A 57,671-nucleotide genomic window follows, 5' to 3' on the forward strand; every position below is an offset into this window, starting at 1 on the left:
ATATTGATTTAAACTTTTCCCAAAGAGTTTAAATGGATATGTTTTGCATTCATTCCTTGGAGAATGATGTGTCAAACTCATCTGAGCCAGTTGTTCCTGAACAATTGGATAGAAAAACTCGTGTCAAATCTATCCTCGGCGGATCTGCCGGCAACCTCGTTGAATGGTACGACTGGTATGTCTACGCTGCCTTTACCCTTTACTTTGCACCGCAATTTTTCCCTGACGGTGACAATACTGTAAAACTCTTACAAGCAGCTGCAGTCTTTGCACTCGGTTTCTTAATGCGTCCAATCGGCGCATGGGTCATGGGTATTTATGCTGACCGTAAAGGTCGTAAAGCAGGTTTAACGCTGTCTGTATCGTTGATGTGTGTCGGCTCACTGATGATCGCATGTGCACCAACCTACGATTCTGTAGGGATGCTCGCACCCGCTATTCTACTTTTAGCGCGTTTACTCCAAGGCTTAAGTGTTGGTGGTGAATATGGTTCTAGTGCCACCTATTTGACTGAAATGGCAGGTAAAAACCATCGTGGTTTCTTCTCAAGTTTCCAATATGTCACACTGATTTCAGGTCAGCTATTGGCTCTTTGCGTTTTAATTATCTTACAACGCAATTTCTCAGAACAAGCTTTAACTGAATGGGGCTGGCGTGTTCCGTTCTTCATCGGTGCATTACTCGCTATTGTGGTGTTCTGGATTCGTCGCGGTTTAGTTGAAACTCAATCCTCTAAAGAAGCTCAAGAACAAGCTAAAAATGGTGGTCCAAAATCAGGTGCTTTAGCGTTATTTACCAAATACCCTAAACAAGCCTTCACTGTGATCATGTTGACTGCCGGTGGTACTTTAGCGTTCAACACTTTTACCACATATTTACAAAAATATTTGGTCAACACGTCTGGCTTTGAAAAAACCACAGCAACTGAAATTACCACTGCTGCAATTTTCATCTTCATGCTTTTACAACCTGCTGTCGGTGCGCTTTCAGATAAAATTGGTCGTAAGCCAATTATGATCGCCTTTGGTGTGCTTGGTGTGCTGTTTACCATTCCTATTTTCAATGGTATCGGTTCAACTACCAGCCCAACCACAGCATTTATGCTTTGCATGAGCGGTATGGTGATTGTCACTGGTTATACTGCGATTAATGCCGTAGTAAAAGCAGAGTTGTTCCCTGCACACATCCGTGCCCTAGGTGTTGCATTGCCTTATGCCATTGCAAATACACTCTTTGGTGGTACCGCAGAACTTGTAGCTTTGAGCTTCAAAAATGCAGGCCATGAAAACTACTTCTTCTACTACATTACACTCATGATTGGTTTATCTTTAATTACCTATGTCTTCATGAAAGATACTAAAAAACATAGCATGATCACTGACGATTAATTCGCTCAGCCCTGCTATTCCACTTAAGCTCATCAAAGCCTATTTTGATGAGCTTTTTTTATCTGCATTTCCATCTATTTAACGTTTCATCTGTATCAAAGATTTAATCAAACTTCTTTGGCTTTCTTGGTTTTCGCCATCGAGTCGACAGACGGACTATGGCATACTGAACATACAAATACACACGGCGAATGAATGATGAAAAATATTTACAAAGTTTTAAGTTTGGGTATTGTTGCAATGTCGATGGCTGCTTGCCAAAGCACTCCACGTGCTTTTAATGGTCAAACGGGCTTTCAAATAGAGTCCAAATCTGCAGATAGCGCAACACTTGCATATACTTTAGCGGGTCGCCAAAACCAACAACTGGATGCCAATAAATTACAGCGTGCTTGCCAAAAAGTATTAAATACGCAAAAGACCTATAAATTACAAATCTTAAGCGTGAACGAAATTGCAAATCCTGCTTTGGAAAATACCCAGTACGGCCGTCAAATTGGTAATACACGTGCGAACTTCGGTCTATCAAATACTCCTGATCTACGTAACTCTGAAAACTTAGGCGCGCGTGATGCACTCGATGCTCGCCCTGCCACCTTACGTGTGGTTCGCTATACCTGTTCTTAATCAAATTTGCTGTTCAAAATATAAAAAATAAGACGCTTTAAGCGTCTTATTTTTTATGGGTTCAATATTTATAGGGTTTTATAAAAACTCACATTTCGAAACTCAGGTGATTCATCCAAATCAGGCCATGTCGTCGCGCTTCGTTCATCGAGTTTTTCATATTTAGGATGACTAAAGTTTTTCACACGACTGTCTGCCACCCACACTTCTGGAGCAAACTTTAAAAATTCATCCAAAAAGAAACGGTTGCATTGGTCATATAGCACATCGGCAGCCAATAAAATATCGACTTGTTCGGCTTTATACAGATCGTCTAAATATTCGAGTTCAACATTATTCAGCTCAGCATTCGCACGGCAAGCATCTAGGCTTACTTGATCGATATCACAGCAGATCACGCGTTTCGCCCCTGCCATTTTCGCGGCAATCGCCACCACGCCTGAACCTGCACCAAAGTCCAACACCACTTTATCTTTGACATGATGCGGCTCTGCCAACAACCACTGCGCCATTGCAAGCCCTGAAGCCCAACAAAAGATCCAATACGGCGTATCATTCCATATACGGCGAATGACTTCATCATCCAATTTATCGGTTGGAAATACAGGCGGTATCAACCATAAAGAAATGGGGGTTTCAGGTAACTGTTGTGCATGTAATTCACAATGCGGAATAACTTCATGCAGTGCTTTCAGTAAATGTTCAGGGGCTTTGGGGAATTGGAAAGTACAGCTCATATTAAGCCTTGGAGATGATTTTATTTGAATTTATAAACGTATTAGATATGCGACATCGTCATCTGCTGCTGTGCGAGACAGACCTTAATCGAATGAACACTGTTTCTGCGATACCATTAATCAAAAGACTGATTCTGTCGAGTTCAGCAGATGACAAATGGTTTTGGTTACTTTTGCCGAAACAAAAGTAACATACGAGCTTCTTACATTTTAGTCACAACGGTAAGACTCCGTTGTGACTTTAATATCATTTTATTAAAAGATTAACCCAACGCTTTTTCAGCAGCTTCAACAGTTTGACGAATCAACGTTGTAATGGTCATAGGGCCTACACCACCCGGAACTGGCGTATACGCAGAAGCAACTTCTTCAATACCCACCAATTGGATATCACCTACACCGCCGCCATCACGTGGATGAAAGCCAGCATCAACAACCACTGCACCTGGTTTGATCCAATCTTTTTGAATCAATTCTGCTTTACCTACCGCACCCACAATAATGTCAGCTTGCTTAACAAAGTCAGCTAAGTTTTGAGTACGTGAGTGGCAAGTGGTCACTGTTGCATTCGCTTCAAGTAGCATCGCAGACATTGGTTTACCCAAAATTGCAGAACGACCCACAACAACCGCGTGTTTACCTGCGATTTCAATATTGTTTTCTTTTAGAATGGTCATGATACCTGCAGGAGTCGCAGAACCATATGCTGCTTCACCCATTGCCATACGACCAAAACCTAAGCAAGTTACGCCATCTACGTCTTTTTCAAGAGAGATCGCATCGAAACATGCACGCTCATCAATTTGAGCAGGTACTGGGTGTTGTAACAAAATACCGTGAACATCTGGGTTTGCATTTAATTTTTCAATTTCAGCAAGTAATTGTTCAGTTGTAGTTTCTTTAGGAAGCTCAACTTTTAATGAATCCATACCAACACGGCGGCAAGCATTCCCTTTCATACGTACATAAGTTGCAGATGCACCATCGTCACCTACCAAAATAGTCGCAAGAATTGGGGTACGACCAGTTTTCTCTTTTAGCGCTTCTACGCGAGTCAACAAGTCAGCTTCAATTTTCTTCGCCAATGCACGACCATCTAAAACTAATGCCACGGCACTTCTCCAAGTGATGATATGAATCAATTTTGCACATAATACATGATTATTTTAAATTTTTTACCTTGTATGCTGCTTTTATGCTCATACAGATGAATCTGCTATTGTTTTTTTTTCAGAGCTTGCTAATATACGCATCAACAAGACATGGCGGGGTGGCAGAGTGGTCATGCAGCGGACTGCAACTCCGTGTACGCCGGTTCGATTCCGACCTCCGCCTCCAATCTTGTTAAGCCCGAGTGGTGAAATCGGTAGACACAGGGGATTTAAAATCCCCCGCCCACAAAGCGTGCCAGTTCGAGTCTGGCCTCGGGCACCATTCTTCTTCTATTGAAGATGGTGTAATAAAGAACCCAGCGATAAGCTGGTTTTTTTATGCCTAAAATTTAGCAACAGATGTTACGCACGTAAAAGTAATTTCACATTATTTACCGATATTTAAATCTACTCGACAGAGTCTTACATCTAGGGATTGAATAAAGGGATTAGCCTTCGGCTGGAGGTACTTTTGTTTCGGCAAAATGAGAAGCGAAGCTTCGCAAGGAAACCATCTTGCGGTGCAATGCACCTCACCGACAAAACTCGTTCACTAGCGTCTACTTATTCAAAGTATTGCAAAAACATTTTTGATTAAAAACAACCCTATCTCATACACTTGCGGATGACCTTACCGCGTATCATTCTTTTATTTGAATTAAATTGTGCTTTTGATGTTACTGCGTCAAATCAGATAGGAATACAATAAAAAAGAGGGACATTGCCCTCTTTAATTATTTTAAAACACCCTGCAAATACATCGCGTTTTAAAAATAATCCTTTAGATCACTTCAACCACAATCTTACCCACATGCTCGCCTGTATCCATGGCTGCATGTGCTTCTTGAATTTGGTCAAACTTAAATGTTTTGTAAATCATTGGCAGGCATTCACCTTTAGACCATAACGGAACAACATTTTCCTGAATGCCTTTGGCAATCTCTGCTTTTTCTGCAGTATTACGCGCACGCATGGTTGAGCCTGTAATGGTCAAACGCTTCATCATGATTTGACCCAACTTCACTTCTTTGGCTTTTGCACCACCTAAGAAGGCGATATAGACCAAACGACCATCACGACGTAATAGATTTAAGTTCTGTGCTAAATACGGTGCACCCACGATATCTAAAATCACATCGACGCCTTGCTCAGCGGTCGCCTCATTAATCACTTGCTCAAAGTCTTGAGTTTTATAGTTAATGGCATGAGTGATATTTGAAATCGCAGCGACTTTTTCATCTGAACCTACCGTCGCAAAGGTTTTCATACCTAAAGCATTACACAACATAATCGCTGTAGTACCAATACCGCTAGTACCGCCATGAATAAGTACCGTTTCACCTGCTTTGGCTTTACCCATTTGGAATACATTCGCCCATACGGTAAAGAATGTTTCAGGAATTGCTGCTGCTTGGGTAAAGCTGACGCCTTCAGGAATACGAATGGTTTGGCTTTCAGGCACCACGCAATACTCCGCATAACCGCCGCCATTGGTCAGACCGCAAACCTTATCGCCCACCTTAAACAAAGTGACTTCTGCACCCACAGCAACCACTTCACCCGCCACTTCTAAACCCGGTACTGGTGTTACCCCTTTCGGCATTGGGTATAAGCCTTGGCGCTGTAAAATGTCTGGACGGTTGATGCCAAAGGCATGCACTTTTACCAGTACTTCATCCGCTTTCGCTTCTGGGATGGCAACGCTTTCATACGCCAGTTTTTCAACACCGCCCGGTTCAGTAATAATGACCTGCTGCATGCTTTGCTGTGACATTGTTTTTCCTTTTCAATTATTGACTATTCATCTATCTCTGCACTATTTGAACATAGAAATGCCGCAGAATGAATAAACATGGACTTATGTATAATCTGTACTGTATTTCGTAAATGAATAATAGGCCAAGCATGTCTCAGATCATTGAATACAATGAAGATAACGCCAGTGACTATGAATGGTTCGACGGTTTTGCCGTGATTCGCTTCTATGCAGACTGGTGCGCGCCCTGTGTGCAGAACTTCCCTGTATTTGAGCAGTGTGCAAAGCAAATGTCCGCGCAGCATGCACAGCTCAAATTTGGCAAGGTAAATATTGATTCCTCACCGATACTAACCTTGCGTTATAACGTTTATGGACTGCCTTCAACCTTGCTGTTTTATCGTGGGAAAGTGATTCAACGTATTGCAGGTGTCAAATCACTGACTGAATTAACAACCATCATTCAAGATGCTATGCAGTCACATTCAACTCATGACTAAGTATATTTTCCTTTTATTTGGATGCAGACTCATTCGGCAGGCGTACAAACTTCATTAAAGTATTACGCACCAATGGCAACACGATCAAAATGAGCGGAAAGGCCATCATCCACGACATGCTCCATGCGCGCAGCCAAATGCCAAGAAAACCTTCAACTAAGCCTTTATTCATCAGCATGTTAAAGCAGGAAATTGAACCGCTCATAATGCCGGACAAGATTAGGGGCATCAGCCAAGTCATGTGTTTGGGATGAAATTTTGGGAGTTGATTCATCTGTAAATACCTATTGTTCGTCTTGGGCTGCGTTCTGGGCTTTTACGGTTTGTTTCAGTGTTTTCATAAATTGGCCGAAATGCGGCATGAAATCTTTAAATAAAGGATGGTCTTTATTTTCCAACAAGGTTTCACCAAACAGTTTCAGACCCACAGCAAAAGCTTTGGTCTTTTCATCATCTAACAATTGCGCTTTGGTCAAATGCTCCAATACCTTAAACATGTCATCATGGTTGTAGGCATTAAACTGCAAAGCTTCGGTATAGGTCGATGGATTGCCCTGAGCATCAGCAATGTGTTTGAGCGTAATTTCATATTGATGCTGTTTCATTGTGTCACCTCCATACGACTGATTTCGACGGCTGCCTGATCGATTTTTTCTGCAATGGCATACACCTGTTCAGGTGTCAGTTCACAGTGCTGAATTTTGATGCGCAGTGATGCTTTTAGGTTTTCCATCGCACGTTTGATATCGACGTACTGTTCGTTGTTATGAATCTGCTTGCGGGTATCAAAACGGCAGAGGATTTTCTCTACTGTGGCTTTTTCGGCATCCAGATGCGCTAAACCTGACTGCGTAACGCTGTATTGCTTACGGTCTTCCGCATTTAGTTCTGCATGTATGTATTGCTGTTCTTCTAGGTAATTCAGCGTTGGGTAAATTGTCCCTGTGCTTGGACTGTAACCGCCGCCTACGATTGCTCCGACATCTTTGATAATGTCATAGCTGAACTTAGGCGCTTGGGATATGAGATGCAGCACCAATAGTTTCATGTGCCCTGCTTCAAACAGGCGTTTGCGGGTTTTGACTGGACTATCGCTACTGTCGAGAAGGTCTGAATTTGACATCGCAAAGATACACCTTAAGATTAATTAAGATATATCTTATCATACATTTTAAATTAAACTACTATTATCTAATTAAGTTATATTCACTTTGGCATAATCTACATGTAATCACTTCTTCACCTGACTTTATTGCAAGATATGAATCTTTCAATATATTACTAGTTTGTTCTTCGCACAGGTTACAGTTATACATTTCATCTTCTGCCTCTATTCCTAAGACTTTTAAAGCTTTCTTTTTCCCCATAACTTTTTGATAGAAGCTAAAAAAAAATATAATTTTATTATGATCATCCATCAATTCACCTGCCCTTGCCTCACACTCCTCGTCAATTTCCAAATAACCTGATTCTAAAAATTTTCTAAAAATTGATATTTTTTCTTCACCTAATGTTTCACCCCATAATTCTGTTAAGAACAGATAACTAATTTCTATTATTTTATAAGGTGTTGTTTTGGAAGCCTTAGCTCCATGAATATATAAATTTCTTGAAACTCTTAATTCTTCAAATTTTTGTCTAACGTGATCGCTAGGCTCAATATTCGTTACAGCAAATATTTTTAATAATGAATCAAAAGGATGGATGTAAAATTCATGAAAAGCCTTATTTGACCATTTCCAATCTTTGATAGGTGTTTCAAGTAATAAATATGGTGTTATGAGAGAAATTCTATATTTTAAATAATTCTCAATAGAGTTGAATAATAATAAAATAATATTACCCAATTCAATATCTAAATACTCCCAAAGTTCAGACTCGATATCTAATAACTCACATTCTAAATCTTCAAATTCCATATATTCAAATTTACATAGAAGAGTCAAAAGATTATTTAATGCAAAGTAATGATAATTCACACATCTTTCTAAAAAAAAATCTGAATTAGGAATATCTGTAATCATTTTTATTTTCAATCAACTAGCTAGAAGTAATTTATAAAACTATATTACTACTCTTTAATTTTTAATTCTCCTAATATCCAATAACTTACATCAAAAAAAACTTAAAAAAACTTAAAAAAAACCCGCTTCTCAGCGGGTCTTTTTTAAATCAATTCAATCTATTACAGACGAACCAACTCAACAATTTTCTCAGCAACTTCTTCAACAGCATCGAAGGCATAAGTCACATCAGTGCCTTCGGTCGCATCTGTAATCACAACCACACCTGTTTCACGTACAAGTGCAACTTGCTCTACAGTTAAACCAGCTTTCGCAATCGCAACCACACCTTGCTGAATCAACAAGCTTTCAATTGCTTGCGCATTTTCAAGGGCTTTAGCAGTCACAGTTACCGCAGCGGGTTTTTGACCTAAACGTGCAGCACGCGCTTCAGCAGTTACAGGCTCGTTGTGTGCAGTCCATTCCACTGCAGACTCAACCATACCCGCACCAACAGTCACGTTGCTTAAACGGTCAATAAAGATAAATGAACCTGTGTAACGACTGTCTTGGTAACGGTCAAATACCACTGGCGCATCAAACTCAATCGTTACATCTGCAATCGCATTCAATTCAAGCTGTTCAACTTCCGTTTTTTCCAGTGTGTTCACATTGGTACGATAGTTAATTTTCGCAACTTTCGCAGGAATAGTTTGTGTACCAAACTTCACGTTATACAGCTTGCCAACTACTAAAGGCGCATCTGTCATCCATACCACAGAGGCACGTGCAGAACGTGAAATTAACGGCTGTTCGCCCGCTTTAACCAACACGTTACCGCGTGAAATATCAATTTCATCGTTCAGTGTTAAAGTCACCGCTTGACCTGCAACAGCATGGTCTAAGTTACCGTCAAAAGTTACGATTTCTTTAACAGTCGAAGACTTACCAGATGGTAATGCAGTAATGGTATCGCCAACTTTCACTTCACCAAGTGCAATCGTACCGCAGAAACCACGGAAGTCGAGGTTCGGACGGTTAACATACTGAACAGGGAAACGGAATTCGTGCTTGCTCGTATCATGCGAAATTTCAACAGTTTCCAAAGTCTCCATTAAAGTCTGACCTTGGTACCACGGCGTATTTGGAGATTTGTTTACAACGTTATCACCATTCAACGCAGAAATTGGCGTGAAGATAATATTCGCAGGTTTACGATCGCCCAATTGGTTTACGAACTCGTTGTAATCTGCTTGAATTTCATTGAAGCGCGCTTCAGAGAATTCAACCAAGTCCATTTTGTTCACTGCAACCACGATATTACGAATACCTAAAAGGCTCGCAATAAATGAGTGACGACGAGTTTGGGTTTGAACGCCATAACGCGCATCAATCAAGATGATCGCTAAATCGGCAGTCGACGCACCAGTCGCCATGTTACGTGTGTACTGCTCATGCCCTGGGGTGTCAGCAATGATGAACTTACGTTTTTCTGTAGAGAAATAACGGTAAGCCACGTCAATGGTAATACCTTGTTCACGCTCTGCTTGTAGACCATCTACAAGTAAAGCCAAGTCAGGCGCATCACCCGTAGTACCGACTTTTTTAGAGTCACGAGTCACGGCTTGCAATTGATCTTCATAAATCAATTTTGAATCGTAAAGTAAACGACCAATTAAAGTCGATTTACCGTCATCAACGTTACCGCAAGTGAGGAAACGCAGAAGGTCTTTATTTTCGTGTTGTTTTAAATACGCCAAGATGTCTTGGCTAATTAAATCTGATTGATGAGACATTGCTCAAAGCTCCACATATTCTTTTGAAATCGGTTTCTGAATCTTTTTAATCCCTCTAAATCTCCCTTTAAGAAAGGGAGACTTTGCTCCGTTCTTTCTCGGGAGTTCCCCCTCTTTAGTAAAGAGGGTGAGCAGCACTGCTGCGCAAGGGAGATTTCTTAAGATTCTTAGAAGTAACCTTCCTGCTTTTTCTTTTCCATCGAACCTGCTTCATCATGGTCGATCATACGACCTTGACGTTCAGATGTGGTGGCTAAAAGCATCTCTTGGATAATTTCCGGTAAAGTTGTTGCAGTTGATTCAACAGCACCTGTAAGTGGGTAACAACCTAAAGTACGGAAACGCACCGATTTCATTTGTGGCACTTCACCTTCGTTTAAACGCATACGCTCATCATCAACCATGATCAGTGTACCGTTACGCTCAACCACTGGACGTTCAGCAGCCAAGTACAAAGGAACCAATTTAATATTTTCGAGGTAGATGTATTGCCAAATATCCAACTCAGTCCAGTTAGACAATGGGAACACACGAATACTTTCACCTTTGTTCACTTTACCGTTGTAAAGATTCCAAAGTTCAGGACGTTGGTTTTTAGGGTCCCAACGGTGTTTGGTATCACGGAATGAGTAAACACGTTCTTTGGCACGAGATTTTTCTTCGTCACGGCGCGCACCACCGAAAGCCGCATCAAACTGATATTTATCAAGTGCTTGTTTTAAGCCTTGAGTTTTCATGATATCAGTATATTTTGAGCTCCCGTAATCGAATGGATTCACGCCTGCATCTTTACCTTCTTTGTTTTGATGCACGATCAAATCAAAGCCATGCTCTTTTGCCATGTTGTCACGGAAAGTAATCATGTCTTTAAATTTCCAACCCGTGTCTACATGCAGTAGTGGGAATGGAAGTTTGGCAGGATAGAATGCTTTTAAAGCAAGATGCAGCATGACCGCTGAATCTTTACCGATTGAATACAGCATGACTGGGTTTTCGAACTCAGCAGCAACTTCACGGATGATATGAATACTCTCAGCTTCAAGCTGTTTAAGATGAGTAAGTCTTTCCTCATTTAATGACATGGACAACACCAGCTTAGAATATGTGTACTTATTACACTTTTAAAGATATATATACATTATAGTGATTAAGCTTTCATAACGATTGCTTGTTTTGTGATATTGATATTCTTATTCGTCATATACAAATTGTCTGATACTGCTTATCAATTTTAATTAATTTAATACGATAGACTTATCAATTTCATTATTATTCTAGTCCGAGACCCGTAAGTTTACGCAATTTTTTATCAATTAACTAATCGCTAAATCCTCTAAACAATCGGTATTCAAACTCGCTCAATGTACTTAAAGTAGCTATATCACTCTCCAATAGTTATTGATATGCCATATAGTCACTATACGCTTGAAACCTTAAAGTCGCTGATTGAAGCCGCAGGTCTTGCTGGCTATATTTATCAGCATTCTTCACACATGCTCGTGCTCCAAGAAGCTTTAAATGATGACGGCAGCCCGCTGAATAACTTTATCCAACATGAGCTGAGTGCAGACCAAATTGGCCTTCAGTTCGGTCTACGACTTTTGGACAATAAACTCGAGTTTTTGATTGGGGTGACTCATAGTAACCAAGATCGCGGCTATGAAATTGGCGCTGGCAATTTAAAGGCCGATCAACGTGCATTTAATCTGCTCTATGCTTTTTACAATTTTCCCAAAGCATTTCACTTAATCCACTTCCCGCTCGCAGCCAATAGCAGCCAGTTAGAGGAAGAGATCGAAAAGCAATTGTTTCAACTTGAAAGCATGGGCTTTTTAGACACTGCGATTAAAACCAATCCGATGGGCGAACAAGTGAAGTGGATGAAAACCTTTATTGTTCAAGCGGCTTTAGATATGAAAGTACGCATTCAAACTTCATTGTTATAAAAACGGTTAAAGCCACCTAAAAATAGCTCTATTGAACACCAGTTCAAATCTCCATATGACATCGAAAGTCACGGTAAAGCTTCTCAGCACTGCCGTGGCGGTTATAAATTTACATTTCCTAACATTGTTTTCTGTGCCTTTTAACAAGCCATTTCTCTCCGTTAAGCACGACCACTTATATATCTGCAATTAGACTGAAAATTTGATTGATCACAATGACTTAAATCTTAAATGGGTAAAGCAGAAATACTATTAACTTTAGATTTAGATAATCCTGACTTAATTGATCAACTATTTTTAAAGAAAAACTTAGTAATAGCTCACATAAAAGCCGACTTTTTGTTAATCTGATCTGTAATTTTTTTACACAATTTCGACAGATAATGTTATTTTATTTACTGAAAAAAATTCGGCCAGAATTATTTTTTTTGATTTTTTATAAGCATAAATATAGAGATAAATATAATGTGGGAATTGTTTACTCACCCGTCTAATATCGTGTTTAGCATCAGTCTCTGCTTAATGTTCTTGTTTGGACTTTTTGAGATTGTGTTAACAATTTTAGGGGGTGGTTCTCAAGGCTTCTTAGATCAATTCCTACCTGAGGATGTTGGTCATAATGCAGAGCTAGGTGTAGATGCCGATGCAGGTATCGTGACACGTGTGCTCGATTGGTTGTATTTGGGTCGTATTCCGCTGTTCGTATGGCTCATCATTTTCTTATGTGTCTATAGTTTGTTGGGCTTTGCTATTCAAGCCGTCGTTAACCAAATGACCAGTATGATGTTCAGTGCATGGATTATTGCTCCTGCATGTATTTTTCTGTGCATGCCCTTCGTACGTTTTAGCGCAATGCTCATTGCCCGTATTTTACCGCAAGATGAAACAACTGCCATTTATAGTGATGAATTGATCGGTAGAACGGCCACGATCATTTTGGGTGATGCACGACCACAGTCTCCTGCTCAAGCCAAAGTCAAAGATCAACACGGATTGACCCATTATATTTTGGTTGAACCTGAACAAGATGAAATTTTCAGCCAAGGTCAATCAGTGGTTTTAACCCAAAAAACAAATGTAGGCTTTCAAGCCACCATGCTCTAAATTTTGAATGAATTGATGCTCGATCAGTTCTTTTAACACCATATAAATACATTTAACACGTCATACCTTCTGCATATATCGAAGTCATGATGAGTCAACAAAATACTGATTTTTAAACCAAACTTGTTAGCACTTTAGAGGGTTAACTTGAATTACAACAAAAGAGATAAACGTCCATGTTAGACATTATTCCAAGCGGTATCCTTGTTTCAGTCGGGATAATTTTTGCCGCACTTATTTTTATTGGTTTTATTATTGCTCGACTTTATCGTCGCTCAAGTAAAGAAATTTCATTTGTGCGTACAGGCTTCGGCGGTGAAAAAGTGATTTTAGGTGGCGGTGCTATTGTGCTTCCTGTGCTGCATGAAATTATTCCAGTCAATATGAACACCCTACGTCTTGAAGTACGTCGTGCAGATGACCAAGCGCTGATTACACGTGACCGTATGCGTGTCGACGTGATGGCGGAGTTCTATGTCCGTGTGAAACCAACCGCAGATTCGATTGCTACCGCAGCACAAACGTTAGGTCAAAAGACCATGTCACCAAATGAGCTTAAAAATTTGGTTGAAGGTAAATTTGTTGACTCATTGCGTGCAGTTGCCGCAGAAATGGCGATGGAAGAGTTGCATGAAAAACGCGTCGACTTCGTACAAAAAGTTCAGCAAGTGGTGTCTGAAGATTTACATAAAAACGGTTTGGAACTTGAAACTGTTTCATTAACTGGCTTAGACCAAACAGGCTTTAAATACTTTAACCCACAAAATGCGTTCGATGCTGAAGGTTTAACTAAACTGACAGAAACCATTGAGGACCGTCGTCGTAAACGTAATGCGATTGAACAAGATGCAGATCTTGCAATTAAGACCAAGAACTTAGAAGCAGAACAAGCACGTCTACAAATTTTGCGTGAAGAAGAATATGCAAAACTGCAACAAGAACGTGAAATTTCAATCCGTCGTGCAGAACAGCTTGCAGAAATTGCATCACAAGAAGCTGCTAAAAAACGTGAAGCCGAAGAAGCGCGTATTGCTGCTGAACGTGAAGTTGACTTAAAGCGTATTACTGCTGCACGTGACGTTGAAAATCAAAATATTCAAAAGTCACAAATTATTCAGCAAGCCCAAGTGGAACAAAAGAAAACCATTGAATTGGCTGAGCAAGACCGTGCCATTGCCATTGCTGAAAAATCTCGTGCTGAATCTGAAGCTAAAGCACATGCCGATCAAGCACGTGCTCAAGCGGTAAAAGCCGAAGAAGAAGTGATTACCGTTCGTCAGATCCAACAAGCTGAACGTCAAAAAGCTGTCGAATTAGTCTCTGCGAAAGAAAAAGCGGAGAAAGATGCGATTGCCATTACTGTCGCGGCTGAAGCGGGTAAACAAGCAGCCGCAGATGAAGCTGAAGCGATTCGTATTGCAGCTGAAGCCGAAGCTGAAAAAGTTCGCTTAAAAGCCAAAGGTGAAGCTGACGCAAAAGTTCTGTTGGCTCAAGCGATGGAAAAACAATACCAAGTTGATGCTGAAGGTACACGTGCAGTGAACGAAGCAAACAACGTATTGTCATCTGAACAGGTTGAAATGCAAATTCGTTTAGCGATGCTGAAATACTTACCAGAAATCATTCGCGAAAGTGTTAAACCAATGGAAAACATTGATGACATTAAGATTTTGCAAGTAAATGGTCTAAATGGTGGTCATGCAGGTTCTTGCCAAGGTGATGCTCACCACGAAGGCAGCGGCAATGTTGCCTTATCAGACCAAGTGGTGAATAGTGCCTTACGCTACCGCAGCCAGGCCCCACTGATTGATAGCTTGATGAGTGAGCTTGGTATCCAAGGTGGCGATATTAACGGTTTAACTCAGAGCTTAAACAAAAAAGCTGGTTAATTCGTTTTACACGCTAAAAAAACCGCAGCTTAATCCTGCGGTTTTTTATTGAGATCATCGACAAGGAAGACTTACGAGAGCTTAAAAAATTCGTTCAGTACCAAATCATGACTTTAAAATGACGAAATACTGGATCACAACAAAGTGCAAACCAAATCACACTTTTAAGAATAACCCTTCCCCTGCAATCTTGCTACAATCTTCAAATTCATCATATTCTACTTAGCTGTACTTGCTAAAACGTGCAGCAAAATATGCGATGAAAACATTTACGAATGATAATACGCTCAGTGCAAGTATAAATATGACTTCTTCCTTAAATGCCGTTACTTCCCTACGCCCCTTTAAAAAATTAATAGGTCTAATGACCTGCTTCGGTTTGGTCTTTTCAGGCTGTAGCAGTGCTGAAACGGTACGTATTATCCACCACCCTATACAAGATTTGGTCAAGCAATATGCATCAGCCAATCCTTTACATCAAACCTTGACCAGCAAAACACCAAAGCCAAGCACTACAGAGCGTATGCGCATTATGCATATCGACTTAGATTATGTATATGATGCCAATCAGGCTCAACTAGAAAAAAATATCCGCGCTTTGATCGAACGTATCCGTCGCATTGAAGCCAATACGATTTTTCTACAGGCTTTTGCAGACCCTGATGCCAATGGTTCGGCTGATGCGGTGTATTTTAAAAATCGCTATATCCCAATGCGCTCAGATTTATTTCAACGTGTTTTGCACGAAATACGACAGCAGACTCAAGTAAAAACTGTATATGCATGGCTGCCTTTAATAGCGTGGGAGTTTCCGAAACAATACCCGCTGCAATATGTAAAAAGCCAAAGTGAAAAGAAAGGTTATATTCGAATATCGCCCTTTGACCCAAGAAACCAACAATACACAGCAGAAATTTTTCTAGATTTTATTCAGCAGAATAAAGTAGATGGCATACTTTATCATGATGATATCACTCTCAATGATTTTGAGGATAATAGTGCCGCAGCACTTCAGACATACAAAACGTGGGGCTTCGATCGACAATTGATTGGACAGCCAAAGCATGCGCAGCAGCTTGAATTTTCACGCTACAAAACGGCTTATCTAGACCAATTTGCTGAAGGCATCAGTCAGATTTTAAAACAGCAGCAACCCGACTTACATTTTGCTCGTAATATGTATGCAGAAGCCGTGCTGAACCCGAACAGTGAAAAATGGTTTAGCCAGTCTAATGCCAGCACCTATCAACATTATGATTACAACGCCATCATGGCCATGCCCTATATGGAAAAGGCAGATGACCATCGTCAGTTTTATTTAAACTTGATTGAACGTGCCAAAAAATATGACCCCAATTTGAGCCGTACCATTTTTGAACTTCAAGTGACCGATTGGAATCATCAAAAACCTATTTCCAATCAGGAACTGACTGACACCATCCGTTTACTGGAACAGCATGGTGTGCAACATATTGGGTATTATCCAGATGATTTCGTGCAAAATCATCCAGATGTACAGCAAATAAAAAAGGCATTTGCACCTGCCCTAGCTAAGGACTGATACCAATGCCTACATCATCAGATCTAGGATTCTAGATCTGATGAAGAACGCTGATTAGCTGTTGATTTTATAGTGTTCTAATTGACCATCATCCGTATAGTGCAAGGTAATATTTTTTGATTCTCGCATCGTGGCTATATCACTGGCTTTTACATGAAAGCTTTTCGCCAAATCTTCATCTTGAGCATTCTCAGGCGCCTTTCGTCGGTCTTCACCGTGAAAACGCAGCCAGTTATAACTTGCCCAAACAAATAGACAGCAAATAAAGATTCCGATTGAGAAAATCAATTTCATGATCGATAGACTGGTCATCGGTTGGGACTGATCCATAACCTGTGAATACACCACCGTGCCTTCAAACCACCAAAACACAAGGGTTAATAGCGGTAAAAACAACCACATCCAAAGCATCCACCCGACTGCCATCAGTCCATAGCCTGCGGACTTACGTTTGACGTATTCAGGTTTATCAATATATTCAGGTATTTCAAGCAATGATTCATCTTGAATAATTTTAAAATCTGAATCTGCGACTGGCTTCTGATTTTGAAAATTAACTTGGTTCATTGTTTTCCTCCCCTCTAAATCCACGGTCTGGACTGACCCAACGCGCACGCTTTTGGGTTTTAAAAATAGTCTTTGGCAAAGCAACGACCGTTGTCAGCATGGCTAAGATCCAGAAAAATAAGGGATACCAAATCACCCAAAAATAATTTCGCAGTAAGCGTTTTTTGTCGTAAGCGCGATCGATCCATAAACTCACGAGGAACTGGAATAAACAGGTCACGCCTAAAATCACCCCATACCATTGAGGTAAAAGTGATTGAATCGCCCACTCGCCCGGTAATGAGAAAAATAGACCATAAAAATACAAGACAAAAATACTGAACATGACATAGGCCCAGATCACGCTAATGATAGATTCGAATGCAATCGGCCACATCCGACGTAAACGCCATTTAAATATTTTAGGTAAATAGGCAAATAGTACTTCGATGCCGCCTTGAGCCCAACGTAAACGTTGTTTCCAAAGTCCATTAAATGTTTCTGGCATATAGATATAGCAAAGGGCTTGCGGTACATAGTGCAAATCCCAATGATCAAACTGCAAACGCCATGACACATCAATATCTTCTGTGATCATGTCATCACGCCAATAACCGATGCGGTCGAGTGCCGTTTTTCGAAATCCTGCAATTGCACCTGACACTGTAAAAATACGACCATAGGTTCTTTGAGAGCGCTTGATTAAGCCAATAATCGAAGAAAACTCACCGACCTGAATTTTACCCAAGATGCTTGAGCGGTTCACAATACGTGGATTACCGGTTACAGCGCCCACGCGTGGAAAACTGGTCAGATGATGCATCATCCAAAGTGCCGAATGCGGGTGCAATAATGCATCACCATCAATACAAATCAAGTACTCAAATTGGCTGACCATCGCGCCTGCACGTAATGCATACGCTTTACCCTGATTCTCAGCCAAATGCACCACACGCAATTTAGGATATTCGAGTACCAATTGGTCTAGAATTTCAGCGGTTCGATCTTTACTTCCATCATTCACCGCTATCACTTCAAAATTTGGATATTGGCTCTGCATCGCATATCGAATCGTGTCTCGTACCTGTGCTTCTTCATTAAAGCAAGGCACAATGATGCTACAGCCATGCTCAGTTGGCACGGGAAGTTCAGGTTGTTTCCATTCACGCTTTAAGTAGAACCACACGCCTCCAGCAATCCAAATCCACGCCATAAACAAGGGATATAGGAAAGCAAAGGCAAAAAACAGATCGTTAAAACTCAGTTCCCATTCGTGCATTACTGACCTCCTTGTATATACGGATCACGGTAAGTCAGTGGACTGCCATTCAAGCTGATGCTTTGATATAGGTGATGTTGAACGCGTTCGCCATCCTGAAGCTGATAATTATTCAGTCCGATTTTTTGAACCGACGCTGCGCGTAAAGCCTGATAGTTTTGCTGATACTTCACCCAATCTTTCTCGCTCATATTTGGATTGATATCTAAACTGACAATCAAGCGTTGCTTTTGCTCTGTATTCAAAGTCTTCAATGCGGACATAAAGGCTTTAAAACTTTGCGGATGTTGACCTGGGTTAATACTTAAATACAGAAAGTCCGACGCTGTTAGGGCACGAGTCACCAACGGTTTTAATCCAGAAAACTGATGTCCAGTTAAATTCACCTTGAGCGCGGTTTGGTTGTCATTACTAATATTGGAATAAAAATGCGCTTGCGCCTTACTACGCTCTTTAATTGCAATAATTTTTTGCACTTGCTCAGTACATGCGGTTGACCACTGAGCTGAATGAATTGCACAGTCCAAGCTGTTACCGGTATTAATAATTAAACCTTCTAGCGAACTGTTATTTTTCAATAGATCTGCCGTTAGGTCTGCTAGATTAATCCCCTGCTGTAGCTCTAAACTAATTGGAAGCTGTGCATAGACTCGATTACCAATTCGTGTACGAGCTTGCCATACGGTACGATTCAGTAAATCTTGCTGCATCGGCAGTTTTGAATTTGGGAAAAATAAGGCATCAATTTTACCGTCACCATCATGATCAACTGCGGCATTTAAAAGCAATGTATTAGTTTTTAACGCATTGACCTGATCTAATAATCTCCCTAATTTCTGATCTGATTGCTCATCCGTTGGCGCTTGTAATTCAGTCAAATTAAAATTCAGGAATGTTTTACGTTGTTTATAAGGCGCACGAGCTTCAACGATAAAGTCTTCCATATTTTGGTGGATAAACTCTGGTGTTGGGTTATCCATAATCAAGGCACGCTGATAGGTATGCACTGAATCTGCCTGACTGACCACATTACCTAAGCTAAAGGACATGGGCAGTCCTGCTTTACGTGCATATCCCTCAATTTCCGGTGTAACTGCACCGTATGGCCAGAAGATTGCCATACTATGAATACCCAGTTGACGATCGAGTTCTTGTTTAGATTTCTTCAAATCTTGCACAATACGCTGCTCAAACTCAGCATCGGTTTCATAACGATTTTGAGCTGGAAAATACTGGCGCGTAATCGCAGCAGGTTCCATATTTTTTTGTGGGTTTGCCAAAATACCATGATGCAGATCATCCGAATGCGACACAAATTCGGCATATCCCGACTTTTGCATTTCCCGCATTTGATCCCAATTCATCAAATTACCCACACCATAAGCTTCATAAGCATCTTTGGTATTACCATTAATCCAACTGGTTGGAATAGCAAAAACTGCAGGAAATTGATATTGCTTTAACAATGGAAAAACTTTGCTATAACTACTTAGCGCACCATCATCAAAGGTTAATAACAGTGCCTTTTCAGGTAACTTTTTCTTTTGTAAGCGAGCCTGCATGACATCTTCTAAACGAATGGGTTGCCAACCTTCTCGTTTAATCCACGCAAAATATTGCCCAAGATTTTGCGTACTAATCGCATAGACATCTCGGTCACCACGTTTGGCAACATCATCTCGAACATCATGAAAGGTCAGCGTTACAAATTGGTTATGTGCGGTACTTTCATCAAGTTCAGGCATCGCCAAATTTGCAGTTTTTGGCACATTATTGTCAGCAAAAAGATATGTCGTACTGATGGGCAAAGTCACAGCTAGAACTAAGCTTTGCTTCAACAAGCGGTGTATTAATGTATTTTTCATTAGAAGCGCCCCTCAAATCCAACAACTGCATAGCTACGATCTTCATCTTTTCCGTCATACGGATGTGAACCCCAACCTATGCCGTAGTTCAATTTCCACGTGCGTGAGAGCTGCCAATCATGTTGATAATACAAATTATAAATCGGACGACTTGAGTAGCCTTTTTGTCCGAATGTACCGATAGTTGCTGCAAAGTGCTGGTTAAAATGACGTTCATAGTCACGCCATGTCATCCAATCATGTTCCAATGTCACTTCAGCGCTATAGCTATGTTCAGGGTTAAAATAAGGCACATCAACCGGATCATTTTTTCCGTAATAACCACGCAGTGTTGCCGCAGAAATATGATGCGGAGATTGCTGGAATTGTTGTTTAAAATATCCCGATAGTTCTTGGCGTAGATTGCCATCATCAATATCGGTCAATTGATAACTTGCACCTGCTTTGCGTGATTCATTTTGTTGCCAGTTCAATGCAAAACGATAAGCCTGCCCTTCGTGGTCCTGTGCCAAAGATTGCAATGGAATATCCGCTTGGCTATCGTAACCCAGTGCATAGTTCCAATGATCATTCAGCCAATGTGACCAATCCAATTGCACACCAAAACGGTCGCCATCGGTGCTTTGAGAGAATAATGCAGATGCAGCTTTACGATCCGAAGCCCACTCTAAACCCATGCCAATCCTTTGGTCTTTTAATTTGCCAGACTCATACTTCGACCAACGATTGCTATGGTCTGCAAAGAGTCGATAATTATCGTAAAACCATGGGCTATTGATACGCGTCCAGTTTTCCTGTTCACGTGAACCTTTCAGGCGATTTTGTACACGAGGATCATCAGACTCACTTTTCGCAAAGGTACTTTGATGTTGAATTGACGCACGATTCCGATCATCCAATTCTTTTTTACTTTGTTTTACGCCCGTATCATCACCGACATGGCTGACCATATATTGATTGAGTTCACGCCAAGCTTGAATTTGGCTCAAGGCTTGGAAATTGTGCATGCGGTTAATTTGCGTTCCCTGTGAAATGGGCTCCAAGCTATTCTGCTGTGCCAAATTGTGCTGGGACTGCTCTGGTTTTTCACGCCAACGTTGAATTAATGCCAAATTATTTTGATAACCGATATTGCCAGGAGCCTTTGCGGTTAAGTCATTAAAGTAACGTTCCGCTTTTTCATGCTCGTTGCGATAAGCATAGTTCAATCCCTTCAACGCAATAAATTCAGTACGATCATCGTGTGGCGCCTTATCAACCCCTTTCGCATTACTATAAACAAAGGTCGGCAATTGTTTGTCCATAGTGTCGATTAACTGATTAGCTTGTTTAAATTTTTCTTGTTCGATCAAGCTATAATACAAACCAGCATAGACGTTATAGTCAGCATAATTTTTTTCAGCAAATAAACTCTGATATAAAGGCTCAGCTTTTTCAGGTTGACGTAATTTTAAATAACTGTCTGCCAAAGCATGTCGTACATAAGCAGGCATTTCTTTAGCTGTTTGACCGGTTTTTTCTACTTGTGCTAGTGCCTGCTTTGAAGCATTACGTGCATTTAAGGCATAGATATATTCATAATAAAATTTACGTTTACTGGCTTCATCTGCAGGAAGTGAGTCTTCATAAGCACTCATTTCAACCAGAACACGATCTAGTGGTTCAAATGCCGTTGCCCCACGCTTCATATCAAACGCATTTTTTGAGGCTTGAATGCCTTGTTGGATACGCTGTGAGAACTCATTCATCTTGAGCAAATGTTGCAACACTGGCTTAGAACTATTGAGCCCATTGGCCTGAATGTAGCTTTGTGCAGTGGCAAAATCGCTATTTTGCAATAGAGCCAATATATACTGTTCTTGGGTATCTGCATTGGGCTGTTTTGCTAGCGCATATTTCGCTGCATTGAGGGATTCAGCAGGCATATCCAATAATCGATAGGCATAGGCTAATTGCGAAAGATAATCTGCACCAAGCGACTGTAAGTTGAGATTTGCCAGTTTTTGTTTTGCTTGTTCTTTTTGACCTGATTCTGCCAGCAGCACACCCTGCCAAATCAACCACTGTTCCGATTGATCCTGCTGATAAAATTTTTGTGCCCACTGTAAGGCTTGATCATATTGTTTAAGATCACGTAAAGCTTTGATGACACTGACTTTGCCATAATCTGGAAACGTATCTGGATTAATCTGCGCCAAGTAAGTCATATCTCTAGAGCTAAAGGTTGCATTTGCATAACGCAGGAGCGTGTAATCTGCAATGAGCTTCTGATTTTCAGGATGTTGCGCTAATAAAACTTGTAATTGGTTAAATCCCTGATCCAATTTACCGACACGGATATCCGCAACACTTTGTTCTCTTTGCTGATCAATATTATCAACTGCAAATACAACCGTAGGAAGGCTCGAAAAAATCGACAAGAAACATAGACGAGATAAATAAGATTTATAAATCATGATTATTCACGTTAGAAGAGTAATTATTCATCAAATTAAATTAATGTGACGTGTTTCACATTATATCATATTTTGACCGATTAAATTTGGTTAATTATTCATACTAAAGTGTTAATAATGAATGAGAATATGCTGATTTTATAAATTTTCTTTACTATTCACCCACTATTATTAAATAAAAATAAAAAAACCCCTCATTTGAGGGGTTTTTATTAACAGAAACTTACCGTACTTAAGCAAGACCTTTTGACTTTAAGACTTCAAACATAGTTGAGCCTAATTCAGCAGGACTACGGGTATAGGCCATACCGGCTTTTTCAAAGGCAGCGAATTTCTCTTCTGCTGTGCCTTTACCACCCGAAATGATTGCGCCTGCATGTCCCATACGTTTACCTTTTGGTGCAGTCACACCCGCGATATAACCGACAACAGGCTTAGTTACATTCGACTGGATATATTCAGCCGCTTCTTCTTCTGCTGTACCACCAATCTCACCAATCATGATGATCGCTTCAGTTTGCGGGTCGTCTTGGAACAGCTTTAAGCAATCAATTTGGTTCATGCCCGGAATTGGATCTCCCCCAATACCGATACACGTCGACTGACCTAGACCCAGCTTCGTGGTTTGCGCTACAGCTTCATAGGTCAGAGTCCCTGAACGCGAGATAATGCCGATTTTACCCGGCTGATGAATATGCCCTGGCATAATACCGATCTTACATTCACCCGGAGTAATAATTCCTGGACAGTTCGGACCAATTAGACGTGCATTGTTACCATAGGTTTCTAGGTAACGTTTGGCTTTTAGCATATCAAGTGTCGGCACACCTTCCGTAATCACGACGATCAGCTCAACACCTGAATCAATAGATTCAATAATTGAATCTAGGACAAATGGTGCCGGTACATAAATCGAAGTTGCCGTTGCACCCGTTTCACGTACCGCTTCTTTCATGGTATTGAATACGGGTAGATTCAAATGTTGTGTGCCGCCCTTGCCCGGTGTTACACCGCCAACAACTTTAGTGCCATAAGCAATCGATTGTTCTGAATGGAATGTGCCGTTTTTACCGGTAAAACCTTGTACCAATACTTTTGTGTCTTTATTTACTAATACGCTCATGATCTCTACTCCCTTAGCCTTTTACCGCAGCAACGATTTTTTCTGCAGCATCAGCCAAGCCATTTGCAGAAATCAATTTCAAACCAGATTCATCAAGTAATTTTGCACCTAACTCTGCATTGTTCCCTTCTAAACGAACAACCACAGGTACAGTCACATTTACTTCTTGAACCGCTGCAATAATTGCTTCAGCAATCATGTCACAACGTACAATCCCACCAAAAATATTAATTAATACACCTTGCACAGAACTATCCGCCAAAATGATTTTAAATGCTTCAATTACGCGTTCTTTGGTCGCGCCACCGCCTACATCTAGGAAGTTTGCAGGTTGACCACCATAGAGTTTAATAATGTCCATGGTTGCCATCGCTAGGCCAGCACCATTGACCATACAACCAATATTGCCTTCTAAGGCAACATAGTTCAGATCAAATTCTGATGCTTTCAGCTCACGCTCATTTTCTTGCGTTTTATCGCGTAGTGCTGCGATTTCTGGTAAGCGATATAAAGCATTTGAGTCGATACCAATTTTTGCATCCACACATAAAATCTCGCCATTTTCACGTACGGATAACGGGTTAATTTCAAATAAAGCAAAATCATTTTCAATAAATGCTTGATAAGCCGCAGACATGATTTTGACAAATTGATTCACTTGACCATCTTTTAGGTTTAAAGCAAACGCCACTTCACGTGCTTGGAATGGTAACAATCCAACCAGAGGATCTACTTCAACTTTAATAATTTTTTCAGGCGTTTCTTCTGCAACTTTCTCAATTTCAACACCGCCTTCAGTCGATGCCATAAAGGTCACACGACGGCTAGAACGGTCAACTACAGCACCTAGGTACAATTCACGCTCTACTGGATAAACATCTTCAGATACCAAAATACCGCTGACGGGTTGACCTAATGCATCTGTTTGATAAGTGACTAAGCGTGAGCCGACCATTTGGTTCACATAATCAGTGGCTTCTTGTGCAGATTTTACGACTTTAACGCCGCCTGCTTTACCACGACCACCTGCATGCACTTGGGCTTTGAGTACCGCAAACTTACCACCCAGTTGCTCAAAAGCTTTGACTGCTTCTTCTGCGGTAGTTACAAATACGCCTTCTTGGACTGGCATACCATATTTTTTTAATAACGCTTTAGCTTGATATTCGTGTAGATTCATTGAACAACCTTTTACTCTTTCTTCGCTTTGTTATGACCCATTAAAGCCCAGACATCCGTCAATGCAGCTTTAACCTTTTTAAATCTTAAAATATTTCTTATCTTTATTTTTAGATGATTATTCAAATTAAAACAACCATCTGAAACAAAAAAGAGCGGCCTAAGCCGCTCTTTTTACATCTTATTTACGTTTACGCTGAATCGCGTGAATTGCACGTCCATCGACTGCAAGTGCAGCTTCGTGAACGACTTCAGAGAATGTCGGGTGACCGAAAGTCATTAACTGTAAGTCTTCAACACTTGATACGAACTCAAGTGCGATCATGCCTTGGTGTACGATGTCAGACGCAGCAGGTCCAATCACGTGCATACCGAGTAGACGATCTGTCTTCGCATCAGCAACAAACTTAACAAAGCCTGCGTTTTCACCAGCAGCCATTGCACGACCATTTGCAGCGAAACCAAATTGACCTGTTTTAACTTCGTGGCCTTTTTCTTTCGCTTGCTCTTCTGTTAAACCAACCCACGCCGCTTCTGGGTGTGTGTAAATTACAGAGATAATAGTGTCATAGTTCACTTGAGCTGCATGACCGTGGATACGCTCAACAGCCATTACGCCTTCTTCCATTGCTTTATGTGCAAGCATTGGACCACGTACCAAGTCACCAATTGCGTATACACCTTCAACTGAAGTTGCACACCAATCGTTTACTTCAACTAGACCGCGTTCAGTGAGTTTAATGCCTGAATCTTCAGCCAATAAACCTTCTGCATATGCTTTACGGCCCACACAAACGATCAATTTATCGAAAGTTTGAGTTTTGTCTTCGCCGCCTTGAGTGTACTTAACAGTAACTTCACGGCCATTGACTTCAGTACCAGCAACTTTAGCGCCAACACGGATATCAAGACCTTGTTTAGTCAATACTTTTTGGTAATCTTTTGCCAAAGCTTTATCAGCCATTGGTAAGAATGCGTCCATTGCTTCAAATACAACAACTTCAGCACCTAGACGACGCCAAACAGAACCAAGTTCTAGACCAATTACACCCGCGCCGATTACGCCAAGACGTTTAGGCACTTCTGGGAACTCAAGCGCGCCAGTAGAGTCAACAATAATATCTTGGTCTACAGGAGCAACAGGAATATTTACCGGCACAGAACCCGATGCAAGGATTACATATTTAGGTTCTAAAATTTGAGTTTCACCTTCGTGAGATACAAACTCAACTTTCTTACCTGCAAGTAATTTACCTGTACCTTTTAACCATTCGATACCATTGCCTTTAAGTAGGCCATCAATACCCATTGTTAATTGGTTAACAATTTTGTCTTTACGATCAAGTAATTTTGCAAGATCAAATTTCACTTCACCTGTTGTAATACCGTGGTCATCTAAGTGATGAACGGTATCTTCATAGCGGTGAGATGAATCAAGTAATGCTTTAGATGGGATACAACCCACGTTTAAGCAAGTACCACCTAAAGATGGTTTACCTTTATGAATACGTTTTTCAATACAAGCTACTTTAAAGCCTAATTGAGCAGCGCGGATAGCAGCTTCATAACCACCAGGACCGCCACCAATAACAACTAAATCAAATTGAGACATGTGTATCTCCAAAAATGGGCTTAGAGGATCGCTCTAAGCCCATTGCATTATTCTGAAGTATTAAAGATCAAGGATTAGCTTAGCTGGTTCTTCTAACAATTCTTTGATTGTTACAAGGAAGCCTACTGCTTCTTTACCATCGATTAGACGGTGGTCATAAGAAAGCGCTAAGTACATCATTGGCAAGATTTCAACTTGACCATTTACAGCCATAGGACGTTCTTGGATTTTATGCATACCCAAAATCGCAGTTTGTGGCGTATTTAAGATAGGTGTAGAAAGCAAAGAACCGAAAGTACCACCATTAGTAATAGTGAATGTACCGCCAGTCATATCTTCAATACCCAATTTACCATCACGCGCTTTACCAGCGTATGCACGGATACCATTTTCAACTTCAGCATAGTTCATGCGGTCAGTATCACGAAGAACTGGAACTACTAGACCACGGTCGCTTGATACAGCAACACCGATGTCGTAGAAACCGTGGTAAACGATGTCATTGCCATCAATCGAAGCGTTTACAGCTGGGTAGCGCTTAAGTGCTTCAGTTGCTGCTTTAACAAAGAATGACATGAAGCCAAGACGTGCACCATGACGCTTTTCAAAAGCATCTTTGTATTGCGCACGCATTTCCATGATTGGTTTCATGTTTACTTCGTTGAACGTAGTCAACATTGCAGTTTCTTGAGTTGCAGCAAGTAGACGTTCAGCAACACGCTTACGAAGACGAGTCATAGGAACACGTTTTTCGATACGTTCACCAACAGCAACGCTTAATGGCGCAGCAGCAGGAGCAGCTGGTTTAGCTTGATGGTTTGCAACATCTTCTTTAGTGATGCGACCGCCACGGCCAGTGCCAGCAACGTCAGCAGCAGCAATGCCAGACTCAGTCAATGCTTTACGCACTGCAGGAGCTTGATCAGCAACAGGTTGAGCACGTTCAACAACAGGAGCAGCGCCCGCTTGAGTTTGCGCAGCAGCTTGTTCTACTTTCTCTTCTGATTGAACAGCTTGAGTTTGAGCAGCGCCAGAAGCAGCACCTTCTTCAAAAGTCGCAATCACTTCGTTCGATAAAACTGTATCGCCTTCGTTTTTAACGATTGCAGAAATCGTACCGTCAGCAGGAGCTACAACTTCTAAAACAACTTTATCTGTTTCAATATCACAAATCACTTCGTCACGTGATACTGCTTCACCTGGTTGTTTGTGCCAAGTTGCAACTGTACCGTCAGCAACTGACTCTGGGAATACCGGTGCTTTAATTTCGGTTGCCATTATTAAGAATCTCCTGTTATTCAGCTACGATAGCTAAAGCATCATTTACGAGCTGAGCTTGTTGTTTTGCGTGCAAATATGGTGAACCACAAGCCGGTGCAGCAGAAGCTTCACGACCTGCATAACTAATACGAACTTGTTTGCCCGCTTTCATCACGTCGTCATACAGACGCGGAGCGATGAATAACCATGCACCTTGGTTCTTCGGTTCTTCTTGAGCCCAAACCAATTCTTTAACGTTTGGATATTGTGCAAGAACTTCAGCAAGACGTGCTTCTGGGTACGGATACAATTGTTCAATACGAACGATTGCTGTGTTGTTCAATTCTTTTTCACGACGTTTTTCAAGTAAGTCGTAGTAAACCTTACCACCACAAAGCACTAGACGAGTTACGTCTGACTTGTTGATATTGTCGATTTCATCAATCACAGTTTGGAATGAACCATTTGCAAGTTCTTCTAAAGTAGACGTTGCAAGTTTGTGACGAAGAAGAGACTTCGGTGAAGTCACGATCATTGGTTTACGGATTGGACGAAGTGCTTGACGACGCATCGCATGGTAAATCTGTGCTGGTGTAGTCGGTGTGATCACTTGCATGTTTTCTTCAGCACATAGCTGTAAGAAACGCTCTAAACGAGCTGATGAATGCTCAGGACCTTGACCTTCAAAGCCGTGTGGAAGAAGCATAGTCAGACCGCATACACGTTCCCACTTAGTTTCGCCAGACGCGATGAACTGATCGATTACAACCTGTGCACAGTTTGCGAAGTCACCAAATTGCGCTTCCCAAATGACAAGGCTCTTCGGAAGAGTCGTTGCATAACCGTATTCGAATGCAAGAACCGCCATTTCTGACAATAATGAGTCATAAATAGCTGTACGTGGTTGGTTTTCTTTCAAGTTACATAATGGAATGTAAGTTGAACCATCTACTTGGTTATGAAGTTTTGCATGACGGTGTGAGAATGTACCACGACCAACGTCTTCACCTGTTAAACGAACAAGGAAACCTTCATCTAGAAGAGATGCGTAAGCTAATGTTTCAGCAGCACCCCAGTTCAATGGCATTTCACCGGTCTGCATTTTCAGACGGTCATCAATCACTTTAGCAACCTGACGTTGCATCACGAAGCCTTCTGGAAGCTCGCGCATTTTCGCACCAAGCTCTTTTAGACGTTCGATTGGGAAAGTGGTATCCCATTTGTCTGTGTATTCGTGGCCTAGGTAAGGTTTCCAGTCCACAAACATTTTTGTATTTGGCTCAAGTACCAACGCATTTGCAACGTGTTTACCTGCTTCAAGATCAGAACGATACTGTTCAACCATTGCATCAGCAGAAGCGCGATCAATAACACCTTCTTGTACAAGCTTGTCAGCATAAAGCGTACGTGTAGTCGCTTTTTTATTGATGATTTGATACATCATTGGCTGAGTTGCAGCTGGCTCGTCGGCTTCGTTATGACCACGACGACGGTAGCAGAACATATCGATTACAACGTCTTTACGGAATGTATGACGGAAATCGTGTGCCAATTGAGAAACAAATAATACAGATTCAGGATCATCACCGTTCACATGGAAGATCGGTGCTTGGATCATTTTCGCGATGTCAGTACAGTATTCTGTAGAACGCGCATCACGTGGGTCAGACGTTGTGAAACCAACTTGGTTGTTTACAACGATATGAACTGTACCACCCACGGTATAACCGCGAGTTTGTGACATTTGGAAGGTTTCTTGGTTTACACCTTGACCTGCAAATGCAGCATCACCGTGAACGATGATTGGTAATACATCATCACCACCGATATCTTTACGACGTACTTGACGTGCGCGTACAGAACCTTCTACTACAGGTCCAACGATTTCTAAGTGTGATGGGTTAAACGCTAATGCCAAATGAACTTCGCCACCCGGAGTCATTACGTTTGAAGAGAAACCTTGGTGGTATTTAACGTCACCAGAGCCTTTTTTATGCAGAGATTTACCTTCAAACTCACCAAATAGATCAGCTGGGTTTTTACCCATGATGTTTACAAGAAGGTTTAAACGGCCACGGTGAGGCATACCGATAACCACTTCTTTACAGCCTACTGAACCTGCGCGTTGAATAAGTTCATTCACCATAGGAATGAAAGATTCACCACCTTCAACACCGAAACGTTTCGCACCAACGAATTTGTTACCAAGGTATTTTTCTAGGCCTTCAGCTGCAGTTAGACGTTCAAGGATGTGTTTTTTCTGGTCTGCAGTGTAGCCAAATTGACCACGAGTACCTTCAAGGCGTTGTTGAATCCAACGTTTTTCTTTTGTATCAACAATGTGCATGTATTCAACACCAATCGAAGCAGTATAAGTTGCTTCCATTGCTTGAACCATTTCACCAAGTGTTGCTTCAGACTTACCGATTGCAAGGTTACCTGTATTAAATACAGTATCTAAGTCAGACTGCGTTAGACCGTGCGCAGCAAGATCTAGATCAGGCACGATTTCACGTTTTGCAAGACCAAGTGGATCTAATTTTGCGTTTTGATGACCACGGTTACGGTATGCAGCGATCAACTGTAATACACCAATTTGACGGCGTTCATGCTCAGAACTTACTGCACTTTGCACTACTGGCTGAACACGGCTTGAATTACGGCCTAATAATAGGAATTGCTCACGTACATTGCTGTGTGGTTGATCACCTTTCGGGAATTTATCGAAGTATTCACGCCAATCAGCCTCTACTGAGTCTGGAGCCGTTAGATACTGCTCATAAAGTTCTTCAATATACGCTGCACTGTCAGCGCTAAGTTCAGTGTCAAGACGCAGTGCGTCAGCAACTTCTTGCATTTGTGGACCCATTTCCTATTGCAAAACATTTCAGGATGCTTTTTAAGCGAACCCATGATTAGTAATGTCAAATTGGTAATATGACATTAGTCCCCATTAGGCTTAAGCCTTGAGGCGTTATCACTACATTAGGATTACCCAATGTGATTAATGAACAATAACGCCCTCAGCGGCATCATTACTCATTGAGAAATACCCGACATAAATCGGGCAATTTTTGCAAATCATCTTAGAAAAAATAAATTTTTCGCAATTATCTTTTCTAAAGCGACTTTATTAACATTTATATACCTTCTACAGCGCTTAAATTGTAGAAAAAATGTACCCAATTCAAAGTCATTTTTTACATATAGTGATACCTTAAATGCTAACACGTTCGAGCATTTCAATTGATTTTTTTGACACATACCTCTCATAAATTAGCGAAATACACTGTTTGTATTTTCATCTATGATATGGTGCTACATATAAAATGATCTTTCAATTAAGACAAAAGTCTACGTTCGATTTTTACCTCATCTCATATACAAAAACAAAAGAGAGCTGACATTCCTATCCTCTCTCTTTTTACTACGTTACATAATAACATCTTCTAATCCTTTTGACAGACTTGAACGAGCGTTTCATCAATAAATAACCATTTATCTATCACTTTATACTTTTAATTCACTACGTTTCTATGAAATCCATTTATAGCACTCTGCAATGACAGCGAATAACTTTCACTATCATCATTTTTATATATGACAAAAAAAGCGCACCCAATGGTGCGCTTCTTTTTACTGCCAAATCTATTAACCTAGATCTAAAAGCATATTACGGATGTGACCGATTGCTTTAGTTGGGTTAAGACCCTTAGGACATACAGATACACAGTTCATGATACCTTTACAACGGAACAATGAGAATGGGTCGTCAAGACGAGCCAAACGCTCTTGAGTTGCTGTATCACGAGAGTCAATGATGAAGCGATATGCGTTCAACAATGCTGAAGGACCCAAGAACTTGTCTGGGTTCCACCAGAATGATGGACATGAAGTTGAACAACATGCACAAAGAATACATTCGTACAAACCATCTAAATGTTCACGCTCTTCAGGAGACTGCAAACGCTCTTTAGGAGGCGCAGGCTGATTGTTGATTAGGAACGGATGGATTTTATTGTACTGATCGTAGAACTGATTCATATCTACAACCAAATCTTTAATTACTGGAAGACCTGGAAGTGGACGAATTGTGATCACTTCTGGTAAGTCGTTTAGGTTCCAAAGACACGCCAAACCATTTTTACCATTAATGTTTACACCATCAGAACCACAAATACCTTCACGACATGAACGACGGAATGTTAATGATTCGTCTTGAACTTTTAATGCTAGAAGTGCATCAAGCAACATACGATGCTTATCAGTCAACTCTAGTTTAAAAGTTTGCATGTACGGAGCTGCATCCTTATCAGGATCGTAGCGGTAGATATTAAATGTACGAGTACCTCTACTCATCTTACTTCTCCCAATTAGAATGTACGTGGTTTAGGCGGAATAGCATCTACAGATAAAGGCTTGTAACGTACTGGTTTGTACTCAAGACGGTTATCTACAGAGAACCATAAAGTGTGTTTCATCCACTCATCATCACGACGACCGTATGGGTAGTCAGCATGATCAGGTGGTAATTCAAAATCTACCACTGTATGCGCACCACGACATTCTTTACGTGCAGCCGCAGAAATCAGTGTCGCTTTCGCAACTTCATACAGGTTTTCAACTTCTAGAGCTTCAACACGCGCTGTGTTAAATACTTTAGATTTGTCTTTCAAGTGAATGTTACGTACACGTGGTTCGAGCGCAAGAATCTGTTTCACACCCTCTTCAAGAAGTGCAGATGTACGGAATACACCAGCGTGATCTTGAACGATGTCACGGATTGCATCTGCAACTTCTTGAGCATTTTCACCAGAAGTTGATTCATCAAGATGACGAACACGATTCAAAGTTTTTTCAAGAACAGTTGTAGGAAGCGGTGCATATTCATCACCGTGGTGTTTAGTTACATAGTCAACAATATGTTCACCAGCAGCTTTACCAAATACAACCAAGTCAAGCAATGAGTTTGTACCTAGACGGTTAGCACCGTGTACAGATACACATGAACATTCACCAATTGCATAGAAACCTTTCACTGGTTTAGTGAAATCACGGTCACCCGCATTGTGTGAGTACACACCAGTTTCTTTATTGTAGTTCGCAACCAAAGCTTCAGTTTCACGAGATACAGGAACAACCACTTGACCATGAATATTTGTAGGAATACCACCCATTTGGTAATGGATTGTAGGTACTACAGGAATTGGCTCTTTAGTGATGTCAACGTTCGCGAATTTCTTACCAATCTCAAATACAGATGGAAGACGTTTCATGATTGTTTCAGCACCAAGATGCGTCATATCAAGCAAGATGTAGTCTTTCTTAGGACCACAGCCACGACCTTCTTTAATTTCTTGGTCCATTGAACGTGATACGAAGTCACGAGGTGCCAAGTCTTTCAATGTCGGAGCATAACGTTCCATGAACGGCTCACCAGCATCGTTACGAAGGATCGCACCTTCACCACGACAACCTTCTGTCAACAATACGCCTGCGCCCGCAACACCTGTTGGGTGGAATTGCCAGAATTCCATATCTTGTAATGGAATACCTGCACGAGCTGCCATACCAAGACCGTCACCAGTGTTGATATAAGCGTTAGTAGATGCACGGTAAACACGACCAGCACCACCAGTAGCGAACAATGTTGCTTTACCTTGGAATACTGCAATTTTACCTGTTTCTTGGTCAATTGCTGTCACACCAAGCACATCACCCTCTTCATTACGGATCAAATCAAGTGCGATCCATTCAACGAAGAATTGAGTACCCATTTTCACGTTGCTTTGATAAAGCGTATGAAGAAGAGCGTGACCTGTACGGTCGGCAGCAGCACATGCACGTGGAACTGGTTTTTCACCATAGTTCGCAGCATGACCACCAAACGGACGTTGGTAAATTGTACCGTCAGCGTTACGGTCAAATGGCATACCTAGGTGTTCAAGCTCATATACAACTTGAGGCGCTTCACGAGTCATAAACTCAATTGCGTCTTGGTCACCTAACCAGTCAGAACCTTTAACTGTATCGTAGAAGTGGTAGTGCCAGTTATCTTCTTGCATGTTACCAAGAGATGCACCAATACCACCCTGCGCTGCAACAGTGTGTGAACGAGTTGGGAATACTTTAGTCAGTACAGCAACTTTCAAACCAGCTTGAGCAAGTTGGTAAGAAGCACGCATACCTGAACCACCACCACCAACGATGACTGCATCGAAAGTTAGGTGTGGAATATTTGTGTAATCTTCTTTAGGGGTTATAGCGCCCATGATATTTTCCTATCAATTTGCCCAAAAAATCTGGATCGCCCAGATCGCGTATGCAAATACTGCAACAATCACTGCAGAAGTCAGCACTAAACGCAGACCGTTTGCTGAAGGACCCATTTGACGAGTAGTCACATAGTCAGTGAATACTTGCCACATACCAATCCAAGCATGCGCAACAAGAGATAAGACAGACAATAAAGACATAATCTTCATTGGTGTTGTCATCATAAAGCCATACCATTGCTCAAAAGTGAATCCGCTATTGCAAAGGATCCAGCCCAGCACAACAATAGTATAAACAGCCAATACAACGGCACTTACACGTTGGATAAACCAATCGCGCGAACCTGATCCTGTTAAACCTGTAGCACTTTTCATTAGAGAACAATCCATACAAATGCTGCAACAATACCGATTGCAGACAAGATCAATGAAATAGTAGCTGCGATACGACCACTTTGAAGTTCTTCAGCAACGCCAAGATCTGCAAATAGATGCTTGATACCACCGATAAGGTGATAAATTAAGCCGGCTACAAATACCCATACGACAAAACGCACAATAAAGCTATCAAACACAGCTTGAACTTGCGCAAAACCTTCAGGTGAAGATAAAGATTTGTCTAAAATCCAAAGAAGGACCGGTACGAGTAAAAATACGATAACACCTGATAGACGGTGTAAAATTGATGCAATAGCCACAGGGGATTTTAAGTTTACGTCTAAAACTTGACCCATGGACAAATTGACAGGTCTGTTGCTTTTCACAGCGGGCATCCTGTAAGTAAAAACTCCATCCGGAGTTTGTTGGAATTAATTCGTAGGAAAGCTAGCATAGTCAGACATTACAATATAATAAACTCTGCAGCTGTCTGATCTTATAAACGACAGGGAATTATAAAACGTGAACTTTCAAAACACAAACGAAGACAATTAGGAATTTTGCAAAATATCCTTAAATAAGAATCATTAACAATAAATTTTCTAAAAACAAATACCTTATTTATCTAAGAAAATCATACTATGTTGTTGGTTTTTATCAGTTAAATGTAAATCTCACTTATTGTTTTTGTGTGTATATGGCGATTTAAACTTTTAGACTAAAGATGAACAAATCTAAATCTTTCTTTTCCCACTACATTTTAAAATCTTCCAACACATTCGCCAAGCCATAATCATAAAAATAAATGTGCATCATTTTCTCAAATAATAAAACTCAAAGATCATGAAACGAAATAAGTACTTAGTCTGTGCATAAAAATCTTAGCAACAGCAAATCTGTTTAATAAAATACCATTTTTTACCTTTCCAATGACAAAAATGCTCATTTATTGATCTTTTAAAGGCGTTTAATTAACTATTTTTTAACCAAACGAACTTTTTTTTTAGTACGATTAAGTCGTTTTAATTATGAATAAGAAAAAAGCAATTTAGAGCCACAGATGTATGTAAGTTACGAAAATTATAATAATTTAATGAAATAGCGGTCTTGTAATTCATATTTGTTTCAGAGTTTTTAAGAATTAAAAATTGCTTACAATTAAGGCAATAGGCTTTTTTTAATCTGCACCTCCCCTGCAAATTGACTTATTATACTGCGTCGGCACTGTGATTTTACTCATTTTTTAAGCGTATGAATTGTGCTTCATTTCAAGGAATGATCCTCAATTTATATCCATAAGTATAATTGACAAAATTTCAGTTCCCTCTAATCTTAGAGCAAATTTTTGATCTGTCTGATTCTCGCATTAAAAGATTAGTACTGAGTCAGATAAAACATTCACCAGGACAGGAGATCTATTGAATGTCTGAAGCAACTGGCAAAAAAGCCGTTTTACAGCTTGATGGCAAAGAAATTGACTTACCAATTTACAGTGGCACTCTAGGCCCAGATGTAATTGACGTTAAAGATGTGTTGGCCGCAGGTCACTTTACTTTTGATCCTGGTTTTGTCTCAACGGCTGCTTGTGAATCTAAAATCACTTTCATTGACGGCGGTAAAGGTGTTCTTCTACACCGTGGCTACCCAATCGACCAGCTTGCTACTAAAGCAGACTACTTAGAAACTTGCTACCTTCTTTTGAACGGCGAGCTTCCTACTGCTGAACAAAAACAAGAATTCGATGCTAAAGTTCGTAACCACACTATGGTTCACGATCAAGTTGGCCGTTTCTTCAATGGTTTCCGTCGTGACGCTCACCCTATGGCGATCATGTGTGGTGTTGTTGGTGCGCTTTCTGCGTTCTATCACAACGGTTTCGATGTTGAAAACATTGACCACCGCGAAATCACTGCTATTCGCTTAATCGCTAAAGTTCCTACTTTAGCTGCTTGGACTTACAAATACACAGTAGGCCAACCATTTGTTTACCCACGTAACGACTTAAGCTACGCAGAAAACTTCTTGTACATGATGTTTGCTACTCCTGCAGACCGTGATTACAAAGTTGACCCTATTCTTGCTAAAGCAATGGACCGTATCTTCACGCTTCATGCTGACCACGAACAAAACGCTTCTACTTCTACAGTACGTCTTGCTGGTTCTACTGGTGCTAACCCATACGCATGTATCGCTGCGGGTATCGCGGCTCTATGGGGACCTGCTCACGGCGGCGCGAATGAAGCTGTTCTTAAGATGCTTGACGAAATCGGCACTGTAGAAAACGTTGCTCCGTTCATGGAAAAAGTGAAAACTAAAGAAGTTAAACTTATGGGCTTCGGTCACCGAGTTTACAAAAACTTCGATCCACGTGCGAAAGTAATGAAAGAAACTTGTGACGAAGTGTTAACTGCACTTGGCATCAACGATCCACAACTTGCTTTGGCTATGGAACTTGAACGTATTGCGCTTTCTGACGAATACTTCATCAAACGTAACCTATACCCTAACGTAGACTTCTACTCAGGTATCATCCTTAAAGCGATTGGTATCCCAACAGAAATGTTTACCGTAATCTTCGCTCTTGCACGTACTGTTGGTTGGATTAGCCACTGGTTAGAAATGCACAGCGCACCTTACAAAATCGGTCGTCCTCGTCAGCTTTACACTGGCGAAACTCAACGCGATATCCAAGGTCGTTAATTCGAAAGAATTGTGCGAATCTAAAAACCGTCCCTTTGGGGCGGTTTTTTTATGCAGCTAGATTTATTTTGCACTTTAAAAAAGACCCATCTGACTGATTTTTAAACTCAATCATTAGATAAAACGATGCATCACAAACTATAAAGTATGCTGTTTATTGCTGAATGTATTTTAAATCGCCATTTTCTAGAAAGTCTCACACTGTTTCATCAGATAGCGTCATAAAAAAATCCTAATTCCACGTAGAAATTAGGCTGTAAACAAAAGGCTTAAATATTGATGATGCTTTATTTTAGCTTATTAAGTTAAGTAACTTTTATTAAGCAACCTTCTCTAAGCAACCGTCTCATAGTCTGTCAAGTCCACCTGTTTTAGACGCTGCTTTAACTGTTTCAGTGACCACGGCCAAGCTGCAAAATTGCGCCCATTGGCATCTAAGTAATAACTCTTACAACCACCACTATTAAAGACTGTAGTCTGTAGATGTGTCTGCACTTTTGCATTGTGATAGGCCAATACATTTGGCTTAATTTCAAGCCGCTGTATCTTCTCCTGTTTCATTTTCACCAAGGCATCGACGATATACCCAACCTGTGCTTCTGCAATCCCAATGAATGAGTCATAAACCAAAATATTTGGCCCGAGCACCAAGAAGGCATTAGGTACTTGCGCGATACTGGTACCCAAAAACGCTTCAGGAGAACTGTTTTTCCAAAGTTCTGACAATAACTCCCCTTTGGCATTTTTTACACGCTGCCCAATCGGCGGATGAGAAACTTCAAAACCTGTGCCCCAAATAATGACATCGACTTCATGACGTTCACCATTCGCAGCAATAACAGTATTACCTTCTATTTCAACTAAACCATGTGGTACAAGTTCGACATTGGCTTGCTGCAAAGCAGGATAATAGTTATTGGCAAATAAAAGACGCTTACAACCAATAGAAAAGTTTGGTGTAACTTTTTCACGTAATTCAGCATCTTGAATTTGTGTTTTCAACAACTGACGACCCAAATAATTCACAGGCTCTAAAAGCGAAGGATTACGTAGTCCTAAATTAATACCATTTAATATACCGGCCACACTTTTGCGCCAAGTTTCTTGTACTGTTGGAAAGCGGGTAATGATGCCTTTCGCACGGTCATTCAGTGGCAAATCTGCTTTTGGCAATACCCATGGTGCGGTACGTTGAAACACCACCACATTTTTGGCAATAGGTTGAATCTGAGGAATAAACTGAATCGCAGATGCCCCCGTACCAATCACCGCAATACGTTTATCTTTTAAGTCATAGGCATGGTTCCATCGCGCAGAATGGAACATTTCACCTTCAAAGCTTTCAATACCTTTAATTTTTGGAATTTGAGGTTCAGTAATCGGCCCAGTGGAAAAAATTACCGTTCTCGCCGCATACTTACCTTTGCTCGTCTCCAATTGCCATTGCTTTAATTCCTCATTCCATTCCGCTGCAATCAATTCACAGTTGAACTGAATGTTACGATAAAGCCCATGCTGCTCTGCCACATCCTCTAAGTAGTTCAGAATTTCAGGTTGCTTGGCAAATAAATGACTCCATTTATGACTCGGCGCAAATGAAAAAGAATACAACGCCGAAGGAACATCACATCCACAACCTGGATAGGTGTTGTCGCGCCATGTTCCTCCCACGCGATTAGCTTTTTCTAAAACCACATAATCGGTATAACCCCGTTCATTCATTTGATGAGCAGCAGCTAAACCTGATATCCCCGCACCAATCACGATGGTATCGTAGACACGCACTTGATTTTCTACGCTTGGTTTTTCTAGGCTAGGTTCTGACTCTGATTGGTCTTGTACTGCTTTTTTTGCTTTGGCAGAAGACGTTACAGTACGACGTGCATTAGTTTGCGTTGTTGCCTTTTTAGTTTGAGTTTTCTCTTGATCTAATGCTTTTACATCTTCGTCATGTAATTGTGTCGGCATATTCATGCTTTTGCTCCCGACTTTTTAATATAGTTGTTAAATAAGGGATAACCCACCCCCAATAAGCGGGTATAGGTTTGCGGGGATAGACGCTTTAACCACCAAAATAATTTGGCATCAGGTTGCGGAATGGTATACAACTTCCCTGCATCTAAATTATTCAATGTCAAATCGACGACATCGTGGCTCGTCGTAAATGCATGATTCATCAGCAGTTGATCAGCTAAGCCTGAATATCGATTGGGCAAGCGTCCATTCTTCATGATATTGGTCGGCACCAAGGTTGGGCACAGTACATTCACACGGATATTTGCCGATCGGAGCTCTGCCGATAAAGTTTCAGACAATGCCAACACACTCGACTTCGTCACGTTATATGCTGTCATTTCTGGTGCAGCGGTATATGCCGCAGCAGAAGCAACATTGATAATCGCGCCCCCCTGCTTATTTTGTTTCAACTTGGGTACAAAATAATGGCAGCCATGCACCACACCCCACAAATTAACATGCATGCACCACTGCCAGTCGTCTAAACTCAGTTCATCAAATTTACCACCCAGCCCGACGCCTGCATTGTTGATCACCAAGGTCACAGCATGCCCCATCAACTGCTCAGCTTGCTGTGACAGTGCTTTAACTTCTTCAGCCTTACCTACATCACACTGCACTGCATAAGCATTTGATGAGGTCATAGAATGAATTTGATCAACCGTTTCTTGCGCTGCTTCTAGATGAATATCGGCACAGACCACTGTCCCACCACGACGTGCCAACTCCAAAGCGAAACTTCGCCCAATACCACTGCCTGCACCGGTGACCACCGCATAGCCATTTTCACTTGGCTTGTTCTTTTTCCCAAATAGACCCATGGTTGTGTCCTTTTATCGTTTTAATGCTGGGGTAAATTCTTTGACAAAATAAGGTGTCAACACGCCATCAACAGGGTTCAACAAACGCTTTTTGTAATATTCAAGAAACGCAGAAGTATCATGATCATTCGGGTGAAAACTTGGTCGTAAATAGTCAAAAATATGCCCGAGGCTGCTACCATAGACACCATCTTTTAAACCAAAAATCAGTTGGAAACTGCGCGGAACATCTTTCCAGTAGCTTAGGCTAATCAAGTTCGACGGTTTTCTGTAAAACGGTACAATCGAAGCGCCTATCGAAATCAAACCCAAAATGGTAATTAATGCAGGGAAAAATCCTGCTATACGTAAAGCATAATTACCTGATAATTCTTGATAAACATCATAGGCAATGTCTTTGTGTTCAGACTCTTCCAACATATGCCACATCCAAATAGCGCGCTGCTTTTCATCTATTGAATTAAAAAAGATTTCTTCATGATTCATCATGTATTCCGCAAGCACTGCGGTGAAATGCTCAATTGCTGCCATTAAGGATAACTTCATTGGCTGTGGCATACGTTCAAAACCATAGGCAAAGACGTAGTGTTCTAACTTTCTAAAAAATTGCACAGGCAGATTTCTTGCACGATACGCTTCATTCATTTCTTCATGCATGCGTGAATGAATGGCCTCTTGCCCAATTAAGGATGTGACACGTTGTCTTAATACAGGATCTTGAATAAAGTCACGATGATATCGAGCAGTATCAATCACCAAATCTTCGCCACGAGTTAAGAAAATAGACAATGACGCAAAATAGGCACTGGCCAATTCTGCATTCATATAAAATTTTGGATCAATTTTTTCTGGTTCAAAATCAAATTTCATATGACGAATAGGAACAACGGCAGACTGTTTTGTTGGGTCAAAGACAGGGCCTGCAAATACGCGTGCTAACGTTTTTTTTATCGGTTGAAAAGCGCTCATGGTTTTGCTCTCAATTTGGGTGTTTACCGTTCATTGACTTCATGTCGATTAAAGTAAAAACACATAGATTGAGGATCAAATTAAGTGAGATAGATCACTAGGCCATTAGCAAAACCGACCTCTAGATTTGCAAAAATGCTCAAATATTTTCTTTGTCAGACAATCTATAAAACATCGGTGTTGTATGGCTCAAAAGCTTGTCATTAAAGGTCATGGCGTATTTTTTTGTGAGGGACGATTATTAGATTTTTTGCACTTCACCGGTCGCAGATTGATACACCCATTGATGATCAAACAGGCTGTCGTCTAAATGATCTAGTTTAAAATTACCGATAGCCACAGCATAGAATCCATTGCCCTGCTGCTTAAAATGTGTGATCTCTTGCATGAGTTCTTCAGTCAGTTGACCCATAATAAAGTCTGAAATCACTACCACATCGGCATGTACAAAATTCGGTTGTTTCAGCATGTCCACGGCATGATTCATCGCAGGGATAATATCTGTTCCCCCATGAAATGACTGCCCTAAAAAGTGAATGACATCATCCAAAGCACTATTATGTTGTAAATTCAGCGCGGTTAAATTGGTCGAGAAATTTACCAAATACATCGCTCGCTTTTCTTTTAGCGCTCGAATCGATAAATATAGACAAATCGCTTTGGAAATCAGTTCAGGTTGTCCATTCATTGAGCCACTGGTATCTAAGCAGACAATCATCGGGCCTTTTTGTCCGACTCGACGCTGTGTATGGCGTGGGTCTTCAATCACCCGTCCCTGTTGCTGACCTTGTCGATTAAAACTCATCAGGTTAGATTCTAAATATTTCAAATCAAATAAAACCTGCAAGTCTGGATCGGCTAATAGCGCCAACTCGCTAGGTAAAGCCATACTGATTTCTTGTGCCAATTTAATTCCAGTAATTTCCTCTTGCACCATCGGGGTGTGAATAAGCTGCTGTGGTTCTTGTTCTAACTGAGCAGAAATCCGCTTACGTGGCATATTCGGCTGTGCGCTTCCGATCATTTGACATAGACGTTTAAGCGCCCGATCTTGCTCGAGATAATTCGCCCATTGCTCAAAGTTCTGTACATCGTGCTCTGTTAATTGTCCTTTGGAATAGTCCAGAAAAATCCCTGTTTCAAACCCGACACTGTCATGGTGCTTGACCATTTTCGACAATGTCGCGAGAAAATCTTTGATTTCATCTAAAAAGGCATCTCGTTGTAAACGGAGCTGCTCAAACTCCCAATGTGCAATGGCTTCGGTCAATTTGCGCTGCCATTTGCCTTTGAATAGCTCAATGTGTAATTGAAGCTGCTGCTTGGTCAGCAATGGCTGTTGGCTCTGTTGCCACATTTCAGTGAATTCTGGAATCCCTAAGGTTTGCATAAAGGCGGCATATTCAGCACGGAATTGAACAAAATCACCCTGTTCCCAATGCTTTAACGCAAGCCAATATTCCAATTGCTGCTGGGCCGTTGCATAAGGATGCTGCTGATCTAAACTCGACTTTGCCTGAAAGGCCCATTCCTGAATTTTTTGATCGAGCTTTTTTGCAACTTTATGATCTTTCAACCAATGTTTTAAGCTGGATTGTTTTAATTCATCATAAAGTTGCGAACTTAATTCATCGAGTGCTGATTGGGTTTGTTGTCGTGACGGTTCTAATTGCGACATAACTGTTCCAGACGCTCACAATCTTGCAATTGCAACTGATATCTCGCCAATTGCTGCTCAATAGATTGAATCAAATGTTGAATATCCAGTTCAGCGACAAAGACCGATTTAAACTGATGCTTTTGGCCGTTAAAGCGTTCCATTAACAGATCCAATTCTGTTTGAAAATATGATTTGAGCCGTTGAACTTCGTGTAACAGCTCATATTGGCTTTGTGCTGAAAATGAGCTGCGTGGACTGCCTTTGGTATGTTTTATATACGGCGTCACCACTTCTTCTAAGCCGTAATAGCCACCTTTTAATGTACACACTCTTGAACCATTAAAATTACATACGATTCCACGCACTTCTTCACCGGTATCATCTAAGGCAAAGAAGTCCTTTTTCGTATCCATTTTATCCAGTTCGAGATACAACACTTTATCTTTATAGTGTCGATCTAGATTGGTCACTGCACGTAAGTAGTCAGTGCCATGAATTAAATAACTCTCATACACATCATCGGTATAATAAAAATGATTGAGCACCCGCTGTTCAAGTGCATCCTTCTCTGCCACATGCTGTTCGAATTGCAAACCGTAATTTAAGCCATTTTCAGCCAATACTTCATCTATCTGCTGCGAAACAAAGGCAATGTCTTCAGGCTGATTCCATAAGCAATGTTTTAAAATTAATAAATCACTCAAAATTACCGATGAACGATCATTTAAAAAAGCACAGGCTTTGACTAGATAAGCCACACGTTGCCAACGACGGTCAGAGACATAGACCACGTGATCTTCAAAGTTATGATTGAGTCGATTTTTAAGTTGATCAAACAGATTTAAAATCGATTCGGGTAATTCCACCTGATAAATCTGTTCCCGCCAATCTTGCAACTCCGCTTTTGTTATTTTTAAGGTCGCATCGACTTCAACACTGACTTGACTCGGCTTGGCCTGTAACAGTGCATGAAAGTTTTCTGCAACAGCAATCGGTGGCACTTCTAAACGCAAAATAAAACGATCATACAAGGCATCTAAGCCTTGATTGGGTTCAGGAATTTCATTCGATGCACTAACCAAAACATTCAATGGAACTTTTTGGACAATGTCACCATTTTTAAAACTCCGCTCATTCACCAAGGTCAGTAAAGTATTTAAAATTGCAGGGCTGGCTTTCCAAATTTCATCTAAAAAAGCAAAATCTGCTCGTGGTAAATAATGTTCTGTTTTACGAATGTATTGATCTTCTTTTAAGGCTTTAATCGATACTGGGCCAAAAATTTCTTCCGGCGTACTGAAACGATTCATCAAATATTCAAAATAGTCATGGACTTCAAAAGCAGAAGCAATTCGACGCGAAATCAAACTTTTTGCTGTGCCGGGCAAACCATATAAAAAGGTATTCATACCCGCAACACCAGCCAACAAACTCAAAGCAATAATCTGCTCGCGTTCATACATATTTTTACTGATTTCAGAAATTAAAGTATTAATCCGTGCTTGCATCTGATTATCTGTTTGACCGAAAACTAAATTGTAACGCCCTAACCGATGTTTCGCTGTAGCAGATGCAAAAATATCGCTTTTTAAATACAGCGCAACAGCGTGATATTGTATTTTCAGGTTATAGTAAAACTACACATCCCTTTGGAACTCTAGAAACTTTTCATCATGTTGCCCTTCTTTCCTACACTCATCCGACTGTTAAAACTTGAAGGTTTTAAATATCGATCCCTCACGGCAGGTGAAATATCCATGTGTCAGAGTGTATTTGGGGATTTGATTCAATATGAGCAAGTGAAAGTGATGAATCACCCTTTTTTGCCTTGGCAATCTGCGCATGTGGTCATGGCGCCTCAGGGGTATATCCATGCACGAAATTTACTGTTTAAAGCGGACTATGCCAAAGCGTCCTTAGGATATCGCGCCCTGTTTATTCATGAGATGACCCATGTTTATCAATACCAGCAGCAGATCAATGTTTTGGGTCGAGGCGCTGTGTTACAGATGGCGTATTTCTTCAGTTTTAAAAAATATAATCCTTACCGCTATACCCTCAAACCACACAAGGCATTTTTTGACTACAACATTGAGCAACAAGGTGACATTGCTCGTGACATCTATTTAAAGCGAATTAAAAATATTATTATATATCCAGAACTTGTTCATCAAATTGAGCTGTAAAGCGTCAATGCTCTTTGACGAATATTTATAGATAAAATTGAATATCGCCTGATCATTCTATTTCACACTAGTGCTCAGCCATTGACGCTATTTTAAGTACAAAAAAACAGCATTAATATTTACTTTATAGCACATAAGCTCAGCTAGGCTTTTAAAAGCTATGAATACCTCTAGTATCTCGCTTAAATTCAGATAAAATAGGTTCACCTTATTTTTTTGCTTTGCATCAAAACAAGTGAATTATCATACGATGATGGTGTTTTGTTTTCGCCTTTCGGCAGTATTTTTCGTATCTAAATACACTCGCTGAATAATCACAATAATACAAATCAGTGTGTTAAGTGTATTCACCTATAGGAATAGGATTTAGTTGGAATGAATAGTTTTAAAATTGCACTTGCTCAGTTCTCTCCGCATATTGGTAATCTAGAATCAAACGCAGCAAAAATGCTTCAACAAGCCAATGCTGCAAAAGAACAGAACGCAGATATTATTGTTTTTCCTGAACTTTCTACAGTTGGTTATCCTGCTGAAGATTTATTATTACGTCCAAGTTTAAATAAACGTACACAGCAAGCTTTTGAACAATTGGCGAACGTTAAGGACATCGTTTTAGTCTTTGGTTTTGTGAATCAAACTGAAGATGGTCAGCACTATAACTCTGCTGCTGTCATGAAAAATGGTCAAGTTCTCGGGATTTACAATAAACAAAATCTTCCAAACTATAGCGTTTTTGATGAAAAACGTTATTTCAGTGAAGGTCATCAACACCTTGTGTTTGAATATTTAGGTCATAAGTTTGGTGTGTTGATTTGCGAAGATGTTTGGGCATTACCAACTGTTCAACAGCTTGCTCAGTTAAATGTTGAAACCGCTTTGGTGTTGAATGCTTCACCTTATGAAGTTGGTAAACCACAGCATCGCATTGAAACCATGGCTGCATTGACCAAACAATTGAACATCAATCTGGTTTACTGCAACCAAGTGGGCGGTCAAGACGACCTTGTCTTTGATGGCACAAGCTTTGTGATGAACAATTCAGGTGAAGTTGCGTTGCAAGCACCAAGTTTTGTTGAAGATCTATATATCGCAGAATACGATGCTGAACAAAAAGCCTTTAAACCAGGTGCAATCACGCCTGTATTAAATACCATGGCTGAAATCTACCAAAGCCTTGTAATCGCAACCCGTGACTACGTACAACGTTCAGGCTTCCCTGGCGTGATTTTAGGTCTATCTGGTGGTATTGACTCAGCATTAACTTTAGCGATTGCTGCCGATGCGATTGGTGCCGATAAAGTTCAAGCGGTCATGATGCCATATACCTATACCGCGCAAATCAGCGTTGAAGATGCTGCTGAACAAGCCAAAAATATGGGTGTGACTTTTGGAATTGCCGAAATCAATCCAATTGTGAATGGCTTTATGCAAACCTTGTTCCCATTCTTTGGCAATGCACCGACAGATGCAACTGAAGAAAACCTACAAGCGCGTTCTCGCGGTACATTGTTAATGGCCTTATCGAATAAGTTCGGCAATTTAGTCCTTTCTACAGGGAACAAGTCTGAACTATCTGTAGGTTACTGCACATTGTACGGTGACATGGTCGGTGGCTTTGCAGTTCTTAAAGACGTATATAAAACGATTGTATTTGAACTAGCAAAATACCGTAACAGCATTTCAGAAACACCAGTGATCCCTGAACGTGTAATTACTCGTCCACCTTCTGCGGAACTTCGTGCAGATCAGAAAGACCAAGACTCATTACCTGAATATGAAGTATTGGATGCCATCTTGTATGCGTATATCGAAGAAGACATGAGCCAAGATGACATCATTGCCAAAGGTTTTGATGCTGAAGTCGTGAAAAAAGTCATCCGTTTGGTTGATCTAAACGAATACAAACGTCGCCAAGGCGCGATCGGTCCACGTATCAGCTCACGTGCATTTAGCCGTGAACGTCGCTACCCGATCGTGAATGGTTGGAAACCGGGTATCTAATTACTCGATTTAAATTAAAAAAAGCCCAGTTATAGAACTGGGCTTTTTTATAGGCGCAAAATACGCAGCAGTAAAAATAAAAAATAATTGAGAAGTATATTTCAAAAGTCAGGTCATAAAATAATGCAGTTAAAGATTTGTGTTCTCTTTTTTTTTTAAATAAACATCGTGAATAGATCATTTTATTAGTGCTGTAATTATTTCAATCTATTTGACTTTTTCTAGGCACAAAAAAAGAGACCAAGCTGAGAGCTTGGTCTATAAAAATGGTGGCTATGACGAGACTTGAACTTGTGACCCCCGCATTATGAGTGCGGTGCTCTAACCAACTGAGCTACATAGCCGTAAACTGTGGTGGCATTATCTAGATTTCACACATTATCGTCAAGCATTTTTGTTTGCAATTGTTCAGAGTTTAAACAAGCAAAGTTCAAGATGTTACTATTTAAGCAAATTATGCTATTTTTAGCCCTATTTACTATATTTTTTGATTAAAAATTAGAGTTTTATCATGCAATTCAATTCGATAAAAAAAGCCTGTCTGACCCTCAGCCTTGCCGTCATGACCTTAACGGGCTGCCAAATCGTCTCACCTATTTTTGTTGACTATAATGGTGTGCGACGTGATGTGGCGACTTGGATTAATAAACAGCCTTTATTGAGCATGCAACAAAAGCGCAGCATGGCTCAACTTAGCCGAGCACAGCAATCAATCATTCGTCTCGACTTCAATGATCAGGAGAAATTAGTCAGTGTTGCGCGCGCTAATGAAGCTGCGATGTATTGTGCCAATCAGCATTTATCAGCGCGACAAATTCAACGCCTGCAAAAACAGATTTTCCCTGAAGATGCGTTGCATAAATTAAGCTTGCTTGAGCAACAAGCGTTGCATATTACCCTGACAGAGCAAGAGAAACGGTGTGATTGAAACCATGTCCACTGATGGATGAATTATCTAGGCTCAATTTTTTCAGCACCAAATTGTCTTACAATCTAGACATAGCTGCTTACATTATTGAGCATTTTTGCTATCGCTAAGCGAGGTGAAAACAAGTCTATATTTTTGCAATATTTTTATTGCAAATTTCGCAATATCCTTATGAATTTACTTGGTTTTATTCCCAAATAAAAAAGCGTATGATGAAACTATGATCAATGTAAGTAGCACTTTTTTTCAGGTTTTTCCATCCAAATTCAATTGATCAGATAAGGAGAAATAAGATGGCTTTAAATAATATTTTAGTTCCAGTGGACGGTTCAGAAACTTCTTATGCTGCGGTGGCTAAAGCTGTCGAGTTTGCAAAAACTTTTGGCAGTAAAATTACTGTGGTTCAAGTACTGACGCTCGATCCATATATTGCTGCAGAGTATATTTCAGCAACACAAACCAATGATTTAATTGAACGTGCTCGTGCATCGATTTTAAATACACTTGAAGAAGCAAAAGCGAAATTTTCAACTGAAGGTGTCACTGTTGAAACTCGCTTACTTGAAGGTCAAGTGGTGCATACTGAACTGGTTAAAGCTGCAGAAGAAACACATGCGGACTTGATTATCATTGGTTCACATGGCCGTACAGGGATCAAAAAATTCTTCTTGGGCAGCGTAGCTCAAAGTGTACTGGGTGCTTCAGACATTCCTGTTTTGGTTGTGCGCAAATAAGCCATTAGATTTATAGCGTGAAATAAAAAGCCTTCTGATCCTAGAGGGCTTTTTTATTGACTGCGTCATCAATATTAAAAACGCTAAGTTTAAGGCAAGGATTTTTTAGGGTAACCATTGATATTGTTTCAATGAGATGCGTCCATTCACCACAAAGACATTTTCAGCTGCCAATTTCAATTGCTGGATATTTTCACCTTTTTCATTGCAACGCTGCGTGCTGATTTTTCCTTGCGCATTGACCACCCGATGCCATGGGATCGTTGATGTTGCATCTAGATGCTTGAGTACATAGCCAACCAGTCGTGCATGCTTAGGTAAACCCGCTAATTTGGCAATTTGTCCATAAGTGGCAATCTTTGCTTGCGGTATCAATTGAATGACCGACAAAATTTGCGTTGCCAACTCATCACTCTGCTTCATCTGATCTCCTTTGAGCCGCATAAAAAAGAGAACCCGAAGGTTCTCTTTGATTAATATTTAATTTTGACAGATTAGTACAGTAATAGGTTGTGATCGATTAGATCTTGTAAAGTCACATCGGTATTTTTCAAAGTGAGTAATTCAACTTTATCACCAAATTTAGATCCTGTTCCATCACGATCAATGCTGATCACAGTGTTGCCCTTGCCATCAGATTTAACCGAAACAAACTGATCAATATTCGACTGATTGACATTTTGACCTTGTAACAAGGCTTTGATATTCACTTTATCGCCTACAGACGCATTAAAGTCATTCCAAGTATCATGTCCATTACCGCCCGTTGCATCGGCTTGATCCAATACTTTATAAATAACCGTATCAATGCCCGCTTTGGTGTTGAATTGATCATTGCCTACTTTATCTGTCACAGTGACTTCAATGGTTTCACCATTGGTTAATTAATTTTTAAATTCAACATCAAAATTCCCTGATAAATCCACTGTGCCTGCGCCAATGACTTTGCCATCTTGATCTTTTACTTCTACCGTTGTACCCGGCTCACCTTCACCTGTGACGTGCTCACCATCATCGGTGATCACCACATCTTTAGACGCGTCAGGTTTAGTCGTATCTTTAGAACCACCAGAATAATCAGATTCACCAACAATAGCTGCACCCAATAAACCAGCACCATCTGCTCCCGCAATTCAGGGTAAAATTACATCCGTCAATGAATCGTTATAAAGCAGCAGTTTAATTTCTTCTAAAAGTTGATACTGAATAACATCCGCAATATCACCATTGGCTGTTGTAAATTTTGCCCAATACCATGTACCGTCTTCACCCTCAAATACCAAACTATTGTCTGGTGTCGCCTCACTAAAATAGTTTTGTACAGTAATCACTTCCCCATTTTTTAAGGTGATTATTACGTCAGCACCATTCTTTGTAATTGAAGTAACATCCTCTTTCCGGATTTTGAGTACGATGACAGAATTTTTGATAAGCCCAACTTGATTGGATTCAACTTGATACAAAACTTTATGACTTTCTTTAGAAATGACAGAAATTTACGACATAGGTAAAACCTCATTTATTTACATTAGGGCCGTTTTTATGTTTTTTTGGTTTTGTAATGAGTTGTTGGTGATTAATAATTTCTTTAATTACAAATCATTAAAAACAATTTTTTAATTGTGTGCCTTATATCACGCTTTATTTCTTTTTTGCACAATTGCTTGAATATTGTAATATTTTTATTCGTTCGTTCAGATTTTAGATCCATCTTTATACAAGCAATAACAAACACTTATTTGTGTGATGCAAGTCACAATAATACCGATGAATGACCAGTCATAATTTCCCGACTTTTGATGTTACTTGATGGAACACAACTAGAAATAAAAAAGGAAATGCCCAAGCATTTCCTTTTTTAAGTCAAACAAATCAGTTTTAGAAGTTTTCGGGGTTCTCTAAACGACGAACTTCTAGCACTTTTTCTGGGTTATGCACCGCAGCAACACCATCATCCGCTTTGGTATCTATTAACGCTTCTGGGTTATAAACCGTAATGGTTTCATTACCATGGATATCTTCACCCACAATATATTGGAAACCCTTTTTATTCATTTTATGGCACATTCTTTGATACCATCCTTTGAAGCCTTTGGTTTCTTCATTAGGATTGTAATAAAAAGCATTCATCACAGCAGGTAAACCTAGACCACACACGAGCCCCGACATTAATACCGCAATAAATGTATATCCAATCAAAATACTACTGTATTCACTAAGTTCAGGAATATTGGCAACAGCGAGGATCAAAGCCAATGAAATGCCTCCACGAACCCCACCCCAGGATAAAATCGCAAGACTACCGTTATAGCTTTTTTTACGGAAACTCGGGAAAAATGCGAAAGATAAATAGTTTGCTGCAAAGCGCGATGCATGCAAAATAATAAACGCCACCATGCCGCCTAAAATCAAGCTAAGACTTAAATCTAAGATAAATAACTCAAGACCGATCAGGGTAAATAAAAAGGAATTGATGATTCCTTCCACGGTATGCCAGAAATGATTCACTTCCCTGATTTCTCGCTCTTGAAGAATTTCTTTCCATTTATTCCCAACGATCAAACCACCAATAACACATGCGATTGGTGCAGATGCATGTGCGAATAAAGCGACTAGATAAGAACCACTTGCCAACAACGCTGTGGTTAAAATCAAGGATTCCATTTCATGTTTACCACGGAGTAAACGTAATATTCCTAAACCAAATGCCCAACCAATGATGACTGCGACAACAATTTCATATAACAGTGTTTCAAGCGTACCAATGACGGTAAAATGTTCACCTTGCAAAACATTGAGTAAGGTCATAAACACGGCAATACACATGGCATCATTAAAGAGCGATTCGCCTTCTAATTTCACCATCAAATGATGTGGCGCACGTACAGAACTTAATACACCTTTAACCCCAATTGGGTCAGTCGCACCTAAAGCAGCGCCTAATAATAACAACACCAATAAATCAACATGATGACCAATTAAGAACTGATAACCATATAAAGCAACACCAAAAAACACCGCACAAAGCACCAAGGCAATACTGGCCAAAATACTGATCGGCTTCCAATGCAAACGTAAATCGGAAACTTTAAATTTCAAGGCAGATGAGGTCAAAATAAAACAAATCACGCCATTAATTAAAAAGTCGTAAAAGTCGATATGACGAACTGCCTCTTCAATATTGTGTAAATTAATCGTCACAAATTGATTGCCATTGAGCAAACTTGCGCCCCATTGCAAAATAAAGACAAAAATTGCAGAAACAATGGGAACACCTATGGCTTGTGGAAAGCCCAAGATACGTTTATTAAAAATCGTGGTTGCAATCGAAAGTGCAAAAATAACGGTAAAAACCTGTAGAAAAAAATAATTTCCCATTTCGTTCCCAATTTTGGTGCTGTGTCGCCTACAGAGTGAGATATAGGTATTTTGAAAATAAATACCAAATTATTTAGTATTTAAAAATAAAATATTCTAACGAATTTTATCTAAATTCCGTGTATCAATTCAGTTTTTTTCACATCTTTTATCAAGATCATTTAACATAGCAAGCCTGCATAAATTTTATGCATTTTCATCATCTACATGATTTCTCCTATGCATCAGACTATTAAAACTGTTTTTCGACTCTTTTTTGCTGCTGTGATTTTTATCATTACGGCGGCCCTGCTCCTCACTTGCTATAGCAAGTCACAGGAAATTTTACGTGCTGACCACTATTTTAGTCAGGCAAAAACGATCTCACTGGATTCAACACCCAAAGAACAATTGGTTTTGGTCTCCAATAATGAATCACCCGATCGTGCGATTTTTATCATGCTGGCGAATAATGGTTATCTTGCCAAAATGAATTGTGAAAACTATGCACAAGATATTTGTCTAGATGAATTTAATCAGCAACACACCCGACAAATTCAACACCTCGATTTACTAAAAATCGGACAATTTCAATATATCCAAAATGTGAGTTTCACCAATAGCCGCACTGGACAAAAAAAACAATTACGCTATAGCGATGCCCAGTTAAAACAGTTCTATCAAAACGATATTTCAAGCCTTAAATATACAGTTTTTGGCGTGGCTTTATTTGCATTTGCCGCCTTGTATGTGAGCTATCGTATTGTTCGAAACTTTAGATCATTTCTCAACAAATAAGCTTCAATCTATTTTTCAATGAAAAAAAGAGGATGTTTTGCATCCTCTTTTTTGTTTTAAATGGCTTGATTAAAGGTATCACAGCTATTGATATTGCCTGATTTCAACCCTGTCTGGAACCATTTCATACGTTGTTCGCTGGTGCCGTGCGTGAAACTGTCTGGGACCACTTGCCCTGTTGCACTTTTCTGTAAATAGTCATCACCAATCTTATGCGCAGCGTCCATCGCTTCTTCTACATCACCCTGCTCTAAAAATTGGGTACGCTGTTGATTATGATGCGCCCAAATACCCGCAAAGCAGTCTGCTTGTAGTTCTTGCATAACCGAATAACGATTACCTTCAGCTTTAGACGCTTGCGCACGGGCCTGCTGAACTTGCTCAGAAATGCCTAAAATCGTTTGGATATGATGTCCAACTTCATGGGCAACCACATAGGCTTGCGCAAAATCACCCGCCTGATCTTGGCGACTCAATTCTGTTTGATTTTGTTCACCCGTGATGCCCATTTGCGTACGCATATCTTTAAAGAATGCAGTATCAATATAGACCTTCTGATCTGCTGGGCAATAAAACGGCCCCATTGCCGCTTGTGCTGTACCACAACCTGAATTGACCACACCATTAAACATAACCAATTTAGGCGCTTTATACTGAGCATTTAACTGTTCTTGAAAGACTTTATTCCACGTATCTTCCGTATCGGCCAAAACAGTGCCAACAAAATCCATCGCTTCTTGTTGTTCCGGTGTTGGATTATCCAGACCTTTGACTTCAGCCGTTTGACCCTGTGAAGTCACTTGTTTGGTCGCCTGATAAGCTTGCTGCGGATCTACACCAAAAAATTTCCACGCAACAAATGCCACAACTAAACCGAGAATACTAATACCACCCGCTTTTGCACCGCCACCACCGCGACGGTCTTCTACGTTTGAACTAACTCTTCGACCTTTCCAGCGCATAGTGATCTTCCTTATATAAAATAGTTGATATCCGTGTGTTTACAGATTAATCCTTTTGCGACTTTGGCCATACTTTTTGAACTAAAAATACAACGCACAGCACGATTAAACCTGCAATAAAACCTGTCACTAAATTAATTAAAGTCGGTGTTAATGCACCCACAATACTGCCAACTGTAGGAATATGTTCTGCATAATCTACAGAGCCTTCAATAAAATGGTGTAGCAAAGGCACACCATGGGTAATGATGCCACCACCCACTAAAAACATGGCAATCGTACCCACAATAGTTAATGTCTTCATCAACTTAGGTGCAAATGCTAACAAACCCTGTCCAACGGTCTTTTTAAATTGTGATGCTTGTTGAGTGAGATAAAGCCCTAAGTCATCAATTTTGACAATCATCGCGACAAAACCATAAACACCAACGGTCATTAAAATTGCAATCACTGAAAGCACCATGACCTTGGTCCCAAATGCCGCAGTCGCAACCGTACCCAATGAAATCACCACAATTTCAGCAGATAAAATAAAATCGGTACGGATGGCTCCTTTAACTTTTTCTTTCTCAAAAGTCACCAAATCCGTTTCAATATGAGTCATCTCTTCACGAGCAACTTCTTCTGTTTTGGCTTTTTTATGATGCAAACTATGCAGAACTTTTTCCACACCTTCATAACATAAGAACAAACCACCAATCATCAATAGTGGTGTAATCAGCCAAGGTGCAACCACACTGATCAATAAAGCAGCCGGAACCAAAATTAATTTATTAATAAAAGAACCTTTGGCCACAGACCAAACAACTGGAAGTTCACGATCCGAACGGACACCACTGACTTGTTGCGCATTCAGTGCTAAATCATCTCCAAGGACACCCGCTGTTTTTTTGGCTGCCATCTTACTCATGACAGCAACATCATCCAGCACAGTTGCAATATCATCAAGTAAGATTAATAAGCTACTCGCCATTATTTTTATCCTTTAGGCATTTTTTAATATTCTAATTCTATTTAACGCTAAAATTGTATTTAGTTTTTTAATAATTAACAAAATATTCACCCATTTTTCAGTCAATTGTGCTGTGTCAGTAACAATCAAAAATAGAATGCCGTACAATGGAGACATTCTTTGAAAATCAGCCGTAGCTTTGACTACCACTTTGGAACAGATAATGAGTACTCAAGATAATCGTCCAGTGATTTTGACTGGCGACCGTCCGACTGGACAATTACATTTAGGTCATTTTGTAGGTTCTTTACGTTCACGTGTAGGTTTACAAGATTCGCATCATCAACATCTTCTTTTAGCTGATGCTCAAGCCTTAACTGATAATGCCGATAACTTCGAAAAAGTTCGTCGCAATATTATTGAAGTCGCAACCGATTATCTTGCTGTAGGAATTGACCCAACCAAAACCACGATTTGCGTTCAATCATGCTTACCAGCATTGAATGAATTGACCATGTTATATTTGAACTTTGTGACGGTTTCTCGCTTAGAGCGTAATCCAACCATCAAATCTGAGATTCAAATGCGTGGATTTGAGCGTGACATTCCTGCAGGTTTCTTATGCTACCCAGTGGCTCAAGCTGCCGATATTACAGCGTTTAAAGCATCTGTCGTTCCTGTCGGCGAAGACCAAATTCCAATGATTGAACAAACCAATGAAATTGTTCGTCGTTTAAATCGTCAAATTGGTCGTGACGTACTTCCTGAATGTAAAGCTTTACTCTCTAATGTCGGCCGCTTGCCAGGTTTTGACGGTAAAGCAAAAATGTCTAAATCTTTGGGCAATACTATTGTGCTTGACGCGACTGATAAAGATATCAAGAAAGCTGTTAATGCAATGTATACCGACCCAAATCATTTACGTATTGAAGATCCGGGTCAAGTGGAAGGTAACGTCGTATTTACTTACCTTGATGCATTCGATCCAGATAAAGAAGCTGTTGCAGAATTAAAAGAACACTATCGTCGTGGTGGCTTAGGCGATGGTACTGTGAAAAAGCGTCTTGAGGGTGTGCTAAAAGAGCTGATCGGCCCAATCCGTGAACGCCGTTTAGAATTGCAAAAAGATCCTGATTACATCATGGATATTTTAAAAACTGGTACCGATAGATGCCGTGATATTACCCAACAAACGTTGGATGAGATTAAATCTGGCTTGGGTGTATTTCACTTCTAAATTTAAAAAATTCCGTAAAATTAAGCCTTTCCATTATGAAAGGCTTTTTTACAAGCACTTTTTGTGAAGGTATTCACAAAATCTCCTTAGTTTTAACGTTAGGTAACATCACTTAACGTGAACACCAATGAAATGACTGACCGTTCACTCTATTATCTATTTATGTTTTAGGAATACCTAAATTCATAACATTTCTCCTTTACCGAACCTGTGAAAACAGATTCGTTGTTATACGCAATGAACACCCCAATCATTGCGTATTTTTTTGTCTGAAAATTAGCAATAACCAATATCAAAAAGTCCGCTATAAGCGGACTTTTCAATTAATACATCATTTTAAAAATGAATATAAATTAGTAATGAAATAAACGTTTATCTAATGGTAGTTCAATTCCAATTGACGCTCCACCATCATTACCATTTAAATCCGAGTCACTCACCCAACCATTAATTTTTAAAGGCATATCTGGACGTAAATAATGTGTCCAAGTCAAGTCTAGAGCTTTCAATTCATCTTTTTCAGGAAATGCTGCGTTATTCAAAGCTGCACGCTCTGTTTCAGAAACTTTTGCAAAAAGTACACGACCATTTAGACGGTTTAATGGATCAATACGTATATTCCCACCCACTGAAACCATTTGAGCATCACCACCTAAGGCATGACCAAGTGGATAGCCATGTTGATAGTATCCATCTGTGTAAATAGAGTGATTGTATGAAATGCCTTTGGCATCACCATTAGTTCGAGTATCAACCCATTCAGTATACAGTTGATAAGGCATATTATTTACACTTGAAGAATAATCAACACCTGCAAGATACATGTTTTTTGCCGGTAAACCACCTGCTTCATCCTCACCAATATATTGGCCATAAAGACTAACTGGAACTTGCACAAGTGGTTGTAAATTCAAACGCGCATCAAAACCCGCGACTTGATTTGATGGATCAGCCTTACCTGTTCCACCATTATCTTTATTACCAATAAAGGCATCCCAAAGTGAACTAAAACTTTCGGGACGACCTTCGCCACCCCATTGTATAGAACGTGATGCTCCCAATTCCAAATATGGAGTAGGTTGTGCAGTTAGTCGAAGTCCAATGAGTTTTGCATCTGGGATAGCAGAATAATCATCTAACTGTCCAGCAAAAGCTTGATACTGCCAAGGGCCAATCCATGATAGCCATGGTGTTTCAAAAGCATTCTGTTGTGCACGCTGTGCAGTAACACCGTACACAGGACGACTCGCATCACCACGGATTAAACTACCGTCATGACCAGGCCCCCAATAAGTCGGAATCTGACCTGCAATTAACCATTGGTTCCAAAGCTTCCCGGCAATGTATGAGCCTTCCACATTTACATCTTGATCATTATTAATTTGCTGTTTATCTTCAGCATTTACACGTAAACGACCATCCCAATTTTCACCACCAACGTTGAGTTCAAGTGCACCTTGATATTGCGCTTTTTGATGATCACCAAAATTTTGCGGTAAATTATTTTTATCTGACTCTGCAAACAATTCTGCTTTTAATAATGCATTTTCGGCAGTCAATTTATTTTGAATACTTTGTAATACTTTTTGTTGTGCAGGTGTCATCACTTTTGCAGAAGTTAACGCTCGCTGTATTTCATCACCACTCATTGGCCATGTTGAGGTACTAATTTGAATAACGCCTTGCTGATTCAACCAATTCAAATCTGCGCGTAACTCTTCATTATTTAATACAATCCCCTGAGCAAAAACAGGAACTGATAATCCAAACAGTACAGCAGCATAGAGTGACTTTCTTAAATACATGCTCTTTTTCTCAAGTTTAATTCACAGCCCACCTTAGATTTTTCAACTCATTTATTCAAGGGTGAAACTGTATCTCCTTTTATTTTTTTCATCATTTCGGTAAAGATGTTCAAT

Annotated in this window: 49 protein-coding genes and 3 tRNA genes; 16 read left to right on the forward strand and 36 right to left on the reverse strand. The window is 40.3% G+C overall.

Features of this window, described 5'->3' with window-relative positions:
• The first annotated feature begins 68 nt into the window (after window positions 1-68).
• Window positions 69-1,388: an MFS transporter gene (locus tag B1201_RS07470; RefSeq protein WP_078193295.1), complete on the forward strand. Its 1,320-nt coding sequence runs from the start codon at window positions 69-71 to the stop codon at window positions 1,386-1,388.
• Window positions 1,389-1,586: 198 nt separating this feature from the next.
• Window positions 1,587-2,015 (forward strand): hypothetical protein, encoded by a 429-nt coding sequence (locus tag B1201_RS07475; RefSeq protein ID WP_078193296.1) that lies wholly within the window; start codon window positions 1,587-1,589, stop codon window positions 2,013-2,015.
• Between the two features lie 68 nt (window positions 2,016-2,083).
• On the opposite strand, the gene B1201_RS07480 is transcribed toward B1201_RS07475, so the two are convergent.
• Both B1201_RS07480 and folD read right to left on the reverse strand, forming a co-directional pair.
• Window positions 2,084-2,752: a class I SAM-dependent methyltransferase gene (locus B1201_RS07480; RefSeq protein WP_078189884.1), complete on the reverse strand. Its 669-nt coding sequence runs from the start codon at window positions 2,750-2,752 to the stop codon at window positions 2,084-2,086.
• Between the two features lie 263 nt (window positions 2,753-3,015).
• Window positions 3,016-3,864: a bifunctional methylenetetrahydrofolate dehydrogenase/methenyltetrahydrofolate cyclohydrolase FolD gene (folD, locus tag B1201_RS07485; RefSeq protein WP_078192972.1), complete on the reverse strand. Its 849-nt coding sequence runs from the start codon at window positions 3,862-3,864 to the stop codon at window positions 3,016-3,018.
• A gap of 152 nt (window positions 3,865-4,016) precedes the next feature.
• On the opposite strand from folD, the gene B1201_RS07490 reads away from it, so the two are divergent.
• Together B1201_RS07490 and B1201_RS07495 are read left to right on the forward strand one after the other, a co-directional pair.
• Window positions 4,017-4,090 (forward strand) — tRNA-Cys (locus B1201_RS07490).
• Window positions 4,091-4,100: 10 nt separating this feature from the next.
• Window positions 4,101-4,186 (forward strand) — tRNA-Leu (locus B1201_RS07495).
• Between the two features lie 498 nt (window positions 4,187-4,684).
• On the opposite strand, the gene B1201_RS07500 is transcribed toward B1201_RS07495, so the two are convergent.
• Complete coding sequence (locus tag B1201_RS07500) at window positions 4,685-5,677, reverse strand: NAD(P)H-quinone oxidoreductase (protein ID WP_078192973.1); 993 nt, start codon at window positions 5,675-5,677, stop codon at window positions 4,685-4,687.
• Between the two features lie 131 nt (window positions 5,678-5,808).
• Here B1201_RS07500 and B1201_RS07505 point away from each other — a divergent pair, with 131 nt between their 5' ends.
• Window positions 5,809-6,159, forward strand: coding sequence for a thioredoxin family protein (locus tag B1201_RS07505; RefSeq protein ID WP_078192974.1), 351 nt, complete (start codon window positions 5,809-5,811; stop codon window positions 6,157-6,159).
• Between the two features lie 13 nt (window positions 6,160-6,172).
• On the opposite strand, the gene B1201_RS07510 is transcribed toward B1201_RS07505, so the two are convergent.
• From B1201_RS07510 to cysD, 6 genes are all read right to left on the reverse strand, one after another.
• On the reverse strand, window positions 6,173-6,433 hold the full coding sequence (locus B1201_RS07510) for a DUF2798 domain-containing protein (protein WP_078192975.1): 261 nt from the start codon (window positions 6,431-6,433) through the stop codon (window positions 6,173-6,175).
• 10 nt (window positions 6,434-6,443) lie between these two features.
• Window positions 6,444-6,764: a DUF3861 domain-containing protein gene (locus tag B1201_RS07515; protein WP_078192976.1), complete on the reverse strand. Its 321-nt coding sequence runs from the start codon at window positions 6,762-6,764 to the stop codon at window positions 6,444-6,446.
• Entirely contained in the window at window positions 6,761-7,282 is a 522-nt protein-coding gene (locus tag B1201_RS07520) for a PadR family transcriptional regulator (RefSeq protein ID WP_078192977.1), read from the reverse strand. The genes B1201_RS07515 and B1201_RS07520 overlap by 4 nt, the downstream gene beginning before the upstream one ends.
• 64 nt (window positions 7,283-7,346) lie before the next feature.
• Window positions 7,347-8,183 carry a hypothetical protein gene (locus tag B1201_RS07525; RefSeq protein WP_078192978.1) on the reverse strand — a complete coding sequence of 279 codons (837 nt, stop codon included), beginning with the start codon at window positions 8,181-8,183 and terminating at the stop codon, window positions 7,347-7,349.
• Window positions 8,184-8,344: 161 nt separating this feature from the next.
• Entirely contained in the window at window positions 8,345-9,958 is a 1,614-nt protein-coding gene (gene cysN, locus B1201_RS07530; RefSeq protein WP_078192979.1) for a sulfate adenylyltransferase subunit CysN, read from the reverse strand.
• Window positions 9,959-10,125: 167 nt separating this feature from the next.
• Window positions 10,126-11,040, reverse strand: coding sequence for a sulfate adenylyltransferase subunit CysD (gene cysD, locus B1201_RS07535; protein ID WP_078189893.1), 915 nt, complete (start codon window positions 11,038-11,040; stop codon window positions 10,126-10,128).
• Window positions 11,041-11,361: 321 nt separating this feature from the next.
• Between cysD and B1201_RS07540 the strand changes: the two genes are divergently transcribed.
• The 4 genes from B1201_RS07540 to pgaB (B1201_RS07555) all read left to right on the forward strand — a co-directional run bounded on the left by B1201_RS07540 (window position 11,362) and on the right by pgaB (B1201_RS07555) (window position 16,458).
• Complete coding sequence (locus B1201_RS07540) at window positions 11,362-11,904, forward strand: hypothetical protein (RefSeq protein WP_078192980.1); 543 nt, start codon at window positions 11,362-11,364, stop codon at window positions 11,902-11,904.
• 465 nt (window positions 11,905-12,369) lie between these two features.
• Entirely contained in the window at window positions 12,370-13,008 is a 639-nt protein-coding gene (locus tag B1201_RS07545) for a YqiJ family protein (RefSeq protein WP_078189895.1), read from the forward strand.
• Between the two features lie 176 nt (window positions 13,009-13,184).
• Window positions 13,185-14,897 carry a flotillin family protein gene (locus tag B1201_RS07550; RefSeq protein WP_078192981.1) on the forward strand — a complete coding sequence of 571 codons (1,713 nt, stop codon included), beginning with the start codon at window positions 13,185-13,187 and terminating at the stop codon, window positions 14,895-14,897.
• 304 nt (window positions 14,898-15,201) lie between these two features.
• Window positions 15,202-16,458: a poly-beta-1,6-N-acetyl-D-glucosamine N-deacetylase PgaB gene (gene pgaB, locus B1201_RS07555; protein WP_171263761.1), complete on the forward strand. Its 1,257-nt coding sequence runs from the start codon at window positions 15,202-15,204 to the stop codon at window positions 16,456-16,458.
• A 54-nt stretch (window positions 16,459-16,512) separates the two neighbouring features.
• Here pgaB (B1201_RS07555) and pgaD read toward each other — a convergent pair whose 3' ends face one another.
• The 13 genes from pgaD to sdhC form a co-directional block, all read right to left on the reverse strand.
• Window positions 16,513-17,025, reverse strand: a complete 513-nt coding sequence (gene pgaD / locus B1201_RS07560) for a poly-beta-1,6-N-acetyl-D-glucosamine biosynthesis protein PgaD (RefSeq protein ID WP_078192983.1) — start codon at window positions 17,023-17,025, stop codon at window positions 16,513-16,515.
• Window positions 17,012-18,283, reverse strand: a complete 1,272-nt coding sequence (pgaC, locus tag B1201_RS07565) for a poly-beta-1,6-N-acetyl-D-glucosamine synthase (RefSeq protein WP_078192984.1) — start codon at window positions 18,281-18,283, stop codon at window positions 17,012-17,014. The genes pgaD and pgaC overlap by 14 nt, the downstream gene beginning before the upstream one ends.
• Window positions 18,283-20,148 carry a poly-beta-1,6-N-acetyl-D-glucosamine N-deacetylase PgaB gene (gene pgaB, locus B1201_RS07570; RefSeq protein ID WP_078192985.1) on the reverse strand — a complete coding sequence of 622 codons (1,866 nt, stop codon included), beginning with the start codon at window positions 20,146-20,148 and terminating at the stop codon, window positions 18,283-18,285. The genes pgaC and pgaB (B1201_RS07570) overlap by 1 nt, the downstream gene beginning before the upstream one ends.
• A complete protein-coding gene (pgaA, locus tag B1201_RS07575) occupies window positions 20,148-22,604 on the reverse strand; it encodes a poly-beta-1,6 N-acetyl-D-glucosamine export porin PgaA (protein ID WP_078192986.1) in 2,457 nt (818 codons plus the stop codon). Before pgaA ends, pgaB (B1201_RS07570) begins: the two co-directional genes overlap by 1 nt.
• 232 nt (window positions 22,605-22,836) lie before the next feature.
• Entirely contained in the window at window positions 22,837-23,727 is an 891-nt protein-coding gene (gene sucD / locus B1201_RS07580) for a succinate--CoA ligase subunit alpha (RefSeq protein ID WP_078192987.1), read from the reverse strand.
• Window positions 23,728-23,740: 13 nt separating this feature from the next.
• Window positions 23,741-24,907 carry an ADP-forming succinate--CoA ligase subunit beta gene (sucC, locus tag B1201_RS07585; RefSeq protein ID WP_078192988.1) on the reverse strand — a complete coding sequence of 389 codons (1,167 nt, stop codon included), beginning with the start codon at window positions 24,905-24,907 and terminating at the stop codon, window positions 23,741-23,743.
• A 180-nt stretch (window positions 24,908-25,087) separates the two neighbouring features.
• The gene (gene lpdA / locus B1201_RS07590; RefSeq protein WP_078192989.1) at window positions 25,088-26,518 is read right to left on the reverse strand and encodes a dihydrolipoyl dehydrogenase; all 1,431 of its coding nucleotides are present in this window, start codon (window positions 26,516-26,518) and stop codon (window positions 25,088-25,090) included.
• A gap of 60 nt (window positions 26,519-26,578) precedes the next feature.
• The gene (odhB, locus tag B1201_RS07595; protein ID WP_078192990.1) at window positions 26,579-27,796 is read right to left on the reverse strand and encodes a 2-oxoglutarate dehydrogenase complex dihydrolipoyllysine-residue succinyltransferase; all 1,218 of its coding nucleotides are present in this window, start codon (window positions 27,794-27,796) and stop codon (window positions 26,579-26,581) included.
• 16 nt (window positions 27,797-27,812) lie between these two features.
• Window positions 27,813-30,635, reverse strand: a complete 2,823-nt coding sequence (locus B1201_RS07600) for a 2-oxoglutarate dehydrogenase E1 component (RefSeq protein ID WP_078193297.1) — start codon at window positions 30,633-30,635, stop codon at window positions 27,813-27,815.
• A 794-nt stretch (window positions 30,636-31,429) separates the two neighbouring features.
• Window positions 31,430-32,137 carry a succinate dehydrogenase iron-sulfur subunit gene (locus B1201_RS07605; RefSeq protein ID WP_078189905.1) on the reverse strand — a complete coding sequence of 236 codons (708 nt, stop codon included), beginning with the start codon at window positions 32,135-32,137 and terminating at the stop codon, window positions 31,430-31,432.
• Between the two features lie 14 nt (window positions 32,138-32,151).
• Entirely contained in the window at window positions 32,152-34,050 is a 1,899-nt protein-coding gene (gene sdhA, locus B1201_RS07610) for a succinate dehydrogenase flavoprotein subunit (RefSeq protein ID WP_078192991.1), read from the reverse strand.
• 12 nt (window positions 34,051-34,062) lie between these two features.
• Window positions 34,063-34,428 carry a succinate dehydrogenase, hydrophobic membrane anchor protein gene (gene sdhD / locus B1201_RS07615; RefSeq protein ID WP_078192992.1) on the reverse strand — a complete coding sequence of 122 codons (366 nt, stop codon included), beginning with the start codon at window positions 34,426-34,428 and terminating at the stop codon, window positions 34,063-34,065.
• Window positions 34,428-34,826: a succinate dehydrogenase, cytochrome b556 subunit gene (gene sdhC / locus B1201_RS07620; RefSeq protein WP_078192993.1), complete on the reverse strand. Its 399-nt coding sequence runs from the start codon at window positions 34,824-34,826 to the stop codon at window positions 34,428-34,430. The genes sdhD and sdhC overlap by 1 nt, the downstream gene beginning before the upstream one ends.
• 1,027 nt (window positions 34,827-35,853) lie before the next feature.
• Between sdhC and gltA the strand changes: the two genes are divergently transcribed.
• Window positions 35,854-37,131 carry a citrate synthase gene (gene gltA / locus B1201_RS07625; RefSeq protein WP_078189909.1) on the forward strand — a complete coding sequence of 426 codons (1,278 nt, stop codon included), beginning with the start codon at window positions 35,854-35,856 and terminating at the stop codon, window positions 37,129-37,131.
• A 333-nt stretch (window positions 37,132-37,464) separates the two neighbouring features.
• Here the strand turns inward: gltA and B1201_RS07630 are convergent, their stop codons facing one another.
• From B1201_RS07630 to B1201_RS07650, 5 genes are all read right to left on the reverse strand, one after another.
• The gene (locus B1201_RS07630; protein ID WP_078192994.1) at window positions 37,465-39,105 is read right to left on the reverse strand and encodes a flavin-containing monooxygenase; all 1,641 of its coding nucleotides are present in this window, start codon (window positions 39,103-39,105) and stop codon (window positions 37,465-37,467) included.
• Window positions 39,102-39,968: an SDR family NAD(P)-dependent oxidoreductase gene (locus B1201_RS07635; protein ID WP_078192995.1), complete on the reverse strand. Its 867-nt coding sequence runs from the start codon at window positions 39,966-39,968 to the stop codon at window positions 39,102-39,104. The genes B1201_RS07630 and B1201_RS07635 overlap by 4 nt, the downstream gene beginning before the upstream one ends.
• 12 nt (window positions 39,969-39,980) lie before the next feature.
• A complete protein-coding gene (locus tag B1201_RS07640) occupies window positions 39,981-40,937 on the reverse strand; it encodes a metal-dependent hydrolase (protein WP_078192996.1) in 957 nt (318 codons plus the stop codon).
• A 241-nt stretch (window positions 40,938-41,178) separates the two neighbouring features.
• Complete coding sequence (locus B1201_RS07645) at window positions 41,179-42,615, reverse strand: VWA domain-containing protein (RefSeq protein ID WP_078192997.1); 1,437 nt, start codon at window positions 42,613-42,615, stop codon at window positions 41,179-41,181.
• Entirely contained in the window at window positions 42,603-44,105 is a 1,503-nt protein-coding gene (locus B1201_RS07650; RefSeq protein ID WP_078192998.1) for an AAA family ATPase, read from the reverse strand. Before B1201_RS07650 ends, B1201_RS07645 begins: the two co-directional genes overlap by 13 nt.
• Window positions 44,106-44,267: 162 nt before the next feature.
• Here B1201_RS07650 and B1201_RS07655 point away from each other — a divergent pair, with 162 nt between their 5' ends.
• On the forward strand, window positions 44,268-44,783 hold the full coding sequence (locus B1201_RS07655) for a hypothetical protein (protein ID WP_171263770.1): 516 nt from the start codon (window positions 44,268-44,270) through the stop codon (window positions 44,781-44,783).
• Between the two features lie 375 nt (window positions 44,784-45,158).
• A complete protein-coding gene (locus B1201_RS07660; protein WP_078193000.1) occupies window positions 45,159-46,784 on the forward strand; it encodes an NAD+ synthase in 1,626 nt (541 codons plus the stop codon).
• Between the two features lie 267 nt (window positions 46,785-47,051).
• On the opposite strand, the gene B1201_RS07665 is transcribed toward B1201_RS07660, so the two are convergent.
• Window positions 47,052-47,128, reverse strand: a tRNA-Met gene (locus tag B1201_RS07665).
• A 167-nt stretch (window positions 47,129-47,295) separates the two neighbouring features.
• On the opposite strand from B1201_RS07665, the gene B1201_RS07670 reads away from it, so the two are divergent.
• The gene (locus B1201_RS07670; RefSeq protein WP_078193001.1) at window positions 47,296-47,712 is read left to right on the forward strand and encodes a hypothetical protein; all 417 of its coding nucleotides are present in this window, start codon (window positions 47,296-47,298) and stop codon (window positions 47,710-47,712) included.
• A gap of 293 nt (window positions 47,713-48,005) precedes the next feature.
• Entirely contained in the window at window positions 48,006-48,446 is a 441-nt protein-coding gene (locus B1201_RS07675; protein WP_078193002.1) for a universal stress protein, read from the forward strand.
• Between the two features lie 105 nt (window positions 48,447-48,551).
• Here B1201_RS07675 and B1201_RS07680 read toward each other — a convergent pair whose 3' ends face one another.
• The 5 genes from B1201_RS07680 to B1201_RS07700 form a co-directional block, all read right to left on the reverse strand.
• Entirely contained in the window at window positions 48,552-48,869 is a 318-nt protein-coding gene (locus B1201_RS07680; RefSeq protein WP_078193003.1) for an MGMT family protein, read from the reverse strand.
• A gap of 71 nt (window positions 48,870-48,940) precedes the next feature.
• Window positions 48,941-49,300 carry a type I secretion C-terminal target domain-containing protein gene (locus tag B1201_RS07685; protein WP_171263763.1) on the reverse strand — a complete coding sequence of 120 codons (360 nt, stop codon included), beginning with the start codon at window positions 49,298-49,300 and terminating at the stop codon, window positions 48,941-48,943.
• Between the two features lie 30 nt (window positions 49,301-49,330).
• Complete coding sequence (locus B1201_RS07690) at window positions 49,331-49,552, reverse strand: Ig-like domain-containing protein (protein ID WP_078193005.1); 222 nt, start codon at window positions 49,550-49,552, stop codon at window positions 49,331-49,333.
• 27 nt (window positions 49,553-49,579) lie between these two features.
• A complete protein-coding gene (locus B1201_RS07695; RefSeq protein WP_143221679.1) occupies window positions 49,580-49,942 on the reverse strand; it encodes a BapA/Bap/LapF family prefix-like domain-containing protein in 363 nt (120 codons plus the stop codon).
• A gap of 382 nt (window positions 49,943-50,324) precedes the next feature.
• Window positions 50,325-51,824 carry a cation:proton antiporter gene (locus B1201_RS07700; RefSeq protein ID WP_078193007.1) on the reverse strand — a complete coding sequence of 500 codons (1,500 nt, stop codon included), beginning with the start codon at window positions 51,822-51,824 and terminating at the stop codon, window positions 50,325-50,327.
• Between the two features lie 219 nt (window positions 51,825-52,043).
• Between B1201_RS07700 and B1201_RS07705 the strand changes: the two genes are divergently transcribed.
• Window positions 52,044-52,601 (forward strand): hypothetical protein, encoded by a 558-nt coding sequence (locus B1201_RS07705; protein WP_078193298.1) that lies wholly within the window; start codon window positions 52,044-52,046, stop codon window positions 52,599-52,601.
• Between the two features lie 56 nt (window positions 52,602-52,657).
• Here the strand turns inward: B1201_RS07705 and B1201_RS07710 are convergent, their stop codons facing one another.
• Together B1201_RS07710 and B1201_RS07715 are read right to left on the reverse strand one after the other, a co-directional pair.
• The gene (locus B1201_RS07710; RefSeq protein WP_078193008.1) at window positions 52,658-53,563 is read right to left on the reverse strand and encodes a neutral zinc metallopeptidase; all 906 of its coding nucleotides are present in this window, start codon (window positions 53,561-53,563) and stop codon (window positions 52,658-52,660) included.
• Window positions 53,564-53,609: 46 nt separating this feature from the next.
• Entirely contained in the window at window positions 53,610-54,536 is a 927-nt protein-coding gene (locus B1201_RS07715) for a DUF808 domain-containing protein (RefSeq protein WP_078193009.1), read from the reverse strand.
• Between the two features lie 202 nt (window positions 54,537-54,738).
• On the opposite strand from B1201_RS07715, the gene trpS reads away from it, so the two are divergent.
• Complete coding sequence (gene trpS, locus B1201_RS07720) at window positions 54,739-55,752, forward strand: tryptophan--tRNA ligase (RefSeq protein ID WP_078193010.1); 1,014 nt, start codon at window positions 54,739-54,741, stop codon at window positions 55,750-55,752.
• 353 nt (window positions 55,753-56,105) lie between these two features.
• Here trpS and B1201_RS07725 read toward each other — a convergent pair whose 3' ends face one another.
• Window positions 56,106-57,557 carry a capsule assembly Wzi family protein gene (locus B1201_RS07725; RefSeq protein ID WP_078193011.1) on the reverse strand — a complete coding sequence of 484 codons (1,452 nt, stop codon included), beginning with the start codon at window positions 57,555-57,557 and terminating at the stop codon, window positions 56,106-56,108.
• Window positions 57,558-57,671 lie beyond the last annotated feature (114 nt).

The organism is Acinetobacter sp. ANC 5600, assembly GCF_002018395.1.
GTDB classification, from domain to species: Bacteria; Pseudomonadota; Gammaproteobacteria; order Pseudomonadales; family Moraxellaceae; genus Acinetobacter; species Acinetobacter amyesii.

Bases quoted from the DNA above. Each gene is read 5' to 3' on its own strand.
- B1201_RS07475 (WP_078193296.1), top strand. From the start codon at position 1,587: ATGAAAAATATTTACAAAGTTTTAAGTTTGGGTATTGTTGCAATGTCG.
- B1201_RS07480 (WP_078189884.1), bottom strand. From the start codon at position 2,752: ATGAGCTGTACTTTCCAATTCCCCAAAGCCCCTGAACATTTACTGAAA.
- B1201_RS07500 (WP_078192973.1), bottom strand. From the start codon at position 5,677: ATGTCACAGCAAAGCATGCAGCAGGTCATTATTACTGAACCGGGCGGT.
- B1201_RS07505 (WP_078192974.1), top strand. From the start codon at position 5,809: ATGTCTCAGATCATTGAATACAATGAAGATAACGCCAGTGACTATGAA.
- B1201_RS07510 (WP_078192975.1), bottom strand. From the start codon at position 6,433: ATGAATCAACTCCCAAAATTTCATCCCAAACACATGACTTGGCTGATG.
- B1201_RS07515 (WP_078192976.1), bottom strand. From the start codon at position 6,764: ATGAAACAGCATCAATATGAAATTACGCTCAAACACATTGCTGATGCT.
- B1201_RS07520 (WP_078192977.1), bottom strand. From the start codon at position 7,282: ATGTCAAATTCAGACCTTCTCGACAGTAGCGATAGTCCAGTCAAAACC.
- B1201_RS07525 (WP_078192978.1), bottom strand. From the start codon at position 8,183: ATGATTACAGATATTCCTAATTCAGATTTTTTTTTAGAAAGATGTGTG.
- cysN (WP_078192979.1), bottom strand. From the start codon at position 9,958: ATGTCTCATCAATCAGATTTAATTAGCCAAGACATCTTGGCGTATTTA.
- cysD (WP_078189893.1), bottom strand. From the start codon at position 11,040: ATGTCATTAAATGAGGAAAGACTTACTCATCTTAAACAGCTTGAAGCT.
- B1201_RS07540 (WP_078192980.1), top strand. From the start codon at position 11,362: ATGCCATATAGTCACTATACGCTTGAAACCTTAAAGTCGCTGATTGAA.
- B1201_RS07545 (WP_078189895.1), top strand. From the start codon at position 12,370: ATGTGGGAATTGTTTACTCACCCGTCTAATATCGTGTTTAGCATCAGT.
- B1201_RS07550 (WP_078192981.1), top strand. From the start codon at position 13,185: ATGTTAGACATTATTCCAAGCGGTATCCTTGTTTCAGTCGGGATAATT.
- pgaB (WP_171263761.1), top strand. From the start codon at position 15,202: ATGACTTCTTCCTTAAATGCCGTTACTTCCCTACGCCCCTTTAAAAAA.
- pgaD (WP_078192983.1), bottom strand. From the start codon at position 17,025: ATGAACCAAGTTAATTTTCAAAATCAGAAGCCAGTCGCAGATTCAGAT.
- pgaC (WP_078192984.1), bottom strand. From the start codon at position 18,283: ATGCACGAATGGGAACTGAGTTTTAACGATCTGTTTTTTGCCTTTGCT.
- pgaB (WP_078192985.1), bottom strand. From the start codon at position 20,148: ATGAAAAATACATTAATACACCGCTTGTTGAAGCAAAGCTTAGTTCTA.
- pgaA (WP_078192986.1), bottom strand. From the start codon at position 22,604: ATGATTTATAAATCTTATTTATCTCGTCTATGTTTCTTGTCGATTTTT.
- sucD (WP_078192987.1), bottom strand. From the start codon at position 23,727: ATGAGCGTATTAGTAAATAAAGACACAAAAGTATTGGTACAAGGTTTT.
- sucC (WP_078192988.1), bottom strand. From the start codon at position 24,907: ATGAATCTACACGAATATCAAGCTAAAGCGTTATTAAAAAAATATGGT.
- lpdA (WP_078192989.1), bottom strand. From the start codon at position 26,518: ATGTCTCAATTTGATTTAGTTGTTATTGGTGGCGGTCCTGGTGGTTAT.
- odhB (WP_078192990.1), bottom strand. From the start codon at position 27,796: ATGGCAACCGAAATTAAAGCACCGGTATTCCCAGAGTCAGTTGCTGAC.
- B1201_RS07600 (WP_078193297.1), bottom strand. From the start codon at position 30,635: ATGCAAGAAGTTGCTGACGCACTGCGTCTTGACACTGAACTTAGCGCT.
- B1201_RS07605 (WP_078189905.1), bottom strand. From the start codon at position 32,137: ATGAGTAGAGGTACTCGTACATTTAATATCTACCGCTACGATCCTGAT.
- sdhA (WP_078192991.1), bottom strand. From the start codon at position 34,050: ATGGGCGCTATAACCCCTAAAGAAGATTACACAAATATTCCACACCTA.
- sdhD (WP_078192992.1), bottom strand. From the start codon at position 34,428: ATGAAAAGTGCTACAGGTTTAACAGGATCAGGTTCGCGCGATTGGTTT.
- sdhC (WP_078192993.1), bottom strand. From the start codon at position 34,826: ATGCCCGCTGTGAAAAGCAACAGACCTGTCAATTTGTCCATGGGTCAA.
- gltA (WP_078189909.1), top strand. From the start codon at position 35,854: ATGTCTGAAGCAACTGGCAAAAAAGCCGTTTTACAGCTTGATGGCAAA.
- B1201_RS07630 (WP_078192994.1), bottom strand. From the start codon at position 39,105: ATGAATATGCCGACACAATTACATGACGAAGATGTAAAAGCATTAGAT.
- B1201_RS07635 (WP_078192995.1), bottom strand. From the start codon at position 39,968: ATGGGTCTATTTGGGAAAAAGAACAAGCCAAGTGAAAATGGCTATGCG.
- B1201_RS07640 (WP_078192996.1), bottom strand. From the start codon at position 40,937: ATGAGCGCTTTTCAACCGATAAAAAAAACGTTAGCACGCGTATTTGCA.
- B1201_RS07645 (WP_078192997.1), bottom strand. From the start codon at position 42,615: ATGTCGCAATTAGAACCGTCACGACAACAAACCCAATCAGCACTCGAT.
- B1201_RS07650 (WP_078192998.1), bottom strand. From the start codon at position 44,105: ATGCAAGCACGGATTAATACTTTAATTTCTGAAATCAGTAAAAATATG.
- B1201_RS07660 (WP_078193000.1), top strand. From the start codon at position 45,159: ATGAATAGTTTTAAAATTGCACTTGCTCAGTTCTCTCCGCATATTGGT.
- B1201_RS07670 (WP_078193001.1), top strand. From the start codon at position 47,296: ATGCAATTCAATTCGATAAAAAAAGCCTGTCTGACCCTCAGCCTTGCC.
- B1201_RS07675 (WP_078193002.1), top strand. From the start codon at position 48,006: ATGGCTTTAAATAATATTTTAGTTCCAGTGGACGGTTCAGAAACTTCT.
- B1201_RS07680 (WP_078193003.1), bottom strand. From the start codon at position 48,869: ATGAAGCAGAGTGATGAGTTGGCAACGCAAATTTTGTCGGTCATTCAA.
- B1201_RS07700 (WP_078193007.1), bottom strand. From the start codon at position 51,824: ATGGGAAATTATTTTTTTCTACAGGTTTTTACCGTTATTTTTGCACTT.
- B1201_RS07705 (WP_078193298.1), top strand. From the start codon at position 52,044: ATGCATCAGACTATTAAAACTGTTTTTCGACTCTTTTTTGCTGCTGTG.
- B1201_RS07710 (WP_078193008.1), bottom strand. From the start codon at position 53,563: ATGCGCTGGAAAGGTCGAAGAGTTAGTTCAAACGTAGAAGACCGTCGC.
- B1201_RS07715 (WP_078193009.1), bottom strand. From the start codon at position 54,536: ATGGCGAGTAGCTTATTAATCTTACTTGATGATATTGCAACTGTGCTG.
- trpS (WP_078193010.1), top strand. From the start codon at position 54,739: ATGAGTACTCAAGATAATCGTCCAGTGATTTTGACTGGCGACCGTCCG.
- B1201_RS07725 (WP_078193011.1), bottom strand. From the start codon at position 57,557: ATGTATTTAAGAAAGTCACTCTATGCTGCTGTACTGTTTGGATTATCA.